This window comes from Kitasatospora sp. NPDC094016, from assembly GCF_040304045.1.
Lineage (GTDB): Bacteria > Actinomycetota > Actinomycetes > Streptomycetales > Streptomycetaceae > Kitasatospora.
In genome coordinates, this window is sequence record NZ_JBEOUK010000028.1 from 1 (window position 1) to 41,692 (window position 41,692).

General features: G+C 72.2%; 33 protein-coding genes and 2 pseudogenes. 17 read left to right on the forward strand and 18 right to left on the reverse strand.

Annotated elements, in window-relative coordinates; all coding sequences use genetic code 11:
- Positions 1–121: 121 nt before the first annotated feature.
- Together ABT015_RS24025 and tdh are read right to left on the reverse strand one after the other, a co-directional pair.
- Positions 122–1,315 (reverse strand): glycine C-acetyltransferase, encoded by a 1,194-nt coding sequence (locus ABT015_RS24025; RefSeq protein ID WP_350882332.1) that lies wholly within the window; start codon positions 1,313–1,315, stop codon positions 122–124.
- 31 nt (positions 1,316–1,346) lie between these two features.
- On the reverse strand, positions 1,347–2,375 hold the full coding sequence (tdh, locus tag ABT015_RS24030) for an L-threonine 3-dehydrogenase (protein ID WP_350882334.1): 1,029 nt from the start codon (positions 2,373–2,375) through the stop codon (positions 1,347–1,349).
- A gap of 467 nt (positions 2,376–2,842) precedes the next feature.
- Here tdh and ABT015_RS24035 point away from each other — a divergent pair, with 467 nt between their 5' ends.
- On the forward strand, positions 2,843–4,291 hold the full coding sequence (locus ABT015_RS24035) for a serine hydrolase domain-containing protein (RefSeq protein WP_350882336.1): 1,449 nt from the start codon (positions 2,843–2,845) through the stop codon (positions 4,289–4,291).
- A gap of 88 nt (positions 4,292–4,379) precedes the next feature.
- Here the strand turns inward: ABT015_RS24035 and ABT015_RS24040 are convergent, their stop codons facing one another.
- Positions 4,380–5,441: an ATP-dependent DNA ligase gene (locus ABT015_RS24040; RefSeq protein ID WP_350882338.1), complete on the reverse strand. Its 1,062-nt coding sequence runs from the start codon at positions 5,439–5,441 to the stop codon at positions 4,380–4,382.
- Positions 5,442–5,600: 159 nt separating this feature from the next.
- Between ABT015_RS24040 and ligD the strand changes: the two genes are divergently transcribed.
- The gene (ligD, locus tag ABT015_RS24045; RefSeq protein ID WP_350882340.1) at positions 5,601–6,608 is read left to right on the forward strand and encodes a non-homologous end-joining DNA ligase; all 1,008 of its coding nucleotides are present in this window, start codon (positions 5,601–5,603) and stop codon (positions 6,606–6,608) included.
- A 21-nt stretch (positions 6,609–6,629) separates the two neighbouring features.
- Here the strand turns inward: ligD and ABT015_RS24050 are convergent, their stop codons facing one another.
- Together ABT015_RS24050 and ABT015_RS24055 are read right to left on the reverse strand one after the other, a co-directional pair.
- On the reverse strand, positions 6,630–7,151 hold the full coding sequence (locus ABT015_RS24050) for a hypothetical protein (protein ID WP_350882343.1): 522 nt from the start codon (positions 7,149–7,151) through the stop codon (positions 6,630–6,632).
- 84 nt (positions 7,152–7,235) lie between these two features.
- Entirely contained in the window at positions 7,236–8,435 is a 1,200-nt protein-coding gene (locus ABT015_RS24055; RefSeq protein ID WP_350882345.1) for an 8-amino-7-oxononanoate synthase, read from the reverse strand.
- Between the two features lie 171 nt (positions 8,436–8,606).
- Between ABT015_RS24055 and ABT015_RS24060 the strand changes: the two genes are divergently transcribed.
- Positions 8,607–11,099 carry a DEAD/DEAH box helicase gene (locus ABT015_RS24060; protein WP_371522554.1) on the forward strand — a complete coding sequence of 831 codons (2,493 nt, stop codon included), beginning with the start codon at positions 8,607–8,609 and terminating at the stop codon, positions 11,097–11,099.
- A 61-nt stretch (positions 11,100–11,160) separates the two neighbouring features.
- On the opposite strand, the gene ABT015_RS24065 is transcribed toward ABT015_RS24060, so the two are convergent.
- Complete coding sequence (locus ABT015_RS24065; protein ID WP_350882349.1) at positions 11,161–12,012, reverse strand: hypothetical protein; 852 nt, start codon at positions 12,010–12,012, stop codon at positions 11,161–11,163.
- 306 nt (positions 12,013–12,318) lie between these two features.
- Between ABT015_RS24065 and bioB the strand changes: the two genes are divergently transcribed.
- From bioB to ABT015_RS24085, 4 genes are all read left to right on the forward strand, one after another.
- Complete coding sequence (bioB, locus tag ABT015_RS24070; protein WP_350882351.1) at positions 12,319–13,545, forward strand: biotin synthase BioB; 1,227 nt, start codon at positions 12,319–12,321, stop codon at positions 13,543–13,545.
- 22 nt (positions 13,546–13,567) lie between these two features.
- Positions 13,568–14,872: an adenosylmethionine--8-amino-7-oxononanoate transaminase gene (locus ABT015_RS24075; RefSeq protein WP_350882354.1), complete on the forward strand. Its 1,305-nt coding sequence runs from the start codon at positions 13,568–13,570 to the stop codon at positions 14,870–14,872.
- On the forward strand, positions 14,869–15,603 hold the full coding sequence (gene bioD / locus ABT015_RS24080; protein WP_350882356.1) for a dethiobiotin synthase: 735 nt from the start codon (positions 14,869–14,871) through the stop codon (positions 15,601–15,603). Before ABT015_RS24075 ends, bioD begins: the two co-directional genes overlap by 4 nt.
- Positions 15,604–15,681: 78 nt before the next feature.
- Positions 15,682–16,128, forward strand: a complete 447-nt coding sequence (locus ABT015_RS24085) for a hypothetical protein (RefSeq protein WP_350882358.1) — start codon at positions 15,682–15,684, stop codon at positions 16,126–16,128.
- 47 nt (positions 16,129–16,175) lie between these two features.
- Here ABT015_RS24085 and ABT015_RS24090 read toward each other — a convergent pair whose 3' ends face one another.
- Positions 16,176–16,577 (reverse strand): hypothetical protein, encoded by a 402-nt coding sequence (locus tag ABT015_RS24090; RefSeq protein ID WP_350882360.1) that lies wholly within the window; start codon positions 16,575–16,577, stop codon positions 16,176–16,178.
- Positions 16,574–16,912 (reverse strand): hypothetical protein, encoded by a 339-nt coding sequence (locus tag ABT015_RS24095; protein ID WP_350882362.1) that lies wholly within the window; start codon positions 16,910–16,912, stop codon positions 16,574–16,576. The genes ABT015_RS24090 and ABT015_RS24095 overlap by 4 nt, the downstream gene beginning before the upstream one ends.
- Positions 16,913–17,019: 107 nt before the next feature.
- Here ABT015_RS24095 and ABT015_RS24100 point away from each other — a divergent pair, with 107 nt between their 5' ends.
- Both ABT015_RS24100 and ABT015_RS24105 read left to right on the forward strand, forming a co-directional pair.
- Positions 17,020–18,060 (forward strand): helix-turn-helix domain-containing protein, encoded by a 1,041-nt coding sequence (locus ABT015_RS24100; protein WP_350882365.1) that lies wholly within the window; start codon positions 17,020–17,022, stop codon positions 18,058–18,060.
- 237 nt (positions 18,061–18,297) lie between these two features.
- Positions 18,298–19,734: an aminopeptidase P family protein gene (locus ABT015_RS24105; protein WP_350882367.1), complete on the forward strand. Its 1,437-nt coding sequence runs from the start codon at positions 18,298–18,300 to the stop codon at positions 19,732–19,734.
- A gap of 108 nt (positions 19,735–19,842) precedes the next feature.
- Here the strand turns inward: ABT015_RS24105 and ABT015_RS24110 are convergent, their stop codons facing one another.
- The 6 genes from ABT015_RS24110 to paaK all read right to left on the reverse strand — a co-directional run bounded on the left by ABT015_RS24110 (position 19,843) and on the right by paaK (position 26,004).
- The gene (locus ABT015_RS24110) at positions 19,843–20,481 is read right to left on the reverse strand and encodes a hypothetical protein (RefSeq protein WP_350882369.1); all 639 of its coding nucleotides are present in this window, start codon (positions 20,479–20,481) and stop codon (positions 19,843–19,845) included.
- Between the two features lie 64 nt (positions 20,482–20,545).
- Entirely contained in the window at positions 20,546–21,955 is a 1,410-nt protein-coding gene (locus ABT015_RS24115) for a pyridoxal phosphate-dependent aminotransferase (RefSeq protein WP_350882371.1), read from the reverse strand.
- A 137-nt stretch (positions 21,956–22,092) separates the two neighbouring features.
- Positions 22,093–22,614 carry a GNAT family N-acetyltransferase gene (locus ABT015_RS24120; protein WP_350882373.1) on the reverse strand — a complete coding sequence of 174 codons (522 nt, stop codon included), beginning with the start codon at positions 22,612–22,614 and terminating at the stop codon, positions 22,093–22,095.
- Positions 22,615–22,680: 66 nt separating this feature from the next.
- Positions 22,681–23,367 carry a class I SAM-dependent methyltransferase gene (locus ABT015_RS24125; RefSeq protein WP_350882375.1) on the reverse strand — a complete coding sequence of 229 codons (687 nt, stop codon included), beginning with the start codon at positions 23,365–23,367 and terminating at the stop codon, positions 22,681–22,683.
- Positions 23,368–23,456: 89 nt separating this feature from the next.
- Entirely contained in the window at positions 23,457–24,467 is a 1,011-nt protein-coding gene (locus tag ABT015_RS24130; RefSeq protein WP_350882377.1) for a substrate-binding domain-containing protein, read from the reverse strand.
- 280 nt (positions 24,468–24,747) lie between these two features.
- Positions 24,748–26,004, reverse strand: coding sequence for a phenylacetate--CoA ligase PaaK (paaK, locus tag ABT015_RS24135; protein ID WP_350882506.1), 1,257 nt, complete (start codon positions 26,002–26,004; stop codon positions 24,748–24,750).
- A gap of 413 nt (positions 26,005–26,417) precedes the next feature.
- On the opposite strand from paaK, the gene ABT015_RS24140 reads away from it, so the two are divergent.
- From ABT015_RS24140 to ABT015_RS24150, 3 genes are all read left to right on the forward strand, one after another.
- Positions 26,418–28,055 (forward strand): hypothetical protein, encoded by a 1,638-nt coding sequence (locus ABT015_RS24140; protein WP_350882379.1) that lies wholly within the window; start codon positions 26,418–26,420, stop codon positions 28,053–28,055.
- A gap of 20 nt (positions 28,056–28,075) precedes the next feature.
- Entirely contained in the window at positions 28,076–28,462 is a 387-nt protein-coding gene (locus ABT015_RS24145; protein ID WP_350882381.1) for a hypothetical protein, read from the forward strand.
- 247 nt (positions 28,463–28,709) lie between these two features.
- Entirely contained in the window at positions 28,710–29,888 is a 1,179-nt protein-coding gene (locus ABT015_RS24150) for an ROK family protein (protein ID WP_350882383.1), read from the forward strand.
- A gap of 186 nt (positions 29,889–30,074) precedes the next feature.
- On the opposite strand, the gene ABT015_RS24155 is transcribed toward ABT015_RS24150, so the two are convergent.
- Positions 30,075–30,848, reverse strand: a complete 774-nt coding sequence (locus ABT015_RS24155) for a GntR family transcriptional regulator (RefSeq protein WP_350882385.1) — start codon at positions 30,846–30,848, stop codon at positions 30,075–30,077.
- Positions 30,849–31,124: 276 nt separating this feature from the next.
- On the opposite strand from ABT015_RS24155, the gene ABT015_RS24160 reads away from it, so the two are divergent.
- On the forward strand, positions 31,125–31,931 hold the full coding sequence (locus tag ABT015_RS24160) for an exodeoxyribonuclease III (RefSeq protein WP_350882387.1): 807 nt from the start codon (positions 31,125–31,127) through the stop codon (positions 31,929–31,931).
- A 233-nt stretch (positions 31,932–32,164) separates the two neighbouring features.
- Here the strand turns inward: ABT015_RS24160 and ABT015_RS38015 are convergent.
- Both ABT015_RS38015 and ABT015_RS24175 read right to left on the reverse strand, forming a co-directional pair.
- Positions 32,165–33,228: pseudogene (locus ABT015_RS38015) on the reverse strand (IS630 family transposase).
- Positions 33,229–33,260: 32 nt separating this feature from the next.
- Positions 33,261–33,425 carry a hypothetical protein gene (locus tag ABT015_RS24175; RefSeq protein WP_350882391.1) on the reverse strand — a complete coding sequence of 55 codons (165 nt, stop codon included), beginning with the start codon at positions 33,423–33,425 and terminating at the stop codon, positions 33,261–33,263.
- A 694-nt stretch (positions 33,426–34,119) separates the two neighbouring features.
- On the opposite strand from ABT015_RS24175, the gene ABT015_RS24180 reads away from it, so the two are divergent.
- The 4 genes from ABT015_RS24180 to ABT015_RS24195 all read left to right on the forward strand — a co-directional run bounded on the left by ABT015_RS24180 (position 34,120) and on the right by ABT015_RS24195 (position 41,348).
- Positions 34,120–34,755, forward strand: a complete 636-nt coding sequence (locus ABT015_RS24180; RefSeq protein WP_350882394.1) for a hypothetical protein — start codon at positions 34,120–34,122, stop codon at positions 34,753–34,755.
- Between the two features lie 191 nt (positions 34,756–34,946).
- The gene (locus ABT015_RS24185) at positions 34,947–37,175 is read left to right on the forward strand and encodes a hypothetical protein (RefSeq protein WP_350882396.1); all 2,229 of its coding nucleotides are present in this window, start codon (positions 34,947–34,949) and stop codon (positions 37,173–37,175) included.
- Between the two features lie 130 nt (positions 37,176–37,305).
- Positions 37,306–37,473 carry a hypothetical protein gene (locus ABT015_RS24190; protein WP_350882398.1) on the forward strand — a complete coding sequence of 56 codons (168 nt, stop codon included), beginning with the start codon at positions 37,306–37,308 and terminating at the stop codon, positions 37,471–37,473.
- Between the two features lie 224 nt (positions 37,474–37,697).
- Complete coding sequence (locus tag ABT015_RS24195; protein ID WP_350882400.1) at positions 37,698–41,348, forward strand: WGR and DUF4132 domain-containing protein; 3,651 nt, start codon at positions 37,698–37,700, stop codon at positions 41,346–41,348.
- Between the two features lie 120 nt (positions 41,349–41,468).
- On the opposite strand, the pseudogene ABT015_RS24200 reads toward ABT015_RS24195, so the two are convergent.
- A pseudogene (locus tag ABT015_RS24200) lies at positions 41,469–41,692 on the reverse strand (hypothetical protein); the annotation flags it as partial.

Consider the following 41,692-nt stretch of genomic DNA (forward strand, 5'->3'; position numbering starts at 1 on the left):
GGGGCGGATCGATGCGCCCCCACCGCACGACGATGGTGAGCCCGCGGGCCGGTCCGGTTCCGAGCGGACCGGCCCGCGGGCAGCTCATGAGGCTGCCGGCTTGCTCAGCGCCGGACGGGGCCTACTCGCCCAGCGCGGCGCGCGCGTCGACGAAGGCGGCGACGGCGCGCTCGACGTCCTCGGTGGAGTGCGCGGCGGACAGCTGCACCCGAATCCGGGCCTGGCCGTGCGGGACGACCGGGAACGAGAAGCCGATCACGTACACGCCGCGCTCCAGCAGCAGTTCGGCGAGCCGGCCGGCCTTGGCCGCGTCGCCGATCATCACCGGGGCGATCGGGTGGTCGCCCGGCAGGATCTCGAAGCCGGCCTCGGTCATCCTGCTGCGGAACAGCGCCGTGTTGGCCGCCAGCCGCTCGCGCAGCTCGTTGGACTGCTCGACCAGGTCGAGCACCTTCAGCGAGGCCGCCGCGATCACCGGGGCGAGCGAGTTGGAGAACAGGTACGGGCGGGAGCGCTGGCGCAGCAGGGCGACGATCTCCCGGCGGGCGGCGACGTAGCCGCCGGAGGCGCCGCCGAGCGCCTTGCCGAGGGTGCCGGTGATGATGTCCACGCGGTCCATCACGCCGTGCAGTTCGGGGGTGCCGCGGCCGCCGGGGCCGACGAAGCCGACGGCGTGCGAGTCGTCGACCATGACCATGGCGTCGTAGCGGTCGGCCAGGTCGCAGATCTCGCGCAGCGGGGCGACGTAGCCGTCCATCGAGAACACGCCGTCGGTGACGATCAGGCGGCGGCGGGCGTCCTGGGTCTCCTTGAGCTGCTGCTCCAGGTCGGCGAGGTCGCGGTTGGCGTAGCGGTGGCGGCGGGCCTTGCTGAGCCGGATGCCGTCGATGATGCTCGCGTGGTTGAGCGCGTCGGAGATGACGGCGTCGCGGTCGTCGAGCAGGGTCTCGAAGACGCCGCCGTTGGCGTCGAAGCAGGAGGAGTACAGGATGGTGTCCTCCTGGCCCAGGAAGGCCGAGAGCCGGTCCTCCAGCGCCTTGTGGACGTCCTGGGTGCCGCAGATGAAGCGCACCGAGGCCATGCCGTAGCCCCAGCGGTCCAGCGCGTCCTTGGCGGCGGCGAGCACCTCGGGGTGGTCGGCCAGGCCCAGGTAGTTGTTGGCACAGAAGTTCAGCACCTCACCGGGGCGGCCGCCGCCGGTGACGGTGACCGCGGCGCTCTGCGGGGTGCCGATGACCCGCTCGGGCTTGAAGAGCCCGGCCTCGCGGATCTCGTCGAGGGTGGTGGCGATGTCGGCGCGCACGTTGTCGAACACTGCGGACTCCTAACGAGGACGAACGGGGGGCTCAGGCGGTCCAGTCGAGGATGATCTTGCCGCAGCGGCCGCTGGCGGCCTCGTCGAAGGCGGCCGCGAAGTCGTCGGCGGCGTACCGGCCGGTGATCACCGGGGCGAGGTCCAGCCCGCCCTCCAGCAGCACGGACATCGCGTACCAGGTCTCGAACATCTCGCGGCCGTAGATGCCCTTGATGGTGATCATCGAGGTGACGACCGAGGCCCAGTCGATCGGGAACTGCTCGGCGGGCAGGCCGAGCACGGCGATCTTCCCGCCGTGGGTCATGTTGGCGATCATCGACTGCATCGCCTCGGGGCGGCCGGACATCTCCAGGCCGACGTCGAAGCCCTCGCGCAGGCCGAGCTTCTGCTGGCCCTCCTCGATGGTGTGCTCGGCGACGTTCAGCGCCAGCGTGACGCCGACCTCCCGGGCCAGGTCGAGGCGGTACGGGGAGACGTCGGTGATCATCACGTTGCGGGCGCCGGCGTGCTTGGCGACGGCGGCGGCCATGATGCCGATCGGGCCCGCGCCGGTGATCAGCACGTCCTCGCCGACCAGCGGGAAGGAGAGCGCGGTGTGGACGGCGTTGCCGAACGGGTCGAAGATCGCGGCCACGTCCAGGTCGACCGGCACCCGGTGCACCCAGACGTTGGAGGCGGGCAGGGCCACGTACTCGGCGAAGGCGCCGTCCCGGCCGACGCCGAGGCCGACCGTGTTGCGGCACAGGTGGCGGCGGCCGGCCTGGCAGTTGCGGCACTTGCCGCAGACCAGGTGGCCCTCGCCGCTGACCAGGTCGCCGACCGCGATGTCCGCGACGCCGGCGCCGATCTCGGCGACCTCGCCGACGAACTCGTGGCCGAGCACCAGCGGGGTCGTGATGGTCTGCTGGGCCCAGCCGTCCCAGTTGCGGATGTGCAGGTCGGTGCCGCAGATGCCGGTCCGCAGCACCTTGATCAGCACCTCGCCGGGGCCGATCTCCGGCTTCGGGACGTCCACCAGCCAGAGCCCGGGCTCGGCCTTCTGCTTGACGAGTGCCTTCACGGGCGTCGGCTCCTGACGTGCGAGTGGGGCGGCCTTCGCGGGTGGGCAGGCCGAGTGGCCCCGGTGTGGCCGTTCCTGGCGGACGCGATCCGGGCAGGCAGAAATCTGCCTGGTGAGGGTGGGTTCGGTCCATCGAGGAATTCTTAAGGGCGGCCACAGCTGGGCTAAACGATCGTGCCCGAGCTGGGGCCGGGGGCGGGTGCGGCATGCCGGTGCTCACCCGTCCGGCCGAGCGCGAGCCCGCTTCCGCGACACCAACCCACCAGTGGGCAGCGGTCCTTGACAGCACGGGAGGCGATGTGCGCCAGCCGGCTGGGGCAGTCGGCTGACCGCCGGTCCGTTCGGGTCAGCCCCGCGGCGGCCGACGAGCGGGGCCGCACCGGCGGTGCTTACGGTGGCGGCGCTCCCCCGTCGGCCTCGTGGAGCAGCGCTCCGGGGCCGTCCGCCGCAGAGAGGCGCCTCGACCTATGACCACGCTCCGACGGCCGCATCCGGCCGCGTCCCGTTCCACCCGCCGAGCGGCCTGCGCCGCCCTGGCACTGACCGGCCTGCTCGCGACCGCGGCCTGCTCCGGCGGGTCGCCGCCGAAGCAGGCCGGCGGCGCGGCCCTCACCGCCGAGCCGGCCGCGCTCAGCCCGTCCGCGCCGGGCTCCAGCGCCGGTTCGGGCGCCGCGAGCGGCTCGGCGAGCGGCTCGGCCGGCGCGGTGGTGCCGCTGACCCCCGACGTCGCCAACCAGCTGGACACCGCGATCAAGCAGGTACTGACCCAGACCTCCACCCCCGGCGTGATCGTCGGGATCACCACCCCCGACGGCAGCTACCAGCGGGCCTTCGGCCAGGCCGACAAGTCCGCCGGCACCCCGATGTCGCCCGACCTGAACATGCGGATCGGCAGCGTGACCAAGACCTTCACGGCGACCGGCGTGCTGCGGCTGGTCGACCAGGGCAAGGTGGGCCTGGACGACCCGGTCTCCAAGTACGTGGACGGCGTGCCCGGCGGCGACAAGATCACCATCCGCCAGCTCGCCGGGATGCGCAGCGGCCTGTTCCCGTACACCTCCGACCCGGACTTCGTGAACGCGCTGATCAGCGACCCGAACCGGGTCTTCACGCCCGACGAACTGCTCGCCTACGGGTACAAGCACCCGGCGAACTTCCCGCCGGGCAGCAAGTTCCAGTACAGCAACAGCAACTACATCCTGCTCGGCAAGGTCATCGAGAAGGCCGGCGGGGAGCCCGTGGGCCAGTTCCTCAAGGACCAGGTGTTCAGCCAGGCCGGACTGAACGGGACGGTCTTCCCGACCGACGAGACCTTCCCCGACCCGCACGCCCGCGGTTACACCGACCAGACGCCCAACGGCCAGACCACGGACGCCACCGACTGGAACCCGTCCTGGGCCTGGTCGGCCGGGGCGGTCATCTCCAACCTCACCGACCTGCAGAACTGGTCGAAGTCCCTGGCCACCGGCTCCCTGCTGAAGCAGGACACCCAGTCCCAGCAGTTGAAGACCCAGCCGACCGGGGACCCCGGCGTCGGCTACGGCCTCGGGCTGTTCAACAACAACGGGTGGATCGGGCACAACGGCTCGCTGCCCGGTTACGAGACCGTGGCGGTGTACCTGCCGCAGTCCCAGGCCACCCTGGTGGTGCTGCTCAACACCGATGTGCCGTACCGGGGTTCGGAGCCGTCCTCGCTGTTCGCGAAGGCGATCACGCAGATCGTCTCGCCGAAGAACGTCTACTCGATCCCGCCGGTGAACACCGCCTCGCCGTCGGCCACGTCCTCGGGGTCCGCGTCGCCGTCACCCTCGCTCTCGCCCTCGGGGCCGGGGTCGGGATCGGGGTCGGCCTCGTCCCCGGCCTCGCCCGGCGCCCCCGGGTCCCCCTCCGGCGCGCCGACCACGGTCAACGCCTGAGCTCCGGACCGCCCGAGCGCCCGAGCCGTCGGAACGCAACCCGTCGGAGGCCCGGCCCGGTGATCCGGGCCGGGCCTCCGACGCGCCGTCAACCGCCCAGTACACGCGCCAGATCGTAGGAGACGGGTTCCTCCAGCTGCGCGTAGGTGCAGCTCTCCGGCGTGCGGTCCGGCCGCCAGCGGCGGAACTGCGCGGTGTGCCGGAAGCGGGTGCCCTCCATGTGGTCGTAGGCGACCTCGACCACCCGCTCGGGGCGCAGCGCGACCCAGGAGAGGTCCTTGCCGCCGGTCCACCGGCTGACCGCACCCGGCAGCCGGCCCTCGGCGTGCGCCGCCTCGTCCGCCCAGCCGCCCCACGGGTGTCGGGAGAGGTCGGTCATCCGCAACGGGGCCAGTTCCTCGGCGAGTTCGCGGCGGCGGGCCATCGAGAACGCGGCGCAGACGCCGATGTGCTGGAGCCGGCCCTCGGCGTCGTTGATGCCCAGCAGCAGCGAGCCGACCACCGGGCCGCTCTTGTGCTCGCGGTAGCCGGCCACCACGCAGTCGGCGGTGCGCTCGTGCTTGATCTTGAACATGGTCCGCTCGCCCGGCCGGTACGGCTGGTCCAGCGGCTTGGCCACCACGCCGTCCAGCCCGGCGCCCTCGTACTCGGCGAACCAGGTCTGCGCCACGTCCCGGTCGGTGGAGGCGGGGGCGGTGAACACCGGGTCGCGGGCGGCGCCGAGCGCCGTCTCCAGGGCCGCGCGGCGCACCGACAGCGGCTCGTCCAGCAGCGGGGCGTCACCGAGCGCGAGCAGGTCGAAGGCGACGAAGGAGGCGGGCGTCCGCTCCGCCAGCAACCGCACCCGGCTCGCCGCCGGGTGGATGCGTTCCAGCAGTTCCTCGAACCGCAGCCGGCCGTCCCGGGCGATCACCACCTCGCCGTCCAGCACGCAGCGCGGCGGCAGCTCCCGCCGCAGCGCGGCGACCAGCTCGGGGAAGTACCTGGTCAGCGGTTTGCCGGTGCGGCTGCCGAGCTCCACCTCGTCGCCGTCGCGGAACACGATCGTCCGGAAGCCGTCCCACTTGGCCTCGTACTGCATCCCCGGCGGGATCTTCGCCACCGACTTGGCGAGCATCGGCGCCACCGGCGGCATCACGGGCAGGTCCATGGCTCCGATCCTCGCGCGCACGGCCGGAAGGCGCGCGACGAGAGGGCGCGCGACGAGAGGGCGCAGGGCGAAGAGGGCGCACCGTGGAAAGGGCGCACCGCGGAAAGGGCGCACGCCGAAAAGACGCGCGCGGGGCACGGCGCCCTTAGCGTGAGGTGCATGGGCTCAGCCGTGGAACTGGATGTCGCCGGGCGCAGCGTCCGGCTGTCGAACCCGGACAAGGTGTACTACCCCGAGCGCGGCTTCACCAAGCTGGACGTCGCGCAGTACTACCTGGCCGTCGCCGACGGGGTGCTGCGCGGACTGCACGACCGGCCCACCACCCTGCAGCGCTTCCCGGACGGCGTGGACGGCGAGTTCTTCTACCAGAAACGCGCCCCCAAGGGCCTGCCGGACTGGCTGCCCACCGCCCGGATCAACTTCCCCAGCGGCCGCTCCGCCGACGAGATCTGCCCCACCGAGCCGGCCGCCGTGCTGTGGGCCGCCAACCTGGGCTGCCTCACCTTCCACCCCTGGCCGGTCCGCCGCTCCGACACCGAGCACGTCGACGAGCTGCGCATCGACCTCGACCCGCAGCCCGGCACCGACTTCCACGACGCCGTCCGCGCCGCCCACGAACTGCGCGCCCTGCTGGAGGAGTACGGGCTGCGCGGCTGGCCCAAGTCCTCCGGCGGGCGGGGCCTGCACGTGTACGTCCCGCTGGTGCCCGAGTGGACCTTCACCGACGGCCGGCACGCGGTGATCGCCCTCGGCCGGGTGCTGGAACAGCGCATGCCCGGGCAGGTCACCACCGCCTGGTGGAAGGAGGAGCGCGGCGAGCGGATCTTCGTCGACTACAACCAGATGGCCCGCGACCGCACCATCGCCTCCGCCTACTCCCTGCGCGCCCGCCCCCGCGCCACCGCCTCGACCCCGCTGCGCTGGGAGGAGCTCGACGACGCCTCCCCCGAGGACTTCGACCTGCGCACCGTCCCCGCCCGCTTCGCCGAACTCGGCGACCTGAACGCCGAGATGGACGGCCGGGCGTATCGCCTGGACGGCCTGCTGGAGCTGTACGACAAGCAGTTGCGCGACGAGGGCCTCGGCGAGCTCCCGTACCCGCCCGACCACCCCAAGGCGGCCGGCGAGCCGACCAGGGTGCAGCCCAGCCGGGCCCGGAAACCCTAGGGCCGGACAGGACCTAAGCGCTCACACCCCCGTCATGGCCAGCACGAACCAGAAGACGCCGCCCAGCACCACCAGCGTGAACAGCACGGCGCCCCCGACCGCGCCGGAGAGCAGCAGCCCCCGGCCGACCCGCCCCGCACGCAGGCCGAAGCCGGTCAGCAGCACGCCCGCCACACCCGGTGCCAGGGCCAGCGCCAGCAGCGTCACCGTCCGTGCCACCTCGGCGTCCGACACCAGGTGACACTCGTCCCCCTCGCACACCGCCCAGACGTCCTCGCCGACCATCGCGCCCGCCCGCATCCGGGCGTGCTCGCGCGCCGGGCCGCCACCGTCCGGGCGGAACACGCCCCGGCAGTCCGAAGGACGCGGGCCGTCCTCGTTCGCCGGGATCAGACACCTCTCCGCGCGGAACATCCCGGGCGCCCCCACCAGCCCCGCCGCCTGCCCGAACTGCCGCACCGGCCCGCCCACCAGCCACCCGGACAGCAACACCAACAGCACCCCGGCCGCCACCGGCCCCCACCGCCGCACCGCCACCCCCATCGACCCACCCCCCGTCGGGGTGACGCCACCGACGGCCGGACGGTTGCACGGGCGGCCGGCCGGGCGGCCCTCCCGGCGCTGGTGTCAGCCGGCCCGGGCACCCTCCGGCGCCAGCTCGGCGATGATCCGGACCGCCTCCGCGAGCTGCGCGTCCGTCAGGTCCCCGCGCGCGGTGAGGCGCAGCCGGGACACCCCGTCCGGGACGGACGGCGGGCGGAAGCAGCCGACGGCGAGCCCGGCCCGCCGGCAGTCGGCGGCCCAGGCGACGGCGGCCTCCGCGCCCGGGGCGCGGACCGAGACGACGGCCGCGTCCGGCTCGCAGGCCCGGAGTCCGGCGGCGGTCAGCCGGGCCGCGAGGCCGCGGGCCACCTCGCGGGTGCGGTCGGCGCGGTGCGGCTCGGCGCGCAGCAGGCGCAGGGCGGCGTGGGCGGCGGCGACGGCGGCCGGGGCGAGGCCGGTGTCGAAGATGAAGGTGCGGGCGGTCTCGGTGAGGTGGCGGATCACCCGGCGCGGCCCGAGCACGGCGCCGCCCTGCGAGCCGAGCGACTTGGAGAGCGTGACGGTGGCGACGGTGTCCGGCTGCCCGGCGAGCCCGGCGGCCGCGAGCGCCCCGGCGCCGCCGGGGCCGAGGACGCCCAGCCCGTGCGCGTCGTCGACCAGCAGCGCGGCGCCGTGCGCCCGGGCGGCGGCGGACAGTCCGGCCAGCGGGGCGGCGTCGCCGTCCACCGAGAACACCGAGTCGCTGACCACCAGCGCCCGCCGCTGCGTCCGGCGCTCCAGCGCCTCCCGGACGGCCTGCGGGTCGCTGTGCGGGGCCCGGTGGACGTCCGCGCGGGCGAGCCGGCAGCCGTCGATCAGCGAGGCGTGGTTGTAGGCGTCCGACACGATCAGCGTGTCCGGGTCGGTGAGCGCGGTCAGCGCGGCCAGGTTGGCGGTGTAGCCGGAGGAGAACACCAGCGCCGCTTCCACCCCGCAGAACGCGGCGAGCTCCTCCTCCAGTTCGGTGTGCAGCGCGGTCGTCCCGGTCACCAGCCGCGACCCGGTCGACCCCCCGCCCCAGCGCAGCGCCGCCTCGGCGGCCGCCTGCGTCACCGCCGGGTGCCTGGTCAGCCCCAGGTAGTCGTTCCCGGCCAGGTCGAGCACCGGGTCCTGCGCCGCGCGGCTGCGCAGCCGGCGCGTCAGCCCGGCCTCGGCCCGCAGCTCGGCGGCCTCGTCGAGCCAGTCGAAGACGGCCGCCGGGGCGAGGTCGGTGGTGTGCGTTGCGGACGCGAGCGGTTGGACCATGCCCGGCACTCTGGCACGGCGCCGCCGCCGCGATCAATGTGCGGCCGCGCACAGCTTCGCGGCCGCCGGTGCAGCGATCCGGACAGTCCCGGGGCGGGTGCCGGCGGAGGGCGGGCTTTGCCCGGGGTGGCGGCGAGCAGGCAAGATAGCCGGGTGACCCTCCTTGATCTGATGCCGAAGCCCGCCACGCCCGATGCGCTGTACGAGACCTTCGCCGCGTGGGCGGAGGAGCGCGGGATCACGCTGTACCCGGCGCAGGAGGAGGCGCTGATCGAGCTGGTGTCGGGGAACAACGTCATCCTGGCGACGCCGACCGGGTCGGGAAAGAGCCTGGTGGCGGCCGGGGCGCACTTCGCGGCGCTGGCGGAGGGGAAGCGGACGTTCTACACGGCGCCGATCAAGGCGCTGGTGTCGGAGAAGTTCTTCGACCTGGTCAAGATGTTCGGCACCGAGCAGGTCGGCATGATGACCGGCGACGCGAGCGTGAACCCGACCGCGCCGATCATCTGCTGCACGGCCGAGGTGCTGGCGCAGATCGCGCTGCGCGACGGGCTCCGGGCGGACGTCGGCCAGGTGGTCATGGACGAGTTCCACTTCTACGCGGAGCCGGACCGCGGCTGGGCCTGGCAGATCCCGCTGCTGGAGCTGCCGCAGGCGCAGTTCCTGCTGATGTCGGCGACGCTCGGCGACGTGCGCCGCTTCGAGGAGGACCTGACCCGCCGGACGGGCCGCCCGACGACGGTGGTGCGCAACACGACCCGCCCGGTGCCGCTGTTCTACGAGTACCGCCGCACCACGATGCACGACACCCTGGAGGAGCTGCTGCAGACCGGCCAGGCGCCGGTCTACGTGGTGCACTTCACGCAGAAGGAGGCGGTGGACCGGGCGCAGTCGCTGATGAGCATCAACATGTGCTCGAAGGCGGAGAAGGACGCCATCGCCGACCTGATCGGCGGTTTCCGCTTCACCACCAAGTTCGGCCGCAACCTGTCCCGTTTCGTGCGCCACGGCATCGGCGTGCACCACGCGGGCATGCTGCCGAAGTACCGTCGGCTGGTCGAACGCCTGGCCCAGGCAGGCCTGTTGAAGGTGATCTGCGGGACGGACACGCTGGGCGTCGGGGTGAACGTGCCGATCCGTACGGTGCTGTTCACGGCGCTGTCCAAGTACGACGGCAACCGGGTGCGGATCCTGCGCGCCCGGGAGTTCCACCAGATCGCCGGGCGGGCCGGGCGGGCCGGGTTCGACACCGTCGGACAGGTGGTGGCGCAGGCCCCCGAGCACGTGATCGAGAACGACAAGGCGATCGCCAAGGCCGGGGACGACCCGAAGAAGAAGCGCAAGGTGGTGCGCAAGAAGGCGCCGGAGGGCTTCGTCGGCTGGACCGAGGAGACCTTCGACAAGCTGATCGGCGCCGACCCGGAGCCGCTGGTCTCCCGCTTCAAGGTGAGCCACGCGATGCTGCTGTCGGTGATCGGCCGCCCCGGCAACGCCTTCGAGGCGATGCGCAAGCTCCTCACCGACAACCACGAGGACCGCGCGGCGCAGCGCCGGCACATCCGCACCGCGATCGCGATCTACCGCTCCCTGCTGCAGGGCGGCGTGGTCGAGCGGCTGCCGGAGCCGGACGCCGAGGGCCGGATCGTGCGCCTCACCCTCGACCTCCAGGAGAACTTCGCGCTCAACCAGCCGCTCTCCACCTTCGCCCTGGCCTCCTTCGAGCTCCTCGACCCGACCTCGCCCTCGTACGCGCTGGACGTGATCTCGGTGGTCGAGGCGACCCTCGACGACCCGCGCCAGATCCTCGCCGCGCAGCAGAACAAGGCGCGCGGCGAGGCCGTCGGCGAGATGAAGCGCGACGGGATCGAGTACGAGGAGCGGATGGAGCGGCTCCAGGAGATCACCTACCCGAAGCCGCTGGAGGAGCTGCTCACCCACGCGTACGAGGTGTACCGCCGGGCGCACCCGTGGATCGGCGACCACGAGCTGAGGCCGAAGTCGGTGGTCCGCGACCTGTACGAGCGGGCGATGACCTTCTCGGACTACGTCGGCTTCTACGAGCTGGCGCGCACCGAGGGCATCGTGCTGCGCTACCTGGCGAGCGCGTACAAGGCGCTGGAGCAGACCGTCCCCGAGGACGTGAAGACCGACGACCTGAAGGACGTCATCGCCTGGCTCGGCGAGCTGGTCCGCCAGGTCGACTCCAGCCTGCTGGACGAGTGGGAGCAGCTGGCCAACCCGACGGATCCGCAGGCCCCCGAGGTGACGCTGGACGACAAGCCGGCGCCGGTGACGGCGAACGCGCGGGCGTTCCGGGTGCTGGTGCGCAACGAGCTGTTCCGCCGGGTCGAGCTGTGCGCCCTGGAGCACTACGAGGAGCTCGCCGAGCTGGACGGCTCGTACGGCTGGGACGCGGACCGCTGGGCGGACGCCATGGACGGGTACTGGGAGGAGTACGACGACCTCGGCACCGGCCCGAACGCGCGCGGCCCCAAGATGCTGATCATCGAGGAGGAGGACTCCGCCTGGAAGGTCCGGCAGATCTTCGACGACCCGGAGGGCGACCACGACTGGGGCATCAGCGCCGAGGTCGACCTGTACGGCTCGGACGAGGAGGGCCGGGCGGTGCTGCGGGTCACCGCGGTGGACCGGCTGGGCGGCTGACGGACCGTCGGCCCCGGCTTTCGGAGTCGCCGGCCCCCCGGAGCGGGGGGCCGGCGCGGCGTCACATCCAGACGAACGGCGCGCCCGCCGCGTAGGAGAGCGCGCGGGTCGCCTCCTCCAGGGTCTGCTCGGTGGTGAGCGCCGGGCCCGACGGCGTCGTGGCCGGGGTGGACGCGGTGCCGGGGCCGGGCGTGCGGCCATCGCTGAGCCGGGAGCTCACCACCGTCACGTAGTGCCCGACCGCCTCGACCCGCGGCTCCGCCGACTTGGGCCCGCCGGCGGACGGCGCGGGGGCGGCGTTGGTGTCCGGGAGGATGAAGACGAGCGCGCCGGGCTTGCCGCGCAGGGTGTCGGCGGCCCGGGTGGCGGCGGCCTGGTCGCCGAAGCGCAGGACGGTGACACTGCTGAGCACCGGGCGGTCCTGACCGGTGAAGTTGACGGTCAGGTAGGCCTGGCAGCCGGTGTCCTTGAGCAGTTCCTGGGTGCGGTCCTGCAGCACCTCGGTGCAGTTGCCGCCCTGCCGGATGCCGTTGCGCCGGGCCTTGTAGGCGCCGACCTCGACCGGACGCTGAGGCGGGAAGAAGGTGTCCGCGTTGAGCCCCTCGGGGTCGGTGCGCGGCGGCGGGGCCCCCACCACCGGCGGCGTCCTGGCCGCGTCCTTGGTGGACGGGCCGAGCCCGGGTATGTAGTCGCCGGGCATCGGGCGGGTGATGATCCATCCGCCGGCGGCCACCACTCCCACCACGACGACCCAGCCCACCGCCCGGCGGGCCGTCAACCGCCTGCCCCTGCCGCCGCCCCGACCACCGATCAGGTCCGTGCCCGCGCCGGCGGGGGCCCCGCCGGTCCGCCGCACTGCCTGGCCGTTCTGGCCCTCTCCCGGAGTCGGGGTGCGCTCCCCCTGCGTGGTCATGGCGCAGATTCTAAGCAACCGTCGGGTGGCGTGGATCACTGGGTGGGCGGTTGCCGGTCACCGCCGAGCGCGGGTGTCCGCGACCGTCCGGCGCGCGCACCGGCGACCGCCCCGCGCCGGCCTCCCCGGCCCTTCGCCGCGACCACCGCCTACCGGCCGGTAACCTCCGATTCGCACCGGCGTCAAGCTCGTGACCAGCGGCGACACCGTGAGCTTCGACACTGTGGCAAGTGGCACATCCTTCCGCCGATCTTCTGGCGGGTTCCCTCTGGCGCCGTTCGAGCGCCACCAGGCAGGATCGGCCCCATGGATCTGCTCGATACCCTCACCGCCAAGGGCCTGCGCGGCGAAGTCCCGACCCGCGAGGAGGCGCTGGCCGTCCTCGCCACCACCGACGACGAGCTGCTGGACGTCGTCGCCGCGGCCGGCAAGGTCCGCCGGAGGTGGTTCGGCCGACGCGTGAAGCTCAACTACCTGGTGAACCTCAAGAGCGGGCTCTGCCCGGAGGACTGCAACTACTGCTCGCAGCGGCTGGGCTCCAAGGCCGAGATCCTCAAGTACACCTGGCTCAAGCCCGACCAGGCCGCCGAGGCGGCCCGCGCCGGAGTCGCCGGCGGCGCCAAGCGCGTGTGCCTGGTCGCCAGCGGCCGCGGCCCCACGGACCGCGACATCGACCGGGTCACCGACACCATGGCCGCCATCAAGGACGCCGACCCCGAGGTCGAGATCTGCGTCTGCCTCGGCCTGCTCTCCGACAACCAGGCGGAGCGGCTGAAGGCGGCCGGCGCCGACGCCTACAACCACAACCTCAACACCTCCGAGAAGACCTACGGCGACATCACCACCACCCACACCTACGCGGACCGGGTGGACACCGTGCGGAAGGCGCACGGCGCGGGCCTGTCCGCCTGCTCCGGCCTGATCGCCGGCATGGGCGAGAGCGACGAGGACCTGGTCGACGTGGTGTTCGCGCTGCGCGAGCTGGGCTCGGACTCCGTCCCGGTCAACTTCCTGATCCCGTTCGAGGGCACCCCGCTCGCCAAGGAGTGGAACCTCAGCCCGCAGCGCTGCCTGCGCATCCTGGCGATGGTCCGCTTCGTCAACCCGGACACCGAGGTGCGGATCGCCGGCGGCCGCGAGGTGCACCTGCGCTCGATGCAGCCGCTCGGCCTGCACCTCGCCAACTCGATCTTCCTCGGCGACTACCTGACCAGCGAGGGCCAGGCCGGGCAGACCGACCTCGACATGATCAAGGACGCCGGGTTCGAGGTCGAGGGCGCCGACGAGGCCACCCTGCCCCGCCACCGCGCGGACGTCGCGGCGGCCTCCTCCTGCGGCACCGCGGCCTCGGCCTGCGGCAGCGGCGGCGGCTGCGGCCCGTGCGGCGGGCACGCGCACGCCCCGGCCTCGGCCTCGGAGGACACCCCTGCGTCGGCCGCCGACGCCGACGAAGCCTCGGACGGGGAGCTGCGCAGCGACCTCGTCAAGGTCCGGCTGCGCGGTGCCGGCACCGAACTCGCGCCCAATGCCTGATAGTTCTGGAGACTGACGCATCATGCCCCAGCTGTCCGCGGACACGCTGCTCGCCCTCGACCGCGCCCACGTCTGGCACCCGTACGGGCCGATGCCCGGCACCGCCACCCCGTACGTGGTCGAATCCGCCTCCGGGGTCCGGCTGCGCCTCGCCGAGCCCGTCGCGGGCGGGCGGCGCGAACTCGTCGACGGGATGTCGTCCTGGTGGGCGGCCATCCACGGCTACCGGCACCCGGTGCTGGACGAGGCCGTGCGCGAGCAGCTGGGGCGGATGAGCCACGTCATGTTCGGCGGGCTCACCCACGAGCCCGCCGTCCGGCTGGCGGCGACGCTGGTCGAGATCACGCCCGAACCGCTGCAGCACGTCTTCCTCGCCGACTCGGGCTCGGTGGCCGTCGAGGTCGCGATGAAGATGTGTCTCCAGTACTGGCAGTCCACCGGCCGCCCGGCCAAGCGCCGGCTGCTGACCTGGCGCGGCGGGTACCACGGCGACACCTTCCACCCGATGTCCGTCTGCGATCCGGACGGCGGCATGCACCACCTGTGGGGCGGGGTGCTGCCCGGGCAGCTGTTCGCCCCGCAGCCGCCGGCCGGGTTCGACGCCCCCCTCGACGCCGGGTACGCGGCCGAGTTCGAGGAGCTGATGGCCCGGCACGCCGACGAGCTGGCCGCCGTCATCGTCGAACCGGTGGTGCAGGGCGCCGGCGGGATGCGGTTCCACTCCCCCGCCTACCTGCGGATGCTGCGCGAACTCTGCGACCGGTACGGGGTGCTGCTCGTCTTCGACGAGATCGCCACCGGATTCGGCCGCAGCGGCGCGCTGTTCGCCGCCGACCACGCGGGCGTCTCGCCGGACGTGATGTGCCTGGGCAAGGCGCTCACCGGCGGCTACCTGACCCTCGCCGCCGCGCTGTGCACCGGCGAGATCGCCGACGGCATCAGCCGCGGCGAGATGCCGGTGCTCGCGCACGGGCCGACCTTCATGGGCAACCCGCTGGCCTGCGCGGCCGCCAACGCCTCGCTGGAACTGCTGCTGGGCCAGGACTGGGCGGTCGGGGTCAAGCGCATCGAGGCGGGGCTGCGGGACGGCCTCGCGGCGGCCGCCGAGGTGCCCGGCGTGCACGACGTCCGGGTCCAGGGCGCCATCGGCGTCGTCCAGTTGGACCACCCGGTGAACGTCCCCGCGGCCACCGAGGCGGCCGCCCGGGCCGGCGTCTGGCTGCGGCCCTTCCGGGACCTGATCTACACCATGCCCCCCTACGTGACGGAGGACGAGGACGTGGCACGCATCGCCGCCGCCGTGACCGCTGCGGCGGTGGCCGGATGAGCGCGCGGATCCTGTTCGTGACGGGCACCAACACCGAGGTCGGCAAGACCGTCGCCACGGCGGCGGTCGCCTCGGCCGCGCTGCGGGCCGGCCTGCAGGTTGCGGTGCTCAAGCCCGGACAGACCGGGATCGCCCCCGGCGAGCCCGGTGACGCCGACGAAGTCCGGCACCTGGCAGGCGATCTGACGATCCGTGAACTCGTCCGCTACCCGGAGCCGCTGGCGCCCGACACCGCCGCCCGGCGGGCCGGGATGCCCTTCCTCTCCCCCGCCGAGGTGGCCGCCGCCGTCGCCGAACTGGCCGCCACGCACGACCTGGTGCTGGTCGAGGGCGCGGGCGGGCTGCTCGTCCGCTACGACGACGAGGGCCGCACCCTGGCCGACCAGGCCCGGGCCGTCCTGGACGCCGGGCTGCCGGCCGAGGTCCTGCTCGTCGCATCCGCCGGGCTGGGCACGCTGAACATCGTCGCGCTCTCGGCGGAGGCCCTGGCTTCGCGTCAACTCCCCCTCACGGGCGTGATCGTCGGCTCCTGGCCCTCCTCCCCCGGGCTCGCCGAACGGTGCAACCTCGCCGACCTGCCGCGCTCCGCCGGCGCCCCGCTGCTCGGCGCCCTGCCGGAACGCGCCGCAGCCGCCACGGACTTCGCCGACCTCGCGCTCGCCTCGCTGGCCCCGGAGCTGGGCGGCAGCTGGGACGCGAAGCACTTCGCGCACACCCATCGGCCCGAATAGGCCCGGCTTCGCTCGAAGGTGTGATTCCGGCGCCCGAACCCTGGGTTCGGACGCTACGGGCTCAATACGGTTCCTCCCATGACAGACGGGATGACGGTAGACGAGTCTCTTCGGGCCCTGGCCGCCCTGGAGGCTGCGTGGAAGGACGACGACGAGGCGCTGTCCGCCCTCGCCATGGGCGGCGCGGACGAGCGGTCGCTCCCGGCGCTGGTCGCCGCGTACGGCGAGCACGCGATGGACACCCTGATGGCCCTGGCCTTCGGCCTGCGGTCCACCATGAGCGACGAGGAGATCGCCGAACTCTCCGACGCGGTGAGCTCCAACATCGGCGCCCGGATGAGCGCCCTGCTCACCCAGGCCCTGAAGACCTGGGGCGCCCTCGCGCCCCCGGACGACCTGGCGGTGACCAAGGCCATCGCCCGCGCGGTGATCGACTCCATGCGGGCCGTGACCGAGGACCCTAGCCAGACCGAAGTCCTCCCCCTGCTGGCCACCTTCCGCACCTACGCCCTCAACGGCGCCTGACACCGGAACCTCGGCGCGGGCTTCGAGACCTCTCGAAGCCCGCGCCGTCATGTCTGCACCCTCATCCAGCCTGCGGCGAGCGCGAATCCACCCGTCGAGGAGGCGAAGAGGACAAGGACGAACACCAATGCACTCGCCGCGGTGGGAACACGCTCAGGAATCGCGAGGAAAACCACACCCGCGAGCGCGAAACTCCCGATGGCGATGGCACCGGAGGCGATTACGGTCGCATTCCCCTGCGGAGGACGACGACCAGCCGCTCGATGACGTCCGGCCGGGCGGCTCCGAGGTCGATCAGGATGACTCCGGTGGCTTTGGCCGAGCGCCCAGTCGATGCCGAGGGAGGGCAGTTTGACCTCGGCGGCGTGCAGGACGGCCTGGAGGTCGTCGAGAATGTCGGCCGCGGCGCGACGGTCCTCGACCGTGACCTTGTCGATCATGCTGCTCATGGGGCATCGCACTCTTCGCTGTTCGTGATCCAACGCGCTTCGGTGTCCCACTCCACGCCACCGCCGAGGGGCCGGAGGAAGGCCAGCCCGTGCTGCCACCCCATGAAGACGGCCCAGCGCCCGGAGCGGACGTCGTAGACCCGCTCGCCGACAACGGTCGGCCGGAAGGGCTGGGACGGCGGCGCCACCCGCCGCACGGGCGGCGCCGCCGGGGCGATGGCGCCACTGCCCATCCGCGCCTCGGGAACGGAATCGCCGCACTGCGGGCACCGGCAGGGCGGAAAGTTCCGCCGCAGGATGATGCTTTCGCCAGATTGAACGTTCGTCATATCCACGGAATAACTCCTCTCTGTTGCTAACTCCTCACCAAGAGTGGCCAATCGCGACTAGCATGGGAAGCGCTTCACTTTGACAACACGCACTGTGGAAATGGGCGGTTACCATGCCTCAGCGGGAAGTAGACCCAACCTCATCTCCGAACGCAGCCATCGGCGTTCAGCTCCGGCGCTTCCGCAAGGCGAGAGGGCTCACTCAGATCGAGCTCGGGCGGCGGACCAACTACAGCGATTCGCTCATCTCCATGATCGAGAACGGAGACCGTCCCGCGCCGCTGAACCTCGTCCGGCGATGCGACAAGGAACTCGACACCTGCGAGGCGCTTGAGCTCCTGTACTGGAGCGCGAAGAACAGCACTCTGATCGGTGGATTCGTCGCCTACACGGAGCACGAAGCCAAGGCCACCGCCTTCAAGATCTTCGAGCTGAACGTCATTCCGGGGCTGCTCCAGACGCGGCGCTACGCATCGGCGCTCATCAACGCCGCAGCCCGACGAGGTGAGATCCCCGAGGACAAAGCCATCGAACGCCTGAATGTCCGCATGGCGCGGCAGGCCGTGCTGTACCGCGAACCGTCTCCCTCCATCCACATCGTCCTGGACGAGAGCTGTCTGCGAACCGTTGGCAGCCCCTTCGTCATGGCCGAGCAGCTTCGCCGACTCGAGAGCGTGGCCGGTCTTCCGCACGTCATGCTGCAGATCGCGCCGTCCACTCTTGGCGAAGCCCTCCCGGCGACCATGCCGTTCACGCTGCTGACCAGCACGGACAAGAAGTGGATGGCCTACCTCGAAACCATCCAACGGGGCTACGTCGAGCGCGAGGACGAGGACAAGATCCGCTCCCTCGCAGAGACTTACGATTGGCTCCAGGCCCAAGCCCTCTCATGCGAGGACTCGTTGGCTTCCATCCGCACCCGTCTCAAGGAGTTCCACGCCATGTTCCCCATCGCGACGGTCGAGCCCACCTCCTGGCTGAAGTCCTCGTACAGCAACGGCGGCGGCCAGTGCATCGAAGTCGCACCCGGACTCCCCGGCACCCTCCCCGTCCGCGACAGCAAGGACCCCGAGGGCCCTCAGCTCGCCTTCGGCGCCGACGCCTGGCAATCCTTCATCACCGGCGTCAAGTCCGGCGACTTCGGCACTGTCTGAGATCCCCGGCTGCCGACCGGCGGGGTCCGGTCGGGGTGCCGTCCTTGATCCAGGTCGCCGGGTGGCGTTGTCGTTGCGCAGGTGGAAGGCCTGGCCGCCGGGCCGGCCGGTTTCGCGAGGCGTCGGCTCTTCTCTTCGAACTCTGCTCGATATACCGTACATAACGCTTGTTACGTACCGGGCAGGTCAGCGTAGCGAAGCGCCTCGCATCCACCACCCTCATCTGGAGAGTCCGCTGTGACCGAACCCGCCGAGACCATCAAGTACCGCAAGAACGGCCTCACCCGCGGCGTCACGGACGAGCTCGCCGAGCACATGAAGCAGGGCTGGGCCGACACCGAGCGCCACGCCCTGGAGCCGATCCCGCAGGCCGCGCACACGGCCCGCCGCCGCGCCGAGCTGTCCGCGGCCTTCCCCGGTGAGCTGCTGGTGGTCCCGTCCGGCAACCCGAAGGTGCGGGCCAACGACACCGACTACCCGTTCCGGCCGTCCTCCGACTACGTCTACCTGACCGGCGACCAGTCCCAGGACGCCGTGCTGGTCCTGGAGCCCACCGGCGACACCGGCCACCGGGCCGCCGTCTACCTGCGCGACCGTTCCCGGACCGACAACGGCGAGTTCTGGCTGGACAACCACGGCGAGCTGTGGGACGGCCGCCGCAACAGCCTGACCGAGAACGAGCAGCTGCTCGGCCTGCCCTGCCGGGACGTCCGCACCGTCCACGCCGATCTGCGCGCGGCCACCGGCCCGGTACGCGTGCTGCGCCGCCACGACGCGGGCGTGGAGCAGTCCCTCCAGGGCCGGGCCGTCGCCGAGCGGGACGCGGAGTTCGAGGTCTTCCTGTCCGGCCAGCGCCTGATCAAGGACGAGTTCGAGATCGCCGAGCTGCGCTTCGCCTGCGAGGCCACCGCCCGCGGCTTCGAGGACGTGGTGCGGATCCTCGGCACCGACACCGAGACCCCCGAGCGGCTGATCGAGGGCACCTTCTTCGTCCGCGCCCGGATCGAGGGCAACGACATCGGCTACGGCAGCATCGCCGCGGCCGGCCCGCACGCCACCACCCTGCACTGGGTGCGCAACAACGGCCACGCCAAGCCCGGCGACCTCCTGCTGCTCGACGCCGGCGTGGAGACCAACCGCCTGTACACCGCCGACGTCACCCGCACCCTCCCGGTCAGCGGCCGCTTCACCGACCTGCAACGCAAGGTCTACGACGCGGTGTTCGCGGCGCAGGAAGCCGGCATCGCCGCGGTGAAGCCCGGCGCCGACTTCCGCGACTTCCACCACGCCGCCCAGCGCGAGCTCGCCGAACACCTCACCTCCTGGGGCCTGTTCGGCGACCTCACCGCCGACAAGGTGTACGAGCTGGGCCTGCACCGCCGCTTCACCCTGGCCGGCACCGGCCACATGCTCGGCATCGACGTCCACGACTGCGCCCACTCACGCACCGAGGAGCACGTCGACGGCCCGCTGAAGCCGGGCATGGTGCTCACCGTCGAGCCGGGCATCTACTTCCAGGAGAACGACCTGACGGTGCCCGAGGAGTACCGCGGCACCGGCGTCCGGATCGAGGACGACATCCTGGTCACCGAGGACGGCAACGAGAACCTCTCGGCCGGCCTCCCCCGCACCTCCACCGAGGTCGAGGCCTGGCTCGCCGAACTGCGCGGCTGAGCCCCCGGAACGACAGCTGCGGCACCCGGGAACGCCCGGGTGCCGCACGTCGCGGTGCCGCGTGCAGAGCGTGAGGTGTCAGAGCGTGAGGCGTCAGAGCGTGAGGTGTCAGAGTGTCGGCAGCGGTTCGTCGAGCCCCGGCTCGCGCCCCTCGGTCAACCAGAAGACGTAGCCCCGCAGGTAGTCCTCCAGCCCGTCGTCCAGGTACGCCGCGTACCCGCGCAACGCCTCGGGGTCGTTGCGCCCGTCGGTGTCGGCCAGTTCGGCGGCGATCCACTCCCGGACGGCGTCCCGCCCGTGCCACCACGCCCGGACGGTCTCCGGCGTCCAGTAGTCGTCGCCGTCGCAGTTGAAGCCGCCGATCGGCTCCATCTGCGCGACCCCGACGAGCGCCGCCAGCTCCCGGAAGTCGCCCGGCTGGCGGTAGACGAACTCGCAGTGCTCCTCGCCGGAGAGGACGTGCGCGGGCAGGTAGCACGGCCCGTTGAGGCCGGTGTCCGTCATGCCGGCGTAGAACGGCCCGGGCACGCCCAGCCGGCTCCGGTCCTCCCAGCGCCCGTCACCGACCCCGCCGCCGAAGAGCCGGACGGCCGACAGCGGGTCCCAGTAGGCGACTTCGTCCCAGGGCCCGTCGGCGGGGTAGTTCAGCAGATCGCCGTGGAACCGCTCCAGCGACCGCTGGAGCCCGTCCTGGAAACTCTCCTCGCCGTAGTCCGGCCGACGGAACCACCGCCTCGGCATTCGCATACGTCCCACGGTATCGACCGTCGCGCGCCCTCCTCCCGGCGGGGCACGGCCCGGCGGGCTGCGGCTACTTCAGCTTCGCCAGCGCCGTCCCGACCCGCTGGACGGCGGCGACGACGTCCTCGGGCTGGCGGGCGGTGAAGCAGAGACGGAAGAAGCCGGGCGCCGGGTTGTGCATGGTGCCGCCGGGCAGCAGGGTGACCTCGGTGGGCTCGGCGAGGAGGTACTTGAACAGCCACTCCTCGTTCGGGTCGAGTCCGCTCGGCCGGGCGAGCGACAGCCCGGCCGCCTTCTCGTGACCGTGGCCGTGGCGCTTGCCCAGGTACTTGGAGAGGTCGAGCCAGAAGAACTGGGCGGCGTTGTCGCCGGGCCGGTGCACGTAGTCGATCCCGGCGGCGTCCAGGGCGCCCTTGACCCTGTCGAAGCTCGTCTTGAGCAGCGTGCGGTACTCCCGCATCGCGTAGGTGGTGTAGAGCTCGCCGCCCGAGCCGTTGGCGGGGACGCTCAGCAGGTCCTGGATGACGTAGGTCTTCAGCGAGTCGAAGGGGCTGAACCAGGGCAGCGGGTGGGTGGGCTCGGCCGGATCGTTGTTGCCGAGCATAGTGTTGCGCACGGCGAGGTTCCGGGAGACCACGAAGCCGGTGCGGAAGCCGGACAGGCCGAAGTCCTTGGCGAAGCCCCAGACCACGTGGATCCGGTCGGGCTGCTCCCGGTATGCCTTCAGAGCCAGCGCGCTGGTGAACTTCGTGGTACTGCTGTCGAGTTGGGAGTGACAGTAGATCTCGTCCGAGATGATGTGCAGGTCGGTGTGGTGGAGCGCCCACCCGTAGATCTCGTCCTGCAGGGCCCGCGAGTAGTTCACGCCCAGCGGGTTGTGCGGGTTGGTGAGGACGAGCAGGCGCGGCGTGCGGCCGGCCGCCTTCCGGTCCTCGTAGGCCTTCCGGAGCAGGGGCAAGGTGAGCCGGTACCGGTCCTCCCCCGTGGTCGGCAGGTTCACCGGGACGCACTTGAGCCTGGGTCGTTCCTCGAAGGACCAGTTGAAGCCCTGCCAGTACGGCGCGGGGATCAGCACCTCGTCGCCGTCCCTGAGCGGCGGGCCGACCGGGTCGCGGCCCTTGAGCGCGAAGGCGATGCACTCCAGCGCGGAGGAGACCCCGGCCACGCCGAACACGTCGTCCTCGTCGACCTCGGCGCCGAGGGCCAGGGTGAGCAGCTTGGCGACCGGCCGGCGCACCTCCAAGGTCCCGGCCGAGTCGATGTACTGGATGTACCGCTCGGGGATGAGCTGGATGTCCTCGAAGACCTTCTTCATCGAGTGGTGGTAAAGCAGGACGTTCTCGGCGACGGACAGGTTGACCGCCCGGGAGGACGCCACGTGCCGGTGGAAGTAGGCGAGGGCCTGTTCCAGGTCGGGCATCCGGATGAGCGCTTCGGCGGCCGCCTCGGGAGAGGCGAGGGTGCGGGTGTCGTCGGTCATGGCAGGTCTTCTCCGGGCTTCGCGGGGTGGGCTGGGAGGCGTGTCGGAACATGGTCGTTCGCACACGCATCGACCCCAGCGGACCACGCCCCGGGCACGGCCGCCAGCGCTCGGCGCCCGTCCGGACGGGGGCGGGATCAGGCGGTCAGCGGCTTGACCCAGCGGCTCCACCGCGGCTCGGGGCGGTAACCGGCGGCCGCCCAGGTGCGGTGGCCGAGGGCGTTGTCGTCCAGCACCATGGCGTCCGCGCGGCGGCCCCCGAGCGCGGCGAAGCGCTCCTCGGCGGCGGCGAGCAGGGCGGCGCCGATGCCCCGGCGGCGGTGGTCGGGGTCGACGGCGAGCCGGTAGAGGTGGCAGCGCCAGCCGTCCCAGCCGGCGATCACGGTGCCGAGGACGGCGGCCGGGTCGCCCGCCGGGGTGGCGACGATCAGGCACTCCGGGTCCCGGGCGAGCAGCGCGGCCACACCTGGGACGTCGTCCGTGATGCTGGCGCCCTTCGCCGCCCGGGCCCAGAGGGCGAGCAGGGCGGGAATCTCGTCGGGGGTGGCGGTGCGCAGGGCGATCTCGCTGGGGGCGGCGGTGCGCGGGGTGGTCTCGTCGGAGGTCCGCAGGGCGATCTCGTCAGGGGTGGCGGTGCGCGGGGCGATCTCGTCGGTCATGGCGGCCTGTCTAGCAGGCGGTTCCGCCCGGCGGCCGGGAATTCCGCAGCCTGGACGGACGGGCCGTCAGCCCAGCCGCCACACCGTGGTGGTCTTGACAGCGGTGTCCTCCAGGTCGGCGACGACCGGCACCTGGTAGGCCGCGAGCGCGGTGAACCGCTCCCGGGGCAGGTAGGCCCGACCGGGGTCGCCGACGATGACGGTGGCGCCGCGCGCGACGGCCCGTTCCAGGAAGGGCAGGAAGCGGGCGGCCATGGCCCGTTCGTAGAAGACGTCACCGGCGAGCACCACGTCGGCCGGGGCGCCGTCGCCGTCCACCAGGTCCACCAGGGCGGCCTCCACGCGCACGCCGTTGGCCTCGGCGTTGAGGCCGATGGCGGCCACCGCGTAGGCGTCGATCTCGGCGGCGCGCACGGACGCGGCGCCGCTCAGCGCGGCCGCGACGGCGACCACCCCGCCCCCGGCGGCCACGTCGAGCACCGCCCGCCCCGCCACCAGCTCGGGGTGGTCCAGCACGTGGCGGGCGACGGCCACCCCGCCCGCCCAGGCGAACGCCCAGAACGGCGGCGGCAGTCCGGCCTCCCCCCGCGCCCGCTCGGTGGTCTCCCACAGGGTGATCGCGTCCTCGGCCATGTGCAGGCCGACCTCGGGGACGAACGGGACGGGCTTCAGCTCGGTCTCGCGCCGGATGAAGGCGAGGTCGGCCTCCGGTTGGTGGGTCTCCGGCTTGAGAGTGCGCAGCTCACTCGGCATCTCCGCAGCATAGGGCCCGCGCGGGAGTGCTCACGCCCGTCCGGCCGCCGTCCGGACGCGCCGGGCGAGCGAGCCGGCGCCCGCCGCAACTACTGGAGGCCGGCCGCGGAGCAGGCCGCGACGTAGTCGGCCGTGCAGATCTGGGCGACGGTGAAGAGGCCGTCGGCGACCACGGTGGCCTTGATGTTGTCCTTGGTGAGCGCGACCGGGGCGATCAGTCCGGCCGGCACCTTGTCGCTGCTGCCGCTGGTCACCGTGGTCGGCACGAGGGCGCCGCCGATTTCCTGGCCGTAGGCCAGGTCGACGGCCAGTTGCGCGGCCACGTCGGCCTCCGACTTGAAGGGCTTGTAGACCGACATGGCCTGGGCGCCCGCCAGGATCCTTTGCACGCCGTCGAGTTGGAAGTCCTGGCCGGTCAGCGGGACACTCTGGCGCGACGCCCCGGAACCGGACGCGCTGGAGTCGACCGCGCTGGGTGCGGCAGCGTTCGGGTCAGCCGCGCTGGGTGCGGCAGCGTTCGGGTCGGCCGCGCTGGGATCGGTGGGCGAACCGTTGACCGTGATCGCGTCGCCGCCGTCCGCCGTACCGCCCGCCGCCACCGCCGCCTGGCCCCGCAGTTCGCCGACCTTGCGGTTGTCGAAGGACACGTAGGCGTCGACCGGCCCCTGGGCGAGGCGGTCGTAGGCGACCACCTTGACACCCGCGTCGTGCGCCTTCTGGATCGACGCCTGGATCGACTTGGCGTCCACCGCGTCCAGGATCAGCACCTTGGCGCCCTTCTTCACGGCGGCGTCGATCTGGGTCTGCTGGACGGCGGCGTCCTGGTCGGCGTTGTAGTAGTCGATCTGCGCGTCCGGCGCCAGCTCCTTGATCCTCTTCTCGATCAGCGGCCGGTCGAACTGCTCGTAGCGGGTCGTCCTGGCCTCCGGCAGCAGCAGGGCTATCTGCCCGGCCCCCCTCCCGGCCGCGGCCGGGAGGGGGGCCGGGCCCCCGCCGGAGCCGCCGCTGGACGGCTGCGACGCGCTGTCGCAGGACGCCGCGCCCAGGCCGAGGGAAATCGCTGCGGTCACCGCGAGGACGCGGCGCAGCCCGATGCTCATGAGGATGCCTTTCCGATTGGTTGGGTCCACCCCTCTTTCGTTCGAGTCTGGGAACCTTCGGCCGCGACCACGATCCCGGTGCGCCGAATGGGTCTCAAGCTTCCGTCGGCGGGTGTCCGTCAAAAGGCGTCCGTCAAAAGGCGTCCGCGAGGCGGAGGCTGGCGGGACGGCAGGCAGCGGCCGGGGCAGGCGGGACGGCGATAGACACCGGAGGCGTAGGGCATCCCCCCGGACAGCCCTACGCCTCCGGCAGGCCCCAGGGCCGCGGGCCCGGGGAGCCTCACCCCCGTTCGTCGACCACCCGCCGGATCTTCCCGACCGAGCGCTCCAGCGCGTACGGCTCCACCACCTCGACCGCGACGGTGACGCCCACCCCGTCCTTGACCGCCCGGACGATCGCCTCCCGCGCCGCCGCCCGCTGCTCGGCCTGGGCGTCCGGCCGCGCCTCGACCCGGACGGTCATGTGGTCCAGCCGCCCCTGCCGGGTGAGCCGCAGCTGGAAGTGCGGCGCGACGCCCGGAGTCCGCAGCAGGACCTCCTCGATCTGGGTCGGGAAGACGTTCACCCCGCGCAGGATGATCATGTCGTCGCTGCGCCCGGTCACCTTCTCCATCCGCCGGAAGGCCGGCCGCGCGGTGCCGGGCAGCAGCCGGCTGAGGTCGCGGGTGCGGTAGCGGATGACCGGCAGCGCCTCCTTGGTGAGCGAGGTGAAGAGCAGTTCGCCGCTCGCGCCGCCGGGCAGCACCTCGTCGGTGAACGGGTCCACGATCTCCGGGTAGAAGTGGTCCTCCCAGATGTGCAGCCCGTCCTTGGTCTCCACGCACTCCTGCGCGACGCCGGGGCCGACCACCTCGGAGAGGCCGTAGATGTCGACGGCGTGCAGGTCGAGCCGCTCCTCGATCTCGCGCCGCATCTCCTCCGTCCACGGCTCGGCGCCGAAGATGCCGATGCGCAGCGAGGTGCCGCGCGGGTCGACGCCCTGCTTCTCGAACTCGTCGAGCAGGGTGAGCAGGTAGGAGGGGGTGATCATGATGATCTCGGGGCGGAAGTCCTGGATCAGCTGCACCTGCCGGGCCGTCATGCCGCCGGAGGCCGGGATGACGGTGCAACCGGCCCGCTCGGCGCCGTAGTGCGCGCCCAGCCCGCCGGTGAACAGCCCGTAGCCGTACGCGATGTGCACCTTGTGTCCGGGCCTGCCGCCGGCCGCGCGGATCGACCGGGCGACCACGTCGGCCCACATCGACAGGTCGTGCTCGGTGTAGCCGACGACGGTCGGGCGCCCGGTGGTGCCGCTGGAGGCGTGGAGCCGGCGGACCTGCTCCATCGGGACGGCGAACATGCCGAACGGGTAGCCCTCGCGCAGGTCCGCCTTGGTGGTGAAGGGGAAGCGGGCGAGGTCGGCCAGGGTGCGGCAGTCCTGGGGGCCGACGCCGGCCGCGTCGAACTTGCGGCGGTACAGCTCGACGTTGTCGTACGCGTGGCGCAGGGTGGCCCGGAGGCGGGTGAGCTGGTGGGCGCGCAGCTCGTCGACGCCCATCCGCTCGCCGGCGTCCAGCAGCGCGGGCGGGATCGGCTCGCCCAGCCGCCGGGCGGACTCCTCGCCGCAGGCGGGCTCTACGCCATGGTCGGGCTCATCGCCGCACGGGCGCGGGGCGGGTGCGCTGCCGGTCATCGTCGCTCCTCCGCAGGTCGGCCGGGACGGGCGCGCCGACCGATCGTTCGGTCAGGGCGACTCCCACGCCAAGTAACCCAGCGCCCGCACCGACTGTCAAGGGGTCGCACGCCGGATTCGGAATGCGAAGTTCCGACCACTTCGGGTGGAGATCGGACCCCCACCTTGGCTGGCCGATATGAAAATCATTACGGAAGTTTGACCCGTGCACGGCATCACCCGGCCCGACCGCGTGGTTCAGTAGTGCGGCTTCTCCCCCGCACCCCGGAGTGATCACCGTGCCCACGACTCCAGCCCTGGTCAGCGCGCTGCGCGAACTCGGCGACCGACCCGCCGTCGTCGCCGACGGGCGCGCGATCAGCGGCATCGGCCTGCTGCTCGGCGTCTCCCCGCCGGGCGGCCTGCCCCGGGCCCTCGCCCAGCGCGTCGCCGCCCACGCCGCGCTGCCGCCCTCCGCCGCCCGCACCGCCGAACAGCGGCTGCGGCACTGGGCGGGCGTCCTCGGCCCGCCGCCCATCCGGCACACCGTGCTCCACCCCGCCACCGACCTCGCCGTCGAACTCGCCCTCGCCACCCTGCTCGCCGGCGGCACCGTCCACTGCGCCGACCCCCGACAGGACCCCGAGCAGCAACTCGGCGACCTCGCCGCCAGCGCCACCACCCACCTCAGCCTGCCCTCCACTCTGCTGTGGCGCCTCAGCCGCCACCCCGACCTGGCCGACCACGACCTCGGCGCCCTGCGGCTCGTCCTGCACGTCGGCCCCGAACCCCGGCAGGACGACGTGTACGCCGCCGTCGACGCGCTCGGCGCCGTCCTCGCCCACGTCCGCGCCCCGCACAGCCACGCCGAGGCCGCCGACCGGCGACTGCGCACCGCCGCCGACGCCGCCGACGCCATCGCCTGGAAGCACGCCATAGGCGTCACCGCCGAACAGGTCCAGGCCTTCGGCACCCACCTCGACCACGCCGTACTGTCCGCGCTGCTGCTGACCCTCCAGCAGAGCGGCGTCCTCACCGACCCCGGGCGCGGCCACACCGAGGCCGAGATCCTCGCCGCCGCCCTCGTCACGCCCGCCCAGCGGCCCCGGGTCGTCCGCTGGCTCGACGCGCTCACCCGGCACGGCCTGATCACCCGGCACGACGGCGTCCACTACGGCCGACGCGAACTCGGCGCGGCCGAGGTCCGGGAGGCCTGGCGGCCCGCCGTCGAGGCCTGGAACGACGGGCTCGGCCCGGTCGCCGCCCTGGACCGGATCCGGCGCGGCGCACTACGCCTGCCCCGGCTGATCACCGGCGAGGAGGCCCCCCGCCCGGCCGCCGCCCCGATCCGCTGGACGGCCGCCCGCGGCTACCTCGGCGCCGCCCTCGGCGCACTGGTCCGCGGCCTCGCCGAGACCCACGACGGGCCGCAGCCGCTGCGCATCCTCGAACTCGGCCAGGACGACGCCGACTCCACCGTCACCCGGGCCCTCGCCACCCGGCCCCGCCCCGGCGCCGACCACCACCACCTGCCCGACGGCGGCCGCTACGACCTCGTCGTCGCCACCGTGACCGGCCACCCGGACGCCGTCGTCCCGGAGCTGGTCGACCAGCTCGCGCCCGGCGGGCAGCTGCTGCTGCTCGCGCCCACCGGCGAGCAGCTCGACCTGCTGATCACGGGGGACGCCGAGGCCCGCGCCGACTCCCCGGTCATCCCCGCCGCCCCCGTCCACCCCGCCGCCCCCGTCCACCCTGCCGCCCCCGCCTTCCCGGTCGCCGCCACTGCCCCCGGCTTCCCCGCCTTCCCGGCGCCCGCCGCCGAGCGCTGGCGGGCCGCCCTCACCGCCGCCGGCTGCCCGACCGTCCTCGCGCTGCCCGAGGACGGGCACCCGATGGGACTGCTCGGGCAGCGGCTGTTCGCGGCGCGGATGCCCTGAGCCGCCGCTACCATCGGGCCGTGCCCGACTCCCCCGTGCGGTTCCCGCAGCGCTTGCCGTCCTTGCGCCCCCTCCAGCCCCAGCGGCGGCCGCGGTCGCTCCGGTCCAGGGCCTCCCTGGCTTCCCTCGTCTCCCTGGCCTCCGTCTGTTCGATCGCCTCCGTCGGGTCCGTCGGCTCGGTGCTCTCGATCGGCTCGGCCGGCTCCGTCCTCTCGATCGGGTCGGCCGGCAGCGTCCTCTCGATCGGGTCCGCCGGCAGCGTCCTGTCCATCGGGTCGGCCGGCTCCGTGCTCAGCGCCCTGTCGGCCGGCTCCCGGCTGAGCCTCGGCTCGCTGTTCTCCGCCCGTTCCCGCTGGTCGGTACGGTCCCGGCGGCCCGGCGGCGGGCGGCCCGTGGCCGGGCCGTGAAGCCCGGCTCGTGCACCACCACCCGATGCGTACCATTTCGATACCGAAGCCTGGATGAGCTGCAAGGATTCTCGCCCAGCGGGCCCACCCCCGGGTAGGCTCCGCTTGTCCTCCGGCCCTGGCGCAGGCGGCCCCGCGCCGCCGTGCCGCGTTCCGGGGGTGGCACACCCCCGCGGGCCATTCGGTGGGCACCGCGCACTCGACACCGCGCGCCAGGGCAGTCGCGCGAACGGCGAAGGGCATCGCATTGGCGGATCGGCTCACCGGAGGAGACTCCTCGCTGCTGCGGCGGATCAACGCGGCGGTCACGCTTCGGGCGCTGCGGACCGGCCACTCCGTGACCCTCACCCAGCTCGTCGGCGAGACCGGGCTCTCCCGCCCGACCGTCGAGGGCGTCATCGAGGGTCTGGTCGAAACCGGGCTGGTCGCCGAGGTCGACCAGCCCAAGGAGGACGGCCAGCCCGGCACCGGCCGGCGCGGCCGACCGGCCCGCTGGTTCCGCTTCCGCGCCGAAGCCGGGCACATCCTCGGCATCGAGGTCGGCGTGCACGACATCCACGTCATCCTCGCCGACCTCACCGGCGAGGTGGTGGGCAGTCACTTCAAGCCGGTCGACGAGACCCTGGACGCCGAGGACCGGCTCACCGCCGTCCGCACCGCCGTCGCCGAGGTCCTGCGCAAGGCCGGCATCTCCCGCGACAACCTCTGGGCCGTCGGCATCGGCACCCCCGGCATCGTCGACCGCGACGGCACCATCCAGCTCGGCACCGCCATGCCCGGCTGGACCGGCCTCGACCTCGGCGCCCGGCTTCGGCGCTCCTTCCGCTGCCCCGTCCTGATCGAGAACGACGCCAACCTCGCCGCCATCGCCGAACACTGGCAGGGCGCGGCGGTCGGCGCCGGCGACGTCGTCTTCGTCATGGCCGGCCTGAGCCCCGGCGCCGGCTCCCTCATCAACGGCAAGCTGCACCGCGGCTACGGCGGGGCGGCCGGCGAGATCGGCGCCCTCCACCTGCTCGGCCAGGAGGTCACCCCCGAGCGGCTCCTCTCCACCACCGGCAAGCCGCTCAACCCGCTCGACGAGGCCGCCGTCGCCCGCGTCCTGCGGCTCGCGCGGGAGGGCGACGAGGTCGCGAAGGTCGCCATGGACCGCTTCCTCACCCGCCTGGTCCAGGGCGTCGCCGCGCTCGTCCTCGCCATCGACCCGCAGCTCGTCGTGGTCGGCGGCTGGGCGGCCGGCCTCGACGGCGTCCTGGAACCGCTGCGCGAGCGCCTCGCCCAGTTCACCCTCCGCGCCCCCGAGGTGGCGCTCGCCGCGCTCGGCTCCGAGGTCGTGGCGATGGGCGCGCTGCGCGTCGCCCTCGACCACGTCGAGGACCAGCTGTTCGCCGTCGACCCGCCGACCACCGGCAACGGCCGCGCCTGACGGGCCCGGACCGCCCCGCCCTGGTCGAACCCTGGGCGGCGGTCCGGCCTCGGCTCCGCCCGGGCGGAGATCCGGACCCGGCTCCGCCCGGACCACTCCGCCCACACAACTCACCCCGAACAACGGCCGAGGCCCGGACGCCGGTTGGGCGTTCGGGCCTCGGTCTGAGGGTGTCGGAAAAGTGGTTCAGGAGGCGGTGCGGACCTCGGCCGCAGCGCCGACCGGGGTGACCTCGACCAGCCCGGTCGAGCCGAAGGTCAGCTTGCAGGTGTCGGCCCGGTAGGTGGCGACGGCGAGCGCCACCAGGCGGCCGGCCGACGCGTACTGGGTGGTCATCACCAGCACCGGCGAGCCGGGCGGGCGCTCCAGCAGGGCGGCCTCGGCGGCCTCGGCGACACCCAGCTCGACCGCGCGGGACTCGCCGTCCACCTCCAGCCGCTCCAGCTGGCGCAGCACCGAGCGGGCCCTGTCGCTCTCGGCCCGGAAGCCGGGCAGGTGCGGCAGCGCGGCGGCCGGCACGTGCAGCGACTCGGTGGCCACCGCCCGGCCCTCCACCAGGCGAACCCGGCGGACGGTGTGCACGGTGGCGCCCTCGGCGATGCCGAGGCCCTTGGCCAGCTGCGCCGGGGTGGGGGCGGTGGTGCAGTCGACCGTCCGCCAGGCGTGGTTGCGGCCGACGCCGGGCCAGCCCTCCTCCTGCCGGTTGACCGGGACGCCGACCCGCGGGGCGGCGATCAGGGTGCCGATCCCCCGGCGACGCACCAGGCGACCCTCCAGCTCCAGCTGGTCGAGTGCCTGCCGCAGAGTCGCCCGGGCGACCCCGAAGCGGGCGGAGAGCTCGCGCTCGTTGGGCAGGACCTGGCCGGTGGAGAACTCCGAGTCGATGGCCCGCAGCAGCACCGTGCGCAGGTGCCAGTACTTCGGTTCCGGCACCGCCGAAAGCTGTCCAGTCGTCCCCACCGTGTCCTCCACCCTGCTCTGTCCACCCTGCGGTAAGGAGGGCGGATCCCGGGCCCGCTGTCCGCGGATGCGGCAGGTGGGAGAGCGGGCTTTTATCCGTCCTTCTTTATTAAAGGTCTTTGCAGTAAGCGACCCTAGGGGCATCGTCCGGAGATGGTCAAGACCAATGGCGCGGCTTGGTGCGACTGTCGCACACATTCATGCCGCGTTCACGTCATCCCGCGGCGACGCGCGTCACGCTTCGGCGCAGGCCCCGGCACTCGGTAGGCTGCCCGGGTGATCGTGGTGACGAGTGTGAACGTGAACGGAATCCGGGCGGCGGCCAAGAAGGGCTTCGTCGAGTGGCTGGCCGGCACCGAGGCGGACGTGGTCTGCCTCCAGGAGGTGCGCTCCGAGCCGGAGCAACTGCCCGTCGAACTGCGCGACCTCGACGGCTGGCACGCGGTCTGGGCCCCCTCCGTCGCCAAGGGCCGGGCCGGCGTCGCCGTCCTGTCCCGCCAGGAGCCGCAGCGGACCGTCATCGGATTCGGGTCCGAGGAGTTCGACAACACCGGCAGGTACGTCGAGATCGACCTGCCCGGGCTGACCGTCGCCAGCCTCTACCTCCCCTCCGGCGAGGTCGGCACCGAACGCCAGGACGAGAAGGAACGCTTCATGGCGGAATTCCTCGTCCACCTCACCGCCCTCCGCACCCGCGCCGCCGCCGACGGCCGCGAGGTCGTCGTCTGCGGCGACTGGAACATCGCCCACCGCCCCGAAGACCTCAAGAACTGGAAGGCCAACCAGAAGTCCGCCGGCTTCCTCCCCGAAGAACGCGCCTGGCTCTCCCGCGTCTACGACGAAGCCGGCTACGTCGACGTCGTCCGCACCCTCCACCCCGACCGCACCGGCCCCTACTCCTGGTGGTCCTACCGCGGCCGCGCCTTCGACAACGACTCCGGCTGGCGCATCGACCTCCAGGTCGCCACCCCCACCCTCGCCGCCAAGGCCGTCGAGGCCTACGTCGAGCGGGCTGCCGCCCACACCGAACGCTGGAGCGACCACGCGCCCGTCACCGCAGTATTCAATTTCGGCGGCAACTGACCAATGAGCAGCAACAGTTAAGCAGAAGGCCGAAGGCGACCCCGGCCTGCGGCATCCCCAGCCCAGCCCCACTCGTGCCAGCGAACGAGGCCTGCAATCTCGCCCGGCCAGCTTTTGACAAGTCGATTCATCGCATTGCTCACGACAGGGGCACCGCGAGCGCCAACCGACGATAAGGCCACGCGACACCAACACTACTGAAGTTGAATGGGTGATGTCGGGCCGCGTGGTGGTCAGTCGTCCATGATCAGTCCGGCCTGGGCGAGGCATCCGTCGATCAGGTGCGGTCGGTACTGGATCTTCTTCAGACTCCGCTTCACGCTCTTGGTCAGGTGGTTGAGGTTGGCCACGGCAAGGTTGCCGATGGTCCGCTTGACCAGCGACCAGATGCCTTCCTGCGGGTTGAGGTCCGGGGCGTACGAGGGCAGTTGGAAGACCGTCAGCCAGTCCTCGTTCGCCGCGATGAACTCCTTCATCGGCGGCACAAGGTGGACGGACAAGTTGTCCCAGACGAGCACGATCGGGCCGCCGAGCTGTATGCGAGCCCGGAGGATGAGGTCGCGGTAGTCCTGCCAGCTGAAGCTCTTGCGTTCGCCCTTACGTCCTCGGTGCAGGCGGACTCGGTAGATCAGCCGGGAACGTTCGCCCTGCTTGTAGCAGCTCATCCCGGCCATGGATATCCGTCCGGAGCCTCCGCCCCGCACCCGCACCACGGGCGTGCACCCGACTCGGCCCCAGGTCCTGGCGCGCGGGGGGCCTCAGTGTCTGTCCGGCCTCGTCCTCGAAGACCAGCCAGGCTCCCCGAGCCGCCGCGGCGCTTTTACCTGGAGCCACACCTCCTTCCTCCACAACTCGACAGCGGCGTCGTCGCGTTCGATCGCCCGCCGGGTCGGCTGCTGCCACGACCAACCGTGGCGCTTGAGCAGGCGCCAGGTCCCTTCCACGGTGTAGCTGACGTGGAACATCCGACCGATCAACGTCTTCACCCGGACCAACGTCCAGCGCTGGTCCTCCCAGCCGTGGGCCAGCGGGCCGCGCTCCAACTCCTTTCAAGCCGCGCGATTTGCGCATCACTCAGCCTCGGACGCCCAGGCGATCCCTTGGACTGGACCCCATCCGCTCCCAGCTCCCGCCACTGCCGGCGCCAGCGTTCAACGGACCCCTCGCTCACCCGCAACACGGCAGCAATCTCCCGGTTCTTCTCCCCGCCCTCGAAGCGAACGACTGCCTCCAGCCGGATCCGCTCCCGCGCGGCCCTCTCGGCGTCGGTCAAGCCGCCGCCCTGCGCGTATCTCACAGGCCAGAACTACCGGAGCCGTCCAGCGCCTGTCAGGCGAACAGCCCCGACATCACCCGATCAAGTTCAGTAGTGGCGATCCAGGCGTCGTCGAAGATGAGGATCTTTACATGAGTTGACTTGAGTCGGTCCATGGTCAGCTTGGCAGGGTAGCGATCGGCCAGGTTCCCGAGCTTGCGGACCCGTTCGCGGCCCACGCACCCGGTCTGTATGCCGCGGCGCGCCTCGGGATCCCGGTACGCCTTGCGGATGCCCCGCCAGCACCGCGGCGACGGCCGGCCTCGTCCGCCCCCTGGAGTTCTGCGGAGCCGCGCAGGAACAGGGCCCGGGTTACGCGGAGACCGTCACCGCGATCGTCGGCGGCAGCACCTTCGACGCCTACTCAGGCTCGGCGGCCCCGCGCCAACCGATCGGCGGTGTACTCCTCCCCGCGCGCCGCACGGCCAGCGCGACCGACCTGGAGTTCGCCGCTGCTTCCTCACTCCGGGGCGAGCAGGCCACGGTCGTTCACGTGGACAGGTGGACCATGTGACTCAAGTCTTCCTATAAGCAGTTGAATTGACCGCGCGAAGGCAGTGGATCTAGCCTGGGCGTGTACGAGCCCTCCACGACCTAGTGACCGGCATTCGGCAGACGGCCGAACGCTACCCGGAAACTCTGACTGGCGGACCTCACGGACTCATGGAGTCTCAGCAGGCCGTCGAGACAGGGCCCGGGGAGCCTGGTGGTGGGGAGACGCAGCACGTATCGCCCGAATCCGCGTCTCCGACCGTGTCTCAGCCCGGTTGGTCGATCAGTTCGAAGCGGTGCAGCCGCAGATCGTCCTGATCATGTTCGGATTCGAGCGAAAGGCCGGGAACCACCATCAACGCCCATCAGTCGGTCGACCGTTTGTGGTACGTCGACGATTCCGGGATCCCCAAGACCGGCCTTGCCCTCTACACCGCGATCGGGTCTTCCCCCGTACTGGCCCCTGAAGTCTTAGCCGACTGGCAGAACATGCGCCGCCGGTGGAACCACGAGCACAGCGTGCCAGTTGGTTTCGAGCTGCACGCGACCGACTTCCTCGGAGGGCGTGGCCGTCCGGGCGGGTTGAATCCCCGCAAGATCGAGCGGTACCGCATGGCCCAGGAGGCCCTCTCCGTGATCGGCTCCTGGCCCTCACTCGACATCGTGACGGTCTACGCCGAAGAGCCCTCACACTGGGGGACGGCGAAGCGGCGGGCTTACGAGGGGCTGCTCCGTCGCCTGGACCAGCGGCTGGCCGAGATCGGTGAACCTGCTGGGCTGATCGTCGACGGGGACGGGACCGAGGGGCTCTACGGAGAGGTCCACCGGCTGGTGAACCCCCGGTGGATCCCACTGCCGGCCGCGCAGGCTCCGGCCGACACCTCGGAGTGGCTCCAGATGGCGGACCTGGTGGCACACGCCGCGTGCCAGTCGATCGCCAGGCAGGAGGCGAAGCGGATGATGTGGGGCTGGTTCGGCCGGTACCTGCCGAAGGCCCCAGCTCCGGAACGGAGTTGACCGAGGTATCGGACAGGGCGGCGGTATGACGAGACCCCGGCCGTCGGCCGGGGTCCGTGAAAGCAGACCTGGCACGCGCACGGGGCGCGAGCCCTGACTGCGTTTCCCAGTCTAACTGCCGAGGCAGTGGCCAGCCAGTGGGGCAATCGAGGGAAATCACCCAACTTTGACAGCCTCTTGAAAGGAAGAACATGTCTGACGCCAGCGAATCCCAGGTCATCAACGAGGAAGATGGCGACCACGGATCCAGTGTCGTGACACCGGCGAGTAACCCCGAGAGCATCTCGTTCCGCTTCGCGGGTGAGGAGTTCACGGTCTCGGGATTCGAGCGGACCCTGCCGACTCCCGCCACCGCGGGTGATCGTTCCGCACTCGTTCGAGCGGGTCTGGCAGCCGAGGGCGCTTCACTAGACGAGGACGGGTGGCACGTCGTGGCTCGTGCCGTCGTCTCCCCCGACGCGGCGGCAGCCCAACTGCGCTCCTCCAAGGGGCAGGCGCCCGCATTGATCGAGGAACACGTGGAGGGGGCAACGCTCCGCTCGCTCCACACCAGGGTATGGCTGACCGAACTGTTCCCGGGGCACCAGCCGCGGACCAGCCAGGGCGCACTGCCCGTGAACGATCCGGAGGTCCACGGCGATGTGGACGAGGGCGGACGGCCGTACGCCCGTGTCGTCTACCGCTACCGCGACCGCGATCATCTGCGGGACCACCTGACGCAGACCATCGAGCAGACTCGACACGCCAATCCGAATCCCTACGACCGGTCGATCCTGGCCCGGCGGATCACCCGTGCCGTCATCGCGCACCCGTGCCGGCTCGAGTTCGCCGACGGCAGCGAACACATCGACGTCCTCGCCGTGCGCGACGGCATCACGCGTCTGACCAGTGCCTGGGCACTGCTCACCGAAGGGGAAGCACCGTACGCCGACGACATCGCCGCAACGGCTCTCAAGGTGCTGACCGCCGAGAAGCCCCAGCGACGCGGTGCCAGCGAGAAGGCGCTCAGCCAGCGCATGGCGCTCGGCCGGCAGGAGGCACTCGTCGGCTTCCTCGCCGAATTCCAGCGCGGAGTGAACGAGGCGCAGCCGACGGACCGCGCGGTGCGCCTTGGCCAGACCCTTGTCCTGCCGGCCCAGGTCACGGTCAGCGTCCACCGGCACAGCTCGGCCGGGCTCTCCGCGGAGGAGGTCTTCGACGACGCGATCCGCTCCATCCTCGCCTCGATCCACGTCGAGTTCCGGCATTGGGACGCGGCAGCGCAGAACGTCGAGGTCGGCACCCGGGCGATCAGCCGCATCCGCCTTCCCGGGCTGCCGCAGCACAATCTCCTGGAGGAGATCATCGGGCTCGCGATCGGTCGCCGGAAGCCAGCGGAACTACCTGCCGTCTTCCAGAACAACCGCATTCCGGGCACAGCACTCTGGCGGGCCGTCTACCTGGTGAACTTCCTCACCCGGCCCGAGATCTTCGAGCAGGTCAAGCGGTTCGCCAAGGACATCAAGGGCACCAGCAAGATGAGGACGGCCGGGTACGCGGAACTCCTCGGGCCGGTCATCGACCTGCCCTGGCGCGGGTACAAGGCGGGATCGCTCCAACAAGCGCGGAACGCCTGGGCGAACGGCGGCGTGCTCACCAAGGGCGTCATGGGGAACTGGCAGCCGGTTCCCACGGCGGACTTCGCCGAACTCGTCCAACCCGCGTTGAACGGCAACGAGAGTGCGCGGCAGACCCTCGCGGTGGCCGGAGGGGTCGCGCTCATCACGGACAAACTCATCACGCGCAACGTCGGGTCGGCGGTGGGTCGGACGGTCCCGTTCCGCGCCAACGCGGACCAGATCATCGCCGGGCTCACGGAGTCCGAGGAGGGATTGTGGACCCTGGCCTTCGCCGCCAAGGCCTTCGACCCGGAGCGGGAGTGCCTCAACGCCTTCACCGACACGCAGCTCCTCGGACGCAACACGGCCACGATGTACTCCGTCCCGGCGGTCGACCTCACGGCTGAGGACAAGATCCGCAAGGACGCGGGGGGTGTGGCCCCCGCAGCACTCAGCCAGTGGAGCATCGTGGTGCTCTCCGACCCGGGGAAAGCTCGCGAGGTCGAGGACGAGCAGAACTCGGAGAAGGAGAAGGCCAGCGCCGATCAGTCCATCCACGCCCAGTTGGCGGCCGAGCGGCGAGCCCTGCGCCATGCCGTGAACGACGCGCGGCAGGCCGTGAAGCGGCTGATGGCCCTCGCGGAAGCTCCTGAGGCACGGGCCACTACCTCGCACCCGTTCGGATCGGCCGAGGAGCAGAACCGGATCATCGACGAGGTGCGCAAGTTGGGTGGCGATATCCTCGTGAACTCCCCGGCCGTGGATCGTCGAGATGACGAGGAGCACGAGGACGACGACGAGGAGTACGAGGACGTCGAGTAGCCGGGCCCCGTCGGGACGGGAGGGGTGGGGGTGAAATTGACGGGGTGGGGTGAGGGGTGGGCTGGGCTTCACCCCGAACAGTGGACACTTCTGAGAAGCGGATCTTCGGGTCCGTGGAGAGGATGTCCTCATGGGTACTGCGAGGCCGGTGACGGGCGCACGCTTCGTCCAGGACCGCATCGCGGCGGAGGGCGAGGAGGCCTGGCCCCTGATCGAAGCCTGGGCCCAGGCCTACGTCTGCGGCGATGGCGCCCGCATGGCCCCGACGTACGGGCTGCGTTCCGCACCCTCCGCCTGAGCCACACCCCCAACGCGCGGAAGGACGACGCCGAGACGTGGCTCCAGTCACTGATCGACGCCGGCCAATACGTCCAGGACGCGTACGCCGCTCGCTGAGGCACGAAGCGCCGGCGCACGGTGACTTCGGCGGGGAGGTGAGTGCGAGGGCGGTCGGCCGGGACTTGTCGGTGGGACTCGCTAACGTTCGTCTCCTGATCATCAGTTCGAGGAGAGGGCGGGGCTGTGCGGCGCTGGGAGTTCGTCGAGGGCGGCTCGGACAAGTTCTGGGAGGCCGCGGTCGACGGTGCCTCGGTGACCGTACGGTACGGGCGGGCCGGTACGGACGGGCGGGAACAGGTCAAGGCGTTCCCGACCGTGGAGGAGGCGCAGGCGCACTTCGCCAAGGTGGTCGCCGAGAAGGAGCGCAAGGGCTACCGCGAGATCTGTGCGGGGGCGGGCACGGAGCCGGGTGCGGCGGCGGATCCGCTGCCCGTGGCGCAGCCCGGCGTGTCCGTGCCCACGGCCGAGGCCGCCGGTCCCGAGGACGAGGACGAGGACATCTTCGTCATGCCGGACGCCTGGCGTCGGGCCCTGATCCCGCGCCGGGGCGGCATTCCCCAGAACCCGTCCGCGCCGGGGAAGGGCCCGGTGACCTCGTACCGCGACGGGCTGCGGCAGGTGAGAGACTGGCTGGAGCAGACGCTCGCCTCGGAGCACAGCGACCCGGAGCTGGTCGCGGCCGCCCGCGCCCACCAGTCCGGCAGCCGGGACCCGCTCGGTGCGGCGGTGCTCGCCGCCGTGTTCTCGTATCCCGGCAACAACGGGCTCCGCGTGGCCGTGGACGCCTGGGTGGCGGAGTTCGGCCTTCCGTTCGCGGCCAGGGCCACCGTCGAGCTGTTCACGACGGCCGTCGAGACCGACTGGATCCACCAGAGGTCCGTCCACCCCCGTGTCCGGCGCGGGGCCAACCAGGGGCACGGCGCGTACCGCCCCGCCGCGGACCGGGTCCGGTCGCTGCTGGCAGCCTGTGACGAGGAGACCCACCGCGCGGCGGTCGAGGCACTGGCGGACTGCCGCAACAGCCTGACCCGCCTGGTGGTGGCGGCGTACCTGGTGCCGTCCGAGACCGCCTGGGTCGAGGAGTGTGTCACGTCGGGCTCCCGACTGGCCGCCGTCGAGTGGTCGATGCTGCTGTGCTCGCTCTCCTCGGCGGAACCGCTGGAGAAGCTCCCCCCGCTGCCGAGCCTGGGCTATGACGGATGGTCCACCGAGATCATCGCGACCGTGGCGGAGGGCCTCGGCGGCGACGTAGCACCGGTGATGCTGCACGACCTGACCACCAGCTACCACCACAAGGACGGCAAGAAGCGGATCCTGGACGCGCTCGCCGAGCTCCCCTCCGACGAGGGTTTCCGGGGGTTGCTGGCCCAGCAGGACGGCATCAAGTCCACCCGCGCTGCCCTCCTGGCCGGTCTCCGCCGATTCCCCCGGCGTGCCTTGCGCCTGCTCGCCGAGGCCGCGGTGGCCTCCACCGACCCGGCCGCGCAGCAGCTCGCCCGGCAGCTCCTCACCGGCCACGTCGCGGTCCACCGCGCGACCGCGCTCGAACTGCTGCCGGAACTGACGCTGGAGCAGGCGGCCCTGGTCGAGCCGCTCACCGACCTCGGCGAGCGGGTGCCGGAGGTCGGCCCCGACTCGCTGCCGGAGCTGTTCACCAGCCCGCCGTGGACGCGGCCGCGCTCCGTCGGCAAGCCCCGCGTGCTGACCGGCCTCAGCGCGTCGCAGGAACCGCAGATGCGGTGGCTGCCGGGTGAGCGCGAGGCGTGGGCGGCGAACTCCGAGTCCTGGTACACGAGCTGGTCGGACGACGACTGGCATCGGGTCTCGGCCACGATCCGGGCCAGGATCGGGCAACCCGAGGAGGCGCGGCTGCGCGGCGGACAGTACGCCGAGCTCGCGCTGTTCGCCTACGGTGACGAGGAGTTGGCCCGGCCCCTGCTCGCGCAGTGGCGCGCCGGTGAGCGCATCTGGCACTCCGGGGACTCTCTGCGCCGGGTCGCCGCGCGCTTCGGGACGGACGCCGTCGAACCGATCCGGGCCGCAGCGGTGGGGAACCCGGCCACGCACGCGCCCCTGCTGCTTCCGTACCTGGACGCCCGGGTGGCCGAGACCATGGTGGACTGGCTGGTGCGCCTCAAGTCGGCCGGGAGCACCGCGCGTTCCTGGTTCGTCCGGCACGGCGTGGACGCGGCCCGGCTGCTGGTGCCCGCCGCGCTCGGGAAGGCCGGGGCGGCCCGGCTCGGCGCCGAGCAGGCCTTGCGGGTGGTCGCCGAGGCGCACGGCGCGGCGGCGGTTCGCGCCGTGGCCGGCGAGTACGGGCCGAAGGCGGAGGAGGCCGTGGGCGCACTGCTGTCGGCCGACCCGCTGGTGACCGCGCTCCCGGCGAAGCTGCCCCCGCTCTGCGACTGGGCGGAGCCGGTGATGCTGCCGCAGCTGCTGCTGCGCGGCGGCGAGGGCGCCCTTCCCGCCGAAGCGGTGCGGCACGTGCTCACCATGCTCGCGCTGTCCGCGCCCGGGGTGTTCTACCCGGGCCTCGACGAGGTGGCCAGGCTGTGCGAGCCGCGGTCGCTCACGGAGTTCTGCTGGGCGGTGTTCGAGCAGTGGCGGCTGGTCGGCATGCCGGCCCAGGACGGGTGGGCGCTGCACGTGCTCGGCCGCTTCGGTGACGACGAGACGGTCCGCCGGCTGACGCCGGTGGTCCGCGCCTGGCCGGGCGAGGGGGCGCACCACCGGGCGGTGGACGGCCTGGAGGTGCTGGCCGCCATCGGCACCGACACGGCCCTGCTGCACCTGCACGGCATCGCACAGCGGGTGAAGTTCAAGGCGCTCAAGACCCGCGCCCAGGAGAAGATCTCCGAGGTGGCGGCCGGTCTCGCCCTGACCGGGGAGCAGCTGTCCGACCGCCTCGTCCCGGACTTCGGGCTGGACGCCGACGGGACCACCGTCATCGACTACGGCACCCGGACGTTCACGGTCGGCTTCGACGAGCACCTCAAGCCGTACGTGCTGGACGCGGCCGGCGCCCGCCGCAAGGACCTGCCCGCCCCGGGGGCGCGGGACGACGCCGAGCTGGCGCCCGCCGAGCGCAAGCGCTTCGCCGCGCTCAAGAAGGACGTCCGCACGGTGGCGGGGGACCAGATCCGGCGCCTGGAGGAGGCGATGGTCACCCGGCGGTCGTGGACGGCGGAGGAGTTCGACCAGCTCTTCGTCGGGCATCCGCTGCTGTGGCACCTGGTGCGCCGCCTGGTGTGGCTGTCCGAGACGGACGGCACGGTAACGGCGTTCCGCGTCGCCGAGGACCGCACCCTGGCGGACGTCCGGGACGAGGCGTTCGCGCTGCCGGCCACGGCCTGCGTCCGGCTGGCGCACCCGCTCCTGCTCGGCGGGGGCCTCGCCGACTGGTCGGAGCTGTTCGCCGACTACGAGATCCTGCAGCCGTTCCGTCAGCTCGGCCGCCCGGTGTACGCGCTGAGCGACGAGGAGCGGGCCGGCCACCGCCTGACTCGCTTCGAGAACGGTCCGGTGCTGCCCACCACCCGGCTGGTCGGCATGGAACGGCGCGGCTGGCGGCGCGGCGAGCCCCAGGACAACGGCGTCGAGCGCTGGCTGTCCCGCCCGGTCGGGCCCGACCTCTACGTGGTGATCGCCCCGGAGGAGGGCATCGCGGTCGGCATGTTCGACTCGTACCCCGAGCAGCGGGTGGAAACGGTGTGGCTCGACAGGCGCCCGGGCGACTACTGGACCCACAACCACACCTTCCCGACGTTCGCCGCGCTCGACCCGGTGATGGCCTCCGAGGTGATCGCCGACCTCACCGAACTGACCGCGCTGTGACACCCCGCCGCCCCCTCGCCCACCACCCCGGGAAGGCCGCCATGACCACGACCACCGCCGAGCTTGCGGCACACTTCGTCTGTCGTACTCGTGCTTCGGGCTCGGCGGGTAGGTACCAACTCACCAGCCGTCGGTGAGCCGGAAGGCGTGGGAGAAGGAGGCTCCGCCCGTGTTCATCCATTCGTCGAGGACGCCGTAGGTGTCGTTGCGGGCGATGAGGTCGGCGCGGCCGGTCCCCCGGAAGCTCCCGGCGACCGTCTGCGAGAACGGACCCCAGCCGTCGGTGACGAGCACGCGGCCGGCGAAGGTGCCGTCCCCGTTGCCGGGCCACATGTACAGGTTGC

Coding starts and splice junctions, on each gene's coding strand:
- paaK (WP_350882506.1), bottom strand. CDS start 26,004: ATGGGCGTCGACGAGCTGCGCGCCCACCAGCTCACCCGCCTCCGGGCC.
- ABT015_RS24185 (WP_350882396.1), top strand. CDS start 34,947: ATGTCTGACGCCAGCGAATCCCAGGTCATCAACGAGGAAGATGGCGAC.
- bioB (WP_350882351.1), top strand. CDS start 12,319: ATGGATCTGCTCGATACCCTCACCGCCAAGGGCCTGCGCGGCGAAGTC.
- ABT015_RS24115 (WP_350882371.1), bottom strand. CDS start 21,955: ATGACCGACGACACCCGCACCCTCGCCTCTCCCGAGGCGGCCGCCGAA.
- ABT015_RS24120 (WP_350882373.1), bottom strand. CDS start 22,614: ATGACCGACGAGATCGCCCCGCGCACCGCCACCCCTGACGAGATCGCC.
- ABT015_RS24035 (WP_350882336.1), top strand. CDS start 2,843: ATGACCACGCTCCGACGGCCGCATCCGGCCGCGTCCCGTTCCACCCGC.
- ABT015_RS24085 (WP_350882358.1), top strand. CDS start 15,682: ATGACAGACGGGATGACGGTAGACGAGTCTCTTCGGGCCCTGGCCGCC.
- ABT015_RS24100 (WP_350882365.1), top strand. CDS start 17,020: ATGCCTCAGCGGGAAGTAGACCCAACCTCATCTCCGAACGCAGCCATC.
- ABT015_RS24055 (WP_350882345.1), bottom strand. CDS start 8,435: ATGGTCCAACCGCTCGCGTCCGCAACGCACACCACCGACCTCGCCCCG.
- bioD (WP_350882356.1), top strand. CDS start 14,869: ATGAGCGCGCGGATCCTGTTCGTGACGGGCACCAACACCGAGGTCGGC.
- ABT015_RS24090 (WP_350882360.1), bottom strand. CDS start 16,577: ATGAGCAGCATGATCGACAAGGTCACGGTCGAGGACCGTCGCGCCGCG.
- ABT015_RS24075 (WP_350882354.1), top strand. CDS start 13,568: ATGCCCCAGCTGTCCGCGGACACGCTGCTCGCCCTCGACCGCGCCCAC.
- ABT015_RS24060 (WP_371522554.1), top strand. CDS start 8,607: ATGCCGAAGCCCGCCACGCCCGATGCGCTGTACGAGACCTTCGCCGCG.
- ABT015_RS24190 (WP_350882398.1), top strand. CDS start 37,306: ATGGGTACTGCGAGGCCGGTGACGGGCGCACGCTTCGTCCAGGACCGC.
- ABT015_RS24110 (WP_350882369.1), bottom strand. CDS start 20,481: ATGCGAATGCCGAGGCGGTGGTTCCGTCGGCCGGACTACGGCGAGGAG.
- ligD (WP_350882340.1), top strand. CDS start 5,601: ATGGGCTCAGCCGTGGAACTGGATGTCGCCGGGCGCAGCGTCCGGCTG.
- ABT015_RS24065 (WP_350882349.1), bottom strand. CDS start 12,012: ATGACCACGCAGGGGGAGCGCACCCCGACTCCGGGAGAGGGCCAGAAC.
- ABT015_RS24040 (WP_350882338.1), bottom strand. CDS start 5,441: ATGGACCTGCCCGTGATGCCGCCGGTGGCGCCGATGCTCGCCAAGTCG.
- ABT015_RS24130 (WP_350882377.1), bottom strand. CDS start 24,467: ATGAGCATCGGGCTGCGCCGCGTCCTCGCGGTGACCGCAGCGATTTCC.
- ABT015_RS24125 (WP_350882375.1), bottom strand. CDS start 23,367: ATGCCGAGTGAGCTGCGCACTCTCAAGCCGGAGACCCACCAACCGGAG.
- ABT015_RS24050 (WP_350882343.1), bottom strand. CDS start 7,151: ATGGGGGTGGCGGTGCGGCGGTGGGGGCCGGTGGCGGCCGGGGTGCTG.